This window comes from Candidatus Merdisoma sp. JLR.KK006 (assembly GCF_036941035.1).
Taxonomy (GTDB): domain Bacteria; phylum Bacillota; class Clostridia; order Lachnospirales; family Lachnospiraceae; genus Laedolimicola.
In genome coordinates this window covers 1-57,671 of the sequence record NZ_JAYMNS010000002.1, presented here as the reverse complement: position 1 = coordinate 57,671, position 57,671 = coordinate 1, and the positions used below count along the sequence as shown (strand labels likewise).

The window sequence follows — 57,671 nt, the reverse complement described above, 5'->3', positions numbered from 1 at the left end:
AAAATTAAAAAATACTTGAAATGCAGAGTGTTTTATTATAGAATAAGGTGTAAATTTGTGCAGCATGTCCACTTGGCTGCTGCCGTTTCAAGAGGGGCGGTTCACAGGACTTTTTTGGAAGACAAAAATGGTTAGAAGAAGAGCAGCCATAAAAAGAAATAAGAAGTACTAAATTTAAAAGCAGCAGAGCACAGATGGTGCATAGAAAAAAGGAGGAAAAGTGAAGAATGATTTCAGCAGGAGATTTTAGAAACGGTGTTACCCTTGAGATCGAGGGAAATGTTTATCAGATTATGGAGTTTCAGCATGTAAAGCCGGGCAAGGGCGCTGCATTCGTAAGAACCAAGCTTAGAAATATCATCAACGGAGGCGTAGTGGAGAAGACCTTCCGTCCGACCGAGAAGTTCCCGGCAGCACGGATAGACCGTGTGGATATGCAGTATTTGTATTCTGACGGAGATTTGTTCCACTTTATGAATGCAGAGACCTATGACCAGATTGCACTGAATGCAGAGGATATCGGAGATGCTCTGAAGTTTGTAAAAGAGAACGAGATGTGTAAGGTATGTTCCTACAACGGAAACGTATTTGCTGTAGAGCCGCCTCTCTTTGTGGAACTTGAGATCAGCGACACGGAGCCGGGCTTCAAGGGCGACACCGCTACAGGTGCAACCAAGCCGGCTGTTGTAGAGACAGGCGCTACCGTATATGTACCCCTTTTTGTAGAGCAGGGTGACAAGATCAAGATTGATACCCGTTCCGGCGAGTATCTGTCCAGAGTATAAGATATTAACGGATTGAAAAGAGAAGAGGGTATCGCAGAATCATCCAATTAGATGATTGAGCGATACCCTTCCTTGATTACTTAAAATCGCAGGTATCACCAATAATCATATTTTTCTTTCTGCAATTTAGGAGAACGAGCGGTCCCGCAATGGGCGCCAATACTCCGGCAAGAACGATACCGAAAAACATCGTTCCGAATTTTCGAAGCATTGCTCCCGACAAGGTCCCGATATATACCATATCATTGAGCGTGCTTCCGGTAAAACTCTGTTTATACCACCAGAGGGAAAACGGATAAAAATATGCACTGAGAATTGTTAAAATAGTAAGAATGATCGTATCTATAATTGTGGGGGTCCATGGCATCAATAGTCCATCAATCAATGCGTAAATGAACAATACTACTGGAACGACAAGAACCAGGTGGATTAATTTTCGTTTCCGGTAATCCGGGTGCAGATATGAATAAGCGCCTTTCATTGCTCCGGCAGTGTCCTTAAAAACAGAGTTCTTTGGCGGTTTCACATAGTCGTTCTTTGACATCTTTTATTTTTTCCTCCATCATACATTTTCTTTGGTTATTATTTATACAGCATCTATATCCTCTTGCATAATCAACACTAAATTCGCATTTGGATCTCTTGAAACTCGAAGGGCCATCTTACGGATCAGCTTTTCATTCAGGTTACGCACCCATCGGCCATTACTATTATCATCGGATTCGGAATGTTTTTTATAAACCAAATCCGCATATGCCTTTTCGTCTATTTCATATTTTTGGTTATGCAGATCATCCAGACCTATCCGAATCAATTCCTCTTGTGTATAGTCTTCAAATAGGAAGGTATTTGGAATACGGCTTTTCAATCCTTCATTACTTTCAAGAAATTGTTCCATACTATGGGTATAGCCGGCAAAAATAAGAACGATATCCTGACGATGATCCTCCATGAACTTCAGGATTTCATTGATTGCCTCAATTCCATAATCTTGTGAATTTTCATTTCCCGCCCATAAGGTATATGCTTCGTCAATAAACAGTACTCCTCCCAGCGCTGACTCCAGTACTTCCCGTGTCTTTACCGCTGTTTCCCCTATGTACCGGCCAACCAGATCCGAACGTGAAGTTTCCACGAATTTTTTAGAACTGATAATTTCCTTTTCATAAAGTATCTCACCCAGAAGACGTGCAACGGTTGTTTTTCCGGTCCCAGGGTTTCCCAAAAACATGCTGTGCAGCGAAAAGGCCGAATTTTGAAACCCTTGTTTTTCACGCCTTTTATTCATCTCAGCAATAGCGACAAATTCCTCCACCGCCTGTTTTACGCTGGCGATTCCTACCATTTGGTTCAAACGCTCGAATGCAGTCAATTCCCCGAAATACACAATTTCTGGAGCATCGCCTGTTTTCTTCGCCGACCCTTGTTCATCTGGGATGAATTCCCAATTTTGGGAATCATATGCTGCCTGTATCATCATCCCCACATTTATCTTTGTATTTCGCTCCGCTTTGGTATTTGGTTCTATTAGCTGTCCAAAACATACGATATCTGCTTCCAGCGTAGATTTCTTAGTCAGATAAAGATTCACTTTTCCGTTGTGCCTTCCAACAATATAGATTCCTCCTGCTTGTACATGTGAACTGTCACAAATGAAAAAGCTTTCTACAACACAAATATTTCCGATGGAAGCCTCCGATTTCTCAATGCACAGTGAATCATATCTGCCTGAATCCAATGTAAGCTTAGAATTAATTGCATACAATGCTTTGTCATATTCTGATTGTTTTACAAATATATCCGCGGCGTTCAGATTCGAATCCAGTAATTTGACAGAAGACCAGGCTCCTTTTTCAGTCCTGCACCCTCCTTCCAAGGTTGACGATGATATGGTTACCACACTATTTTTTTTGGCAAAGAGTGCACAATTCTCCGCATACTGAATCACAGAACTCTGAATATCCAGCTTTGAATTAGAAACCTGTATCCATGCATGGAGTGTAGAATTAGCTATTTCCAACGTTGAATTTTCCGCATAAACTTGATAGTTTTGGTCGTGCAGATTTCCAGGAGCAACTACACTATTGACAAAGGAAGCCTTCGAACCGTTTGAAATAAAGACAACCGGATAGTTCTCACCTGCCGCTGCATAAGAGGTAAGAAGGACATTTTCTGCAGCCAGAACCGCACCCTCTTTTACATTGATGTTATTGCTCTTATCTACGCCCTTGCGTACTTCCAGATTTTTTAAGGTGACAACGGCTCCATTTTTTATGACTACTCCATCAATGATATTGGTCAAAGCCCCATCATTATCCGGATGTCCTTCAATGGTAATATTCTTGGTAATTGTTATCGACTTATTGTTTTGCTCATAAAAAGGGCTGAACCCTTCCTCCAGTTCAATGATATCTCCGTCACCAGATGCCTCCAGCGCCTGGATGAATTCCCATGTTTTCTTTAAGAATCCATTTTTTCCTACCAGATAACGTGCCATTTATTTCCTCTTCCTCCTTAACATCTTTCACATTCCTTTTTCTATATCAAATTCTAATTTTTCCTCCTCGTTTTGTCAATCTGTTCTTTAGTGTCTGCCAGTGATAATTATACACTTACTTAATTGAAAAATAAAGATTTTTATAATCCGATAGTATTTCTTATGCTATATCTTATACTTGTACGTGGTGCGGGCCTATGATAGGATTGTAACGATAATAAAAAATTTTGAGGATATCTACAACCGGCGGTACCTTCTATTCGTTCTATAGGTGTACGGATAACCCCGGAACAGGGCGAAAAAAGAGGAACTGCACCAAAATATTATGAGTCAGAAAAAGATAGAGGAGGGACAATAAATAATGTACTGTACTTCTTGCGGAAAACAAATCGCAGACGATGCCGCATTTTGTCCATACTGCAAAAAGCCTGCTTCCCAGGACAACGTGTTGGCGGATCTGGTGGCAGCGGCGCGCATGGGCGATCAAAATGCCGTCGGCGCTTTATATGAAAAGACTTACAGTAAGGTCTATTACACCGTCAAGTCCATGATCAAGGATGAGGACGCAGTGTTTGACATCGTACAAGATACTTACATAAAAGCATTTGCCCACTTGGACAGCTTTCAGGGCGACACAAAGTTTTTGCCATGGGTGCGCCAGATTGCTGCCAACACAGCTCGGGATTGGCTGAAAAAGAAGCGTCCTATGCTGTTTGCGGAGCTGAGCTCCGGCGATGAACAGGATACTCCCGTGGAGGAGCTGTTCCCAGATGAGCGCATGGAGAATCTCCCAGAGCAGATCATCGACCAGAAAGAGACAATGCGCCTGCTTCGGGAGATTCTTGATGAATTGCCAGAGGAGCAGCGCGCTGCCATCGGCATGTTCTACTACGAGGAACTGTCAGTAAAAGAGATTGCGGCCGCTATGAGTGTCTCTGAGAGTGCAGTCAAGAGCCGGCTGATGTATGGACGTAATAAAATCGAAAAGAAGGTTCGGGAACTGGAGAAGCAGGGCACGAAGCTCTACGGTCTGTCTCCGCTTCCATTCCTGCTGCTGCTTTTCCGCAGCCAGAAGGCATACGGGGCTGCAGTGCCGAACAGCCGGATTCTTCATGCCATTCTTGCTTCGCAGCCCATGGATGCCGCCGGGGCAGCCGGTACTGCGCAGGGAGCCGGTACGGTTGGAGCAGCGGCCGGCACCGAAATGGCAGGCACTGCGGCTGGCGGTTTTGGCACACTGAAGATAGGACTCATTGCTTTTGCTGTCGTGACAGTTGTCGGCATTGGGGCTTTTGGCGTGACCCAGCTTACATCTCATTCCACTGACACTCAGGAACCATCGGCCATGGAAGATGTTATTGTTCAGGAGGATCCAGAGGCAGCGGAGGAGTCTTCCCCCATTGACGAGGCCTTTGAGCAGTATCGTAACATCATTCGTCAGGCGGACGATTATAAATATGGTGAATATGACGATGAAATAAACCTGCCGGGGCGTGAGTTAGTCGGCTATCGGTATGCGTTGGTGCAGATGCAGCCGGAGGACCCGGTTCCGACGCTGCTGTTGGAAAGGGAGGTAATGGATACCGAGATATCCGTATCCTCGAGTTATGCCCTTGTTTTTCAATATGACCCGGATACAAAGACGGTATGTCAGCCCGCCGAAGCGATTGCGGATGGCGGAATTCACGGCGGCCTCACTATGGCCGGGGACGGAGACGGAATGATGAGCACGGGATGGTCTGGAGGAACCGGTGAAGGCTCTGTTACGCGCATCACACTGGAAGGAGATTCCCTCAATCGGGACATCTATTGGACCGGGCAGATATTCGAGATGCCCGACTCGATCACCTTTATTGAGATTGAATGGCACGAGATCGGAGATCTGTCCCCGCTGGACAGCTGGACAGGGCCTGAAGCAGGCGGGGCAGAGCCGTCTGACGTCTGATCCGGAGAATGAAAAAACGAGCCTATTGACCGGTTATGTTGGGACCTATACACCTTACGAACCCTTTGATGACATGTACGGCGGTGGTTTATAGGGTTTACCCTGCCGGCGTTGTGCCGGATGGCTTTTCCTGCCGCTATACCAATGATTACTGGCAGGAAAAGCATTAGTGTAAGTTGGAAATACAGCAGTCGATAAGAATGACAGCAAAACAACAGAAATAACTCCGAGTACAGGAAATAGCCAGACTACAGGAAATACTACTGGTACAACTGATAAGACTGCAGATAAAACAGGTGGTGAGAAAAAAGCCGCAGAAGATGAGTCTGCAAAGAGAACTGAAGAAGAAGCCGCTCAGAAGTAGGCTGATGGTGTAATCGGACATCGCAAAACCATCTAATTTGATGATTTTGCGACACCTTTTTCTTTCTTTAATGCATCTGACTAGATTCGAACTAGCGGCACCTGGCGTCGGAGGCCAGTGCTCTATCCACTGAGCTACAGATGCATGAAATTGATACCTTGATTATTCTACAACAAAATTCCAAAATATGCAAGCAGAATCTTAAAAAACAGAATTGTAAATAAATGTTAAAAATTTAAAAAACTCTTGCAAAAGGAAAAATTTTCCTGTATAATAAGCTTGTCTTTCAATTCAAAGCAGCGTTTCGCTGTATCAATCCCCAAAAGACAAATTAAAAAAGAAAGGATGAAAAAAATGAACTATCAAGAATTTGTAGGCTCTGTGACCGGTTTTTTGAGGGAAACATTGCCCTGCGGCACAGAGCTTAGCCTGATTCCTCTGGAGAAGAATAACGGAGTGATTCTGGAGGGGCTATCCGTGAGAAAGGAGGGAGAACGTGCGGCTCCGGCCATTTATCTGGATTCTTATTATCAGGAATATCTGGGCGGCCGTTCCATGAGGCAGATTCAGGAAACCATACTGGAGTGCTGTGAAGATAATTGCTTTTCCGAGCATTTTGACGCAGACTTTTTTACGGATTATCGGAAAGTAAAACCTACCGTTGTCTACAAGCTCATTAATTATGAGAAAAATCAGGAGCTTCTTGGGAGGATTCCCCATGTACCCTTTTTGAATCTGGCCATTGTATTTTACTGTCTTTTGCCAGATACCCCTGTTGGAAATGCTACCGTGCTCATTCACAACAGCCATATGAAATACTGGCAGATAACCTGCGGTGAGCTATATAAGGATGCTAAATTGAATACACCACGGCTGCTTCCGGCAGAGATCAAGTCTATGTCAGAGGTACTTTCCGAACTCTCCGGCGGATTGGATGGTTCCAGGGAGGATGGAATACCAATGTATGTATTAACTAATGCGAGAAAGGCTTTGGGGGCTTCCTGCATTTTGTATGACAGTATGCTCAAGCACTGTGAAGAATATCTGGGATCTTCCTATTATCTGCTTCCAAGCAGCGTGCACGAGGTAATTTTGATTCCGGCGGAGGCTGTGGCCGATTCCGGTGAGCTGGCTGCCATGGTGCGGGACATTAATCAGACCCAGGTACTGCGTACAGAAGTGCTCTCTGATCAGATTTATTTCTATCGGCCGGAATCCGGTCAACTATCCATTGTAAAAGAATAAAAAAGTATTTGGAGTATAAAAGAGGATAGATTTCACAAAATTGTCACATTTTACAGTTGCCTTTTTTCTATAAGTTTGCTACAATCTCTTTATTACGAAATTGTTACATTTGTTAAGCATATGTAACTTACAAAGAAAAACTGGAAAATTTAATAATATAGAATCGAGGATGTGAAAAAATGGGAGAAAATTTTGGGAATTGGATAGCAAGTTATAAGCGGCAGGCAGCGGTGGGCTGTATTGTGCTTTGTCTGGTGCTTGTGGCGGCAGTTGTAATACTTGGTAAGAAGAAAGGGGCAGCACAGGAAGCAGAGGCGGCTGATGCTCCTATTCAGAGCGAACAGGCAGATGAGGCAGAGGACTCAGGTGCCATTTTGTCAGCAGCAGGCAGTCAGGAGGGAACGGCAACACAGATAGAGCCCAATGTATTGGAACAGGATGCCTACGAGGATGTAAATACCATTGTAAAGCAATATTATGAGTATTTGTCATCGGGAGATATGGAAGGTCTGGCTACTGTGGTGGATGAGATCAGTGATGATGAGAAAAGCCGTATTTTAGGCTCACAGGCATTGGTGGAGGGGTATGAGAATATATCCTGCTATACAAAGAAGGGAATGGAAGAAGGTTCCTATGTTGTCTTTGCTTACTATGAGCTTAAGTTTAAGCAGATTGAGACTTCTGCACCGGGCTTGTCCCCCTTGTATGTATATACCAATGAAGAAGGCAGTCTCTGCATTATGAACCGGGAGGCCAGTGACGAGCTGAAGGAGTATGTAGAAAAGATTGCTGAGGGGGATGAAGTAAAGGCTCTTCGTGAAGAGGTTAAGACAAAGTATGAAGCTGCTAAGGCGGCAGATGAGGATCTGGCAAAGCAGGAGGAGCGGTATGTGCGTCTCTCATCAGAGCCGGAAGAAGAACCGGCGGAAGTAGCGGATGCAGGTGAAGAGACACCGGAAGAAACTCCAGAGGAGACACCAGAGGAAGCCCCGGAAGAGGAGGCCCCACAGGAAGAACCGGCTCCGGCAGCAGAGGGTACGGCCCAGAACCGGGAGACACGGTTTACAGAAAGCGTGCGTCTGCGTGCACAGCCCAGCACAGAGGCTGAAAGCCTTGGGACAGCTTATCAGGGTGAGCATGTGACACAGATTGAGAGCTATGGGGATGGCTGGAGCAAGATTCGGTACAACGATAAGGAATGCTATTGCAAGACAGAATTTTTGGAATAAAAAAGAAGAAAAATCAAAAGCGGCAGAGCCAGAAAAAAGGCTTTGCCGCTTTTTTCAAATCTTATGAGGTTCCATAGGAACAAGCTAAACAAGTGTGTTCAGCATTGAGCCTACTGCATAGTAATTGGTAAGGTTATAAGCTCCGCCCAATGCAAATTTGGAAAAGATCTCAAAGTCATCCAGATCACTGATGGAATTTGCCTTGCTCTCCTTTTCGGTAACCCCGGCGATCTTTTCTACGGATGCATGGTCAAGGATATAAGTAGCCTTGGAAGCAGCACGTTCAGCGATGCCGAACTGACCGCCCATAATGTCCTTTACGGAATTATAGTTCTCGTTCAAGGTCTTTTTAAGCTTATCCTCATCAACCTGAAGGTTTCCGGACTTATCGAAGCTTAAGCCGATTCGAGCCATTGCATCCTCGGTGGTCAGGGCGTTCTTCAGAGAATTTAACTGTCTGACTACAGTAGAACTGCGGTCGGAATTGCTTTCCAGGAAAGAAACAGCACTGTTGTAAGCCTTGGCAAAATCCTTTACCGCAGAGATGATCTCCTCCTGTGCCTTGTCTACGGCTGCCTGAGCAGAAGCCTTATCCTCATCCGTAGTAGCTCTCTGCAGATCTTTCATAGCCGTTTCGTATTTGGAGAATACGTTGTTCCGACTGCCGTAACGCAGCTTTTCGGAAGCAGATTCCAAAGAAGTCAGGTTATGCTTATAGTTCAGCAGGAATGTAGAAGTACTGGAAGAACTTGAAGTGCTTGTGCTTGAAGTACTGGTACTGCTGGAGCTTGAACTACCGGAGGTTGTATTGGTGCCGCTTGTACTTGAAGTACCGGAAGTACTTGAAGTTTTGGTATCGGAGCTGTCGGATGTATCGATGCCCAGTTCCTTTTCCAATTTCTCCTTATCAGCATACGCATTATCCACCCAACTTTGATACACATTGTTTGTACCATAACTAGATACTGCACTTACTGCCATATTTTCAACTCCTTTCTGGTATAAAATACCGTATTTTATAAAAGGAAAACTTAGGTTTCCCTCTATTTAATATATCGGCAGAAAATTTTGAAATAAAAGGAAAAGGAATAAAAGGTTAAAGATTTTGACTTGAAAGATGAATAAAAGTAAAAAATCTCCACATGCTAGAGAAAAATCAGTATGCGAAAGGAGATTTTTATGCTTACAGGTGAAGATATGGCAGTGCTGAATGAAGCGTACCGAAACAGTAAAATGGGAGTAGAGACAATTAATGCGATTATCAGCAAGGTATATGATGAGGATCTAGCTTTGGATCTGAATCGGCAGGCGGTACGTTTTCTTTCTTTTGAGGATAAGGTGACAGAGAAGATTCGGGAGGCCAATCAGCGGCCGGAGACCTCTTCACCAGTAGGAAAAGCCATGCTGTGGACCTCCATTCAGGCCAATACGCTTTTGAATACCAGTACGGAGCATGTGGCGGATCTGATGATTCAGGGGAATACCCGGGGGATTACCGATCTGATGAAGACAGTGAAGTCAAATAAGGGAGCAAAAAAAGAGTACTGTGAACTGGCAGAAGAGCTGATGGATTTTGAAGAAAAAAATATTGAGCAGTTAAAAAGCTATCTCAAATAAAACGAATGATAGATAGGGGGTATATAAGGCAGGATTTTGAATGGAAGATTATCAAAAGCGGAATTGGAGAAGTGGGTGCAGGGTTTGGAATTCTGAAGTAAATGAGAAGAACCTGGGCAAACAGATCGCTGATTCAATAAAGTCTTTACACTTTCGGACCTATTGAAAATCATTTTAACGTTTTTTGGCATTAATTTAAATGAATTGGGCAAGATCAAAGAATAATGAAATAGTATACCTGCATGTGCCACATTGGCGCACTACCATAAATCAAAATCGGTAGTGGCATATGGGGTATCCCTAAACTTGGTTTTCTGCTGCTTAGAAAAGAAAACGAGTCATTGCATCTAAGAGGGACGATTCCGCAAGAATCATGAAAAAATCCTATAAGCTTCTGGTATAACAGCGTCTATGGAAAAAGAAAAATTCTTTATCCATAGACGCTGTTTGTCTTATCCATACTTAAGAAAGGAAAATGGAAAGCCAAAATGTGGAAACAGTTGAAGAAGTGATTTCCTACATTGAGTCCAATCTAAGTGAAAAGCTGGACTTAAGCCAGGCTGCGGCCGGGGTTCACTGTTCCAAATATCATCTGCACCGGATGTTTTCAAATACGGTTGGAATCACCATCCATGACTATTATCCGGCGCAGACAGCTTACGGAAGCGGCAAAGCTTTTAATATGCTCCGAAAAGTCCATTCTGGAGATTGCTCTTATGGCAGGCTTTGAGAGCCGGCAGGCATTCACCGACAGGTTTAGGGCTATGTACAAAAAGTCCCCGGCAAAATACAGGGAGCAGGGGAGCTTCTGACGGAGTTTGGCTATCCTACTCAACGGCTGATTTTACCCATAAAGAGGGAAACAGCCCATGGAAAAGCAGAGGGAGGGATAAAGCAATGAAAGAAAATGCTCTGGACAGGGACTGGGACTATGGCTTTCCATTCTGGGAGAAGACGGCGCTGCCTTATCTGTACGATTAGTAATATGCATTTTTGAAAAGGCATATTGAAGTTCCGCATATGAAGTGCTATAATCTTATTGTTATTACATAAACAAATAATAGATATAAATAAAAGCTGACATACATGGGGAGAGACCGCCGGGCAAGTGAGGTGGTTTTTCGCTTTTCCCCAGGTTTTGTATGGCTTTTTATATGCTTAAAACAAAGGGAAAGGAGAAGGGTGAAAATGACAGGGACAGAAGAACAATTAAACTGCAAGCTTTAAGACATCATTCAGGTTAATTAAAAAATCATTAAAAGATATGGAGTTATGCGGTTATGCAAAAGAATTTTTCAAATAATAAAAACAACACACAAAAAACCAGGCACATTGGCCGTAAGGTAGGAAATCTGGTGGCGGGCATGTTGGGAGTCAGCATTACTGTGGTAGTTATAGTTTGCGTACTGATGTTTTACCGTCTTACCATGTCCATGATGCAGAATGAATGTGTAAGCGGAACGAATGTGCTGGCTTATGAGCTGGCCAATTACAGCGGTCCCGAGGACAGGACGGCGCTTCTGGATGCACTTAAGGAGCAGATGGGATGTGAATTCACCATCTTTCAGGGGAATGAGAGAGCCTATACAACGATTCAGCAGAACGGCCAGCGGGCCGTAGGCACCCGGCTTTCCGATGATTTGTCCAAGACGGTGCTGGAGCAGGGTCAGGCATATGTGGGGCGGGCTTCTATTCTGGGGGAAGAGCATCTGTGCTCTTATGTGCCCACAAGAGATGCTGACGGCAACATTGACGGATTGATCTTTGCCGGAATTTCCATGTCGGATGCCGCTACTCAGATCAACCTTACGATGGCCTTGTCCTGTCTGATTGGTGTGGTGCTTATTATTGTAGGAATTATGATTGTGGGAGCCTATATCAAACGGACGGTTACCAGGCCGCTCTTCCGTCTGACCATATTGGCAGAAACTCTGGAGCAGGGCAATCTGGGTCTTGGTATGAGCCAGAACATGCTGGCGGATATTCATTCGGATGATGAGATCGGGATTCTGTCTCAGAGCTTTGACAGAACCATCAGCCGCCTGCGGAATTATATCGGAGAAATATCCAATATGCTGGAGTCTGTTGCCGCAGGAGATTTAACGCTCCAGATCAGTCAGGAATATGTAGGGGACTTTGCCGCTATTCGTACATCTCTGAATGATATTCTTCAGAATCTTAACAAAACCATGGGCCAGATTGTTTCCAGCTCCGAATGTGTTTCCGGCGGAGCGGCTCAGATGTCATCTGCAGCCCAGGGGCTGAGCCAGGGCGCTGCGGAACAGACCGGCGCCGTGGAAGGGCTGGAACAGACCATGCAGGAGGTTGCCGGCCGTATCAGGCAGACTGCGGATAATGCCGGACAGGCGCAGAAGCAGGCCGGGGACATGGGACAGCAGCTTACGGAGAGCAACGAGAAAATGCAGGAAATGACAATGGCTATGGAGAAGATCAATAACAGCTCCAGAGAGATCGGAAAGATCATCAAGGCTATTGAGGATATTGCTTTTCAGACGAATATTTTGGCCCTCAATGCTTCCGTGGAGGCGGCACGGGCCGGGGAAGCAGGCAAAGGCTTTGCCGTGGTGTCCGAGGAGGTTCGGAATTTAGCAGGAAAGACGGCGGAAGCATCCAAATCCACGGCGGCATTGATTGAGCATTCCATGGCTGCGGTAGAAGAGGGAACGCAGATTGCCGGCGTTACGGCAAAGCAGTTGGAGGGAGCCGTTGCGGAGGCACAGAGAATCGTAGGAACGATCAATGAAATTGCTGCCGATGCCCGGACGCAGGCAGACGCTATGGAACAGGTTGAAGGGCAGATTAGCCAGATTTCCAGTGTGACTCAGAGCAATTCCGCAACCGCCCAGGAGAGCTCTGCGACCAGTGAGGAGCTCAGCGCCCAGGCCGGACTGCTCAGAGAGCTTGTGAATACCTTCCGTCTGCGGAATAATTGATGAAACAGCAGAAAGTGATTAAAAGAAGCCATATGCGGCTGACAGCAACCGGCGCTATGCTCCCGACAAAGGGAGCATAGTGCCGGTTTGCAATCAGAGTTATTTTTTGCGAGGGATTTTGTTAAGAGGTGTGAAATGCCTAAAATAAAAAGTTATTATTATAAACTTGCAATAGAATTGGTTTTAAATTTATATGAAGAAGGACTGATATACGAAAAAGAGCAGGAAGATTATCTAAATTGGATTCCCTATAAGCTTGAATTAGCAGTTGAGAAAGATAAACATGTAATTGATGGCATATCATTCAGCCTGGAAGGATTAAAATGTTTTATCAAAAAAATGGAATATGTTCTTAACGAACGAAATATATCCAGTGAGTATGAGAAAATTAGTTATTGTGGTCCTGAGGCTGAGTTCGAAATAATTTTTCAGAACAAGGATGACTATTGGGAAGACAGAATAATTGATACAGAAGTGTGGCTGAATGCGTCTGTGATAGAAATGCAACAGGGAGGATATTTTCTGGGGTATAAATTTAATATTAAGTTTGAAGATTTAAAACAATTTGTAAGAGAGTTAAAAGAGAAATTGCAAGCGTTGCTGCAAAAAGGAGAAGGAGAGGAAATGATTGATAATTCTATCTAAGGGACTCAAGGCTTATGAGATTAGAAGGACAGGTACTTCAGATATGAAAGAGATTTACAGGGCAAGCGGTGAATAAGCGCATTTTCTGATGCCGCTCACGAATACCGGCTGACAATGCCAAGCAGAAGACTCCCGGCAGGATGGGACAGGGACTTCTGAGGACGTTATAACAAGTCTGGAGAAAATAGATATGACAAAATGGATGTATCATTCTGATGATAACGTCTATTATCAGATTGGCATATCGTATTGTGAAATTCCTGTGGATGCAACCTATGAGAAACTGGCGGTTTTTGTGCCGGGGTATTCGGCTCAGGCAGCCCTGACAGCTTATACAAGTCTGACGGAGTATACGGATGCCGGCTTTGTATACGTTCATGCCGGATGCCGTGGAAGAGATGCGGGCGCACCGGCGGGTGTCACGGATCTAAAGGCTGCAATCCGCTATCTGCGTTATGTAAATAATACAATGCCCGGAGATGCGGAAAAAATCTTTGTGTTTGGTATGAGTGGCGGCGGCGCACAGTCAGCCCTTGTGGGCGCAACTGGTGACAGCGAGCTTTATGATCCTTATCTGGAACAGATTGGTGCGATACAGAGTGTCAGTGATGCCGTTTATGGTTCCATGGATTGGTGCCCGATCACCAATCTGGACAGTGCGGATGAAGCATATGAGTGGATGATGGGCGTAACAAGAAGCGGGCTTTCTGATGATGAGCAGGCGATTTCTGATGGACTGGCGGTTTCTTTTGCTGATTATATTAACCGGGCAGCTATTATGATTATATTGTGGGTGTGATTGAAGAGTCTTTGAATAACTTTCTTTCAGATACGGAAATTCCGTATGATTCCAAAGAAGGCGGTTATGAAGAGTGGGATGATATAGCCCGTACTGAGGCCTTAAATGGCATTACAATCTCAGGAGTTTATGAAACTGCCAGTGATTATATTGATGCCCTCAATGAGAACGGTGCATGGGTCACCTATGACGCCGAAACAAATACGGCCTCAATTACGAATATTAGTGATTTTGTGAAAGACTTTAAGAGCGCATCGAAGAATCTCGGTGCATTTGACCAGCTTGATGCCGGACAGGGGGAAAATGAACTGTTTGGATATGGGGATGGAAATGGAGCCCATTTTGAAGCTTTGCTTGGGGAGCTATTGAACGAATTGGAAAGCAGCTATGCTTCTGATTTTGAAGAGGATCTTCAAAAAAACGATGCCGTGGGGTATACTGCGGCCCAAAGACTGAATATGTATACACCTGTTTATTATCTGCTGGAATCCCAGGAGGGATACAAAACCAGCACGCCTGCAAAGCACTGGAGGATTCGCAGCGGCATTGCACAGAGTGATACTTCCCTTACAACAGAAGTAAACCTGGATCTTGCGCTTCAAAATTATGATGAGGTGGGACCTGTTGATTTTGCAACCGTCTGGGGACAGCAGCATGTGAAGGCGGAGTGCACAGGAGACAGCACAGCGAATTTTATTATGTGGGTAGATGAATGTATGAAAAAATGATGCTACAGGAGTACGGCTTTAGAAATTGTTATTTCAAAGGAAAGCTTTCGTTGCCGGGGGAGACAACAGGTAATAGAACGTGGAAGCCATGAGCGGGTGCTTGTGGCTTTGTTGATTTTAGGGTATAATTACATGATACGATACATTGACGGTTATTGATTTTACCGAAAGAAAAGCTGAGATATGTTCGGTTGCTATTGACCATTCATAGTTCAGCAGCTGAGGGTTTACTATGAAAGATCCTTTTCTGCGTAGCAGAAAACTAAGTTCAGGGATGCACCATGCACCACTACCGACTTTCATTTATGGTGGTGAGCCAATGGGGTGCATGAGGGTTTACTATGGAAATAAAAAGATTACGTGTGGGAGGTATTTTGCTGCCCTCCAATGTTCTAATGGCTCCCCTTGCCGGGTACACCTGTTACCCGTTTCGGATGCTGGCCTATGAGCTGGGGGCAGGCTTATGCTTTACGGAAATGTCCAGCGCCAATGCCTTAAAATACGCAGACAAGGCCACCAGGCGTCTTCTCTTTACGACCAGCCGGGAGCCTGTCAGGGCAGTCCAGCTTCTGGGCGGAGATCCGGCCGTGATGACACAGATGGCTTGCTCCGGGCTTCTGAAAGATTTTGATATCATTGACATCAATATGGGCTGTCCCGTTCCCAATGTGTTTAAAAGCGGAGAGGGCAGCGCATTGATGACAGATCTCAAAAGAGCGGCGGCCATTATCCGGGGGTGTAAGAAAAGCGGAAAGCCCGTTACGGTCAAATGCCGCACAGGAATCCAAAAAGAGCATATGTTTGCAGCAGAATTTGTCCGCATGTGCGAGGATGCCGGGGCAGACATGGTGACTGTTCACGGACGCAGCCGCAGTATGATGTATGACGGCGCCTGCTGTTACGAAGAGATTGCGCAGGCAAAGGCAGCCGTTTCCATTCCTGTTATTGCCAACGGAGGGATCTTTTCTGCAAATGATGCGGAGGAAATGATGGAACGAACAGGTGCGGATGGGGTCATGATTGCCCGTTATGCACTGGAAAATCCCTTTGTTTTCAGTGAGCTTACCCAAAAAAACAGAAAGAAAACTACTCTGCAGATTCTTTTGGAACAGATGGAGCTGACAGCTTCCTGCTATGACGAGACCTTTACCATTGGCTATATGCAAAAATTGGTTTCTTATGGGATGAAAAAACGCAGAGGGACAAAGAAGTATAAAGAACCCATGTATCAGTGCGGAAGCTTGGAAGAGCTGAGAGAAATCATAATACAAATATTTTCTGATGACATGTGATGGCATATTTAAGGTTGTGCGGCTATAAAAAGCTTCGGATATTTCGGAGGGTTAAATGAAGGAGTCCTCTTTTATGGAAAATGATTTTTACATTGAAAATGGGATTTTGAAGGCATACAGGGGCAGAGATGAGCTTGTGGTTGTTCCGGAGAATGTTCACACCATCGGGGAGGGTGCATTGAAAGGATGTGTATCCATAAAAAAGGTAGTTCTGCCTTTCGGTCTTAGCCGTATTCTGTCCGGCGCATTTAAAGGGTGCCGCAGGCTCCGGGAAATTGAAATACCGGCAGGGGTTGTCTATATAGGTGATTATGCGTTTCACCGCTGTCATAGCCTGGAATCTATCACCCTGCCCCTGTCCGTAAAAGAATTGGGAGACTGTGTATTCCTCTACTGTGACAGCCTTACTGAGGTGCGGATTCCCGGTGTGGAATATCTGGGAAATCAGGTGTTTGTCAATGATGTTCAGCTGAAAAAGCTGGAGATTTCTCCCGGACTTCGGGAGGACTGCCTTTGTGATGTCTTTACGGGCTGCAGCCGGATTTCGGAAATTTCCTTTTTGGATGGACAAAAGTTTGTATTTCCAAATGCTGTGGAGGTGATAGCCGGAGAGATGGAGGTTCCTTTACTGGTACATGCCATTGCAGTTGATATCTTAAGAATGATGGATTTAGAGGGCCGGTGTCTGGTAAAATTCCTCACGAATTTGAAGCATGTGGAGATACCCGAGGGGATTGAAAGGATTGGAAAGAGTTCCTTTTTTGACAAACGGGGAATTATTTCTGTGAAATTTCCATCTACCTTGAAAGAGATTGAAAGCCGGGCTTTCCGAAACTGCATCAGCCTGGAAGCTGTGGTGTTTGGGCAGGAGCAGGCGGTCATTCATGAAGATGCGTTTAAGAATTGCAGTTCTTTAAAAGAAGTCTGTGTTCCAGGCGGCGGGTCCTATGGAATGGAGGGGATTAGCGGTGTTTTTGGAGAGGAGATTCCGGTCTTGGTCAGAACTATCCAAAAACAGGTTCTTGGGAACTTTCGTCTCAGTGGCTCCGTTCTCCTGAAATATCTTGGCAATGAATCCAGAGTTGTCGTTCCTGAGGGTGTTTCCCATATTGCTGAGGAAGCTTTTGCCGGAAATGAAACGGTTGATCGAGTGATTCTTCCCCAATCGGTAGAGGCGATTGGAGCAGGGGCTTTTCGTAACTGTCTGACCCTGCAGGTTGTCAATTTTCCGTCTCAATTAAAGTATATCGGGACGGGGGCTTTTGAGAACTGTGTGAAGCTGCTTCGTGCCCTGCTGCCGGATAAGCTTGAGAGGGTGGAGGATCAGGTATTTAAACGCTGCCGGCGTTTGAAAGAGCTTTCCTTAGGAGAGGGTGTTCGGGCTATTGGAGAGCAGGCTTTTTATGGCTGTACTTCTTTAAGCGAAGTACATTTTTCGGATCATTTGGTTTTCGTGGGCGGCATGGCCTTTTACAGGTGCCGGTCTTTGAGGGAGGTTCAGCTTCCGAAAGGAATTGAAACGGTGGGAAATCTGGCTTTTGCACAGAGCGGTGTAAAAAAGGTCCGGATGGAAGGAAACGCCAAGAGATATGGGACGGATATTTTTTCCCGGTGCCTTAGCCTGAGAACTATAGTAGTTGGAAAAGATGTATCTCATATTCCGGATAAGCTGGCTTACGGATGTACCGCTTTAAAACAGGTAATCCTGCCGGATACATTGGAATCTGTGGGAAGAAATGTGTGGGAACATACGCCTTTTCTGAGTAATTGGCTGAAGAAGCAGTCAGAGGATCAGGATGGGGGCAAAGACGTGATTTTTTGGGATGGCCGCCATTTGAAAGGGGATGTTTCGCTTCCCTCAAATACCCGTATTGTAGCAGGAGGGGCTTTTTATGGAAATCATGCTCTTACTGCCCTTCATTTTCCAGGCCATGTTACGTGGATTGGAGGGGCGGTTCTGAAAGGGTGTATAAAGCTTCGGCATGTGGTGTGGCCAATGGATGTGACAACTGCGGAGCCGGAGGTTTTTTCCGGCTGTGCCAGCTTAGAGTCTGTTGTCTTGAATTCTGACAGTCAGAAGATACCGGAGGGTTTGGAGCATTCTTTTCCTGCGGCTGTTCCCTGGAGTATTATCAAAGAGCGGGCCTTTTACAATTGCCGGAAGCTTTCTGGTATTCAATGGAAAGATATCCGGATGATCGGGAAAGAAGCTTTCTTTGGCTGTACCTCTCTTATGCTTGGGAAAATGGCTTCTCTCAAGGAGGTGGGGGAGTTGGCCTTTGAGGGAGTGGAGGGTATAGGGGAAGTGCCGGAAGTATGTGGACTGCGGGCTGTTGGCAGCATAATTGTCTCCGGCAGGCAATGTGAAGGAGAGATTTATGTACCAGAGGGGATCACGGCAATTGCTCCCTTTGCGTTTTCAGGGAATCGCCGGATTACAAGGCTTGTCTTTCCGGAAACCTTAAGCAGTATTGGTGAGGGCGCATTCCGGGGCTGCAGCGGGCTAAAGGATATCTCTTTTCCGGCGGCTTCTTGTGTTATCAGTGCCCGTGCCTTTGAAAAATGCACCAGGCTTTCGAAAGTCTGTCTTTATGCCGGCTATGCAGGCACTGGGGCTTTTGCCTATTGTCTGTCCCTGGAGAAAGCGGAGGTTCGTGGGATTTCCGTTTTGGAATGCAGGCTTTTTGAGGGCTGTGAAAATCTGAGGGAATGCATTTGTGAGCAAGTGCTTGTAATCAGAGAGGATTGTTTTTGCGGATGTAAAAATCTGGAAAAGTTTGATTTCCGGTTGATAGAAGAAATCGGAAGCTATGCATTTTCGGACTGTGACGGGTTAAGAGAGATTGCCTTGGGGGAGCATGCCTTATTGCGCCCTCATGCGTTTGAGGATTGCGGCTGTCTGGAGCGGATTGTCCTTTTGGGAAGTCAGGAGGGTCCCAGGCTTTGTGAGTATGCCCTTTCCGGCTGTACTGCTTTGCGTCAGGTGGTGCGGCAGGGGCAGCTATGGGAGCTTCATACATATAGGGATATCCTGTCAGAGCGGCTTCCAAAGGCTGTCCGGCTGATTTTTCACAGCGCCCTTAGTTGTTTTGAGGTAGAGAGGGAAGAGAGCCTTTGCGGCTACAGGGGATTTGGGCGTATTATAATAATTCCCGAGGGCATCAAGCGGATTGAGGGGGAGGTTTTTCAGGACCGCCTTATGCTGGAGCAAGTACATATTCCGGATTCTGTGGAATATATTGGCCCACGTGCATTTCACAAGACGGCCTGGATGGAGAAACAGCGTGAAAAATCTCCTATGGTAGAGGTCAACCATATGCTTTTGGACGGTTCCTCTTGTACGGGGGAGGTGGTTGTTCCCGAAGATATCCGTCTGGTCTGCGGATGGGCATTTGCAGGGGGACTGGGAATAGAAAGAATACGTTTTTTATCGGATAGAGTAAAGGTGGAAGCTTATGCTTTCCGAAACTGTATTTATCTGAAAGAGCTTGTGCTGGGAGACGGCTCATCATTTGTGTTTGAGGGAATCGCTGATCGGAAGAAGGAGCTGCCGGCGTTGGCAGAGCAGGCAGTGAGGGATAAGCTGAACTGTTTTAAAACGGATGAAAAGGATGTTCTTATTGAATGTACGGGGAATATTTCCAGACTTTTGGTGGCGGACGGGATTACTGCCATTGGGGAAAATGTTTTTCGGGAAGGGAATCTTCTTACGGAAATTGTCCTGCCACGGACTGTTTCTTCTATTGGAAAGAATGCATTTGCCGGCTGTAAATGGCTGCGGAGGGTGTATGGAGCCCAAGGGGTGAAAGCTATTGGCAGCAGGGCGTTTTCCGGGTGCAAAAGTCTGGAGGAGATTGAGCTGTCAGAGAAGCTTGCAAAGCTTGGTGTAAGGGCTTTTGAGAACTGTACTTCGCTGAAAGAGATTTTGCTGCCGGAGGGGATGGAAGAAATTCCGGACAGGGCATTTTTCCGGTGTCACAGTTTGCGGCGGGTTCATTTTCCCTCTACGCTGAGACGGATTGGAAAAGAGGCATTTGCATTTTGCAGAAATCTTGAGATACCTGTTGTGCCGGACGGCGTTCTGGTGGAGGAGCGGGCATTTGTGGGGGCTGGTGAACGGACAGGATATTACGGAACTTATAATCAGTAATATCCTGTCAGTGCACAAATCAATTTACAGACGTGTATTTTTACGGCTGGGAATTGATTTATATACAGGTGTATGGGCAGGATATTACGGAACTTATAATCAGTAATATCCTGTCAGTGCACAAATCAATTTACAGACGTGTATTTTTACGGCTGGGAATTGATTTAAATACAGGTGAACGGACAGGATATTACGGAACTTATAATAGGAGGAGTTATGCGGTACCGTAAACTGGGAAGCACCGGACTTATGGTTTCTGAGGTCAGTTTTGGCACGATTCCTATATTAAAGGGCAGTGTTCCGGTTCTCCCGAAATATTATAATCTCAGTGAGGAGCAGGCTTTGGCTGTGATGGACCATGCCTTTCGCCTGGGCTGTAATTTATTTGATACGGCGATTGTTCCTGAATATGGGGATGCGGAACGAAAGCTGGGGAGGTTTGCGTCTGGTGATAGACGAAAGAAAATCATTATCTCAGACAAGGCGCGTTTTTTTGATGGCAATGAGATGTATATGGCAGTTCTTGAGTCCTGTGAGAATCTTGGAACCTGGCTGGATGTGTACTTCGTCCACCAGGCGGACTGGGATCATGAAGAAGAGATCTTCCAAAAGGGAGGGGCTTTGGATGCTCTTAGTCAGTTAAAGGAGGAGGGACGGATCCGCTTTACCGGACTGGCATCTCACTATTATGATATTCTCCTTAGAGGGGCGGAAGATCCAAGGGTTGATGTGCTTCAGGGAAGCGGCAATCTTTTGGAGCGGGGGATGTTGGACAGGATCAGAAAAGAGCCGGTTTTTCGCCGGAAGGGAATGGTGATTAATAAGGTATATGCGGCCGGGCTTTTACCAGGCTTTTTCTCTACGAGGGTCTTGCTGGGGAGTGTGCTGTCTTATCCTGTATCCAGCGCCTTAATTGGAATTGGATCTGCAGAACAGGCGGATGAGGCATTCGGCCGGGATATGGGATGTGAATCCGTGATACCTGATTTTGAACAGGTGCTGTCTGTTCTGGAAAAGGATTTTATTCCCATTCCCTGCGACCGGTGCCAAAGGTGCCGCTGTCCCTATGGAACAGAGATTCATACGGTTTTCCGGCAGTATAATTATTTTTTTCTCGGAAAGGATCACTGGGCGCTGCGCAAATTGGATATGGGGATTCGAAAGAGCGCCCAGCTGTGCAGGACATGCACGGACATGCCCTGCCTTTCCATGTGCCCTTACGGGATTTGGATTCCGGATGAGATTCAGAGGGTGTTTGAGCTTGTTAAGAGGTATTTGTAATAGGTATATCCTGCGGGTACCCATACTCTTAAGCGAACCTGCCGCTCCTGATATTTCCGTAAGGCTTTGATGCGGTATGGATTGTTCCCATAGCCGCACTTGCGAGAAGCTGGAATAGAAGAGTACTCCCTTTTAATACCGAACATAAATTCGATATTGTTCAATAAATAAGGGGCAGTCGGGAAATAGATAGCCCCCCGAGAGAAAAAATACTGTATATCTTTACCTTATAAATATATTTTTTGTGTGCAAAAAAATTTTCGGAATATCTGCAACCAGCGACATCCCCTATTCGTTCTATGGATGTAAGGAATACACCACGGACAAAAGGAAAGGAGATGAGATTATGCTGGATGATTTCATCAGGCTCTTGCTCCGGGCACTCATCGAATCATCCCCAATAGACGAGACGGAAAAGCCGATATACTGCGGAGCATTGCAGGACAAGAAAATAGCAGCTCCCCGTACACCGAAGGCATCCCCTGGGACAATGCCCAAAAGGATTCACAGACACAGTATTAAGCGGCTGGAAATTCTTTTAGCGCAGGGATACTGGAAGGGAACTGCAGTACTTAAAATAGAGACAATAAATTATGTACTGCATTTTTTCTATTTTTTTAAAAAATCTGCAACCACCTGGCTTTCTTAATCGTTTCATAGGTGTAAACAAACAAAATTAATTTTGAAAAGGAGAAAAATGATGAAAAGTATCGTGTTAAAAATGTTAATAGGAGTAACCTCAACCGCTCTTACAGTGACAGGTATTGCAGTACCAAAGGTAATCAATTCCACTCAGGATACGGCAGAGGCTTCTGCAATTGCTGGTGAAAATACTCTGGCAGCAGAAACGATTGCTGACGCAGACAGCACCAGCGACGAAACTGGCAGCGCAGAAGAAGATATTGCAGAAGAGGTCATGACAAAAACTGAATATATTGTCAATGACGAACAGAAGTCTGATAACGAACAGGGGTCTGATGACAGGCAGAAATCTGATAACACACATGCGATTGCTGTTACACAGACTGCTGATACTAAACAGGCGGTTACCGCTGCAAGCACTGGTACTACCGAACAAACTGTAAAGGAGCCGAATGCTGCTGAACAGGCTGCAGCAGAGAAAGCAGCAGCTGAAAAGGCAGAGACAGAGAGACTTGCAGCAGAGCAGGCAGAGACAGAGAGACTTGCAGCAGAGCAGGCAGAGGCAGAGAGACTTGCAGCAGAGCAGGCAGAGGCAGAGAGACTTGCAGCAGAGCAGGCAGAGGCAGAGAGACTTGCAGCAGAGCAGGCAGAGGCAGAAAGACTTGCAGCAGAGCGGGCAGAGAGACTTGCAGCTGAAAAGGCAGAGGCAGAGAGACTTGCAACAGAGCAGGCAGAGGCAGAAAGACTTGCAGCAGAGCAGGCGCAGGCAATTGAAAGAGAGAAGTACAGTATCACAGTCAAGAGCGAAGAGGCTACGCTTGTACTGGGTGCTCCAGAAGACCAGCCTAAGGTGGCTCATTACCACTGCAACTGTGGACATTCCACAACCGATTATGATGCACTGGGACAGCATATGCTTCAGCATGCTCTCAATGGTGACAGAAACAGCTACTGCACAACCTACGAATAAATACCATAAGGGCGGTGACAGGGACAGGAATGTTCTTGTCGCTGCTTTTTTTCGGGATTTTTCTCTTTGGGGCAGTCGGGAAATAGATAGCCCCTTTATAAATATAATGCCGAAAAGAATCCTGACCGCAATAAGGTCATGAAGCTCAACGAACGATGGGAAAAAATGAAAGAAGAATCCAATGGGAACATTCAGAGTGAGACGGGTAGCTGTGTAAAAAGGCTTTATATGTGATGCATTCATGGGTTTCTCATTTACTTTTTTTCTCAAATTTTATATACTTAATTTTGTATCAAAATAGATTTAAACCAGCTGAAGAGGGATATTACATGAAGAAAAAAATTTATGCAGTAAGAAAAGGACGTAATCCGGGTATTTACGATGTATGGGCAGAAACAGAACAGCAGGTAAAGGGATTTAGCGGTGCGGAATACCGTAGTTTTACGTATATGACAGAAAAAGAGAATGAGGACGAAACGGTAGAAATGAGTTATGCTCATGCGAAGAAACAGGCAGACGAATATTTGAGGAAAATCCCGGAAGAATCAGAAGCGGCAGGGGACTTGCCTTGGGAAGGGTATGACGAGAAGGCGGCATTGGAGAAAGAAAAATTCTATCAGGAAATTTTGAAGACAGCAGGTTTGAAATTGGATTCCTATGGAAACTCTCCATGGATTGCGCTCCTGTTGAGGGAATGTGCCGGACATACCAGTTTATTTTCCGGCATAATACGAACTGGCAAATACGCCTGCTTCGCACTGTATACGGCGTTGCTCTATCTGGTTTTAGATGATGACAAATTATTATTTCCATATCAAAATAGATACTCGAGGAAATTAGAGGGATTGTCATCTGCTGATGACAATCCCAGTATACAGGAGATATGGCATGAGACAGAAGATTATATCCGATTAAAAAAACATTTTGAAGACAATGACATGACGGCTGATGATTTATCAGAGGTTCTCAGCAGGCTTACTGTAAAAGCGAAAAAATTAGAAAATTTTGTAAATCCAAATCCCACAGCCTGTATGGCCCTGAGAAAATTTTTTCATCAAAGCCGGCATGGACATACGGTTATGGGGCTGTATAAGGAGCTTGTGGGGAATCCCTTGTACAGTGCTGAACTTTTGGAGATATCCGGCCCTTTCCAAAATCCGGATTTGCTGATAAAAGAACATAAAGAATCCAAGGTATCTATGCAGAGTATTGAAGCGCGGGCCACTGCAATTGATATTGCATTAAAGAGTGAAGTAATTGGACAGGATGATGTGATTGACAAATTTACAAATGCCTATTTTTCTGCAGAAAAAGCAGTAAATGCAGGCAGTAAAAAGAAAGGTCCCAGACATGCATACATGTTTGCAGGACCATCAGGTGTCGGTAAGACCTTTATTGCAGAAACGATTGCCGATACCCTGGGAATTCCTTATAAACGTTTTGATATGTCTGCCTATTCTCATCGCAGCAATGCACAGGATCTGGTTGGACATAACACTGCATGGAACAATGCGAACCCCGGTGTACTGACGGACTTTGTCGACAAAAATCCTCGATGCGTACTATTGTTTGACGAAATAGAAAAGGCATGCAGGGAAGTAATTGTCCTTTTTCTCCAGATTTTGGATGATGGAAAATGTGAGGACAAGCATTGGAATAAAAGTATAGATTTTCGGGACACGATTGTCATCTTTACCACGAACGCAGGAAAACAATTATATCAGGATGCCGAAAATGAAAATTTGACACTGCTGCCGGACAGTGCCATTATAGATGCCATAAAAAAAGATGCGAATCCCCAGTCAGATGTGCCATATTTTCCACCCGAAATTATTTCAAGAATGTCTTCCCATACAATCATTATGTTTAACCATCTGCGGGCAGATGCGATTCTTAAGATTATAAAGACAAATCTGGAAAAACAGATACAACTGTCAAAAAAAGAATACGGATATGATATAGAAAACAAAGATGATATGTTTGCAGCTACGGCACTGTATTCTATGGGAGGCAGTATGGATGCCAGAAACGCAACAGTGCTTGCGGGAAAGGTTTTAGACAATGCACTGTTTTTACTGCTGTCTCGGGCAAACGAAAAACCGGGATTTAACTGGAAAACCGGTTTGAAAAAAATCACATTGGAACATGATTTCTCAGAGGCGGCGGATGAAATCCAACAGTTCTATCTCGGTGAAAAGAACTGTGTGATTGCAATATTCGGGCAGGCAGAGGAAATCCGCAATGAAAGATTGGCGGAAAATAATGTTCAGATTAAGGCGGCGGCTGACACGGAAGAATTCCTGCAGATTCTCCGCAGGGAAAATGTCATTCTGGCGGCAGTTGATTATGAATATGGAATGAAAGAAAATAAAAACAGCTTGAGTATTACAGATATCTGTACTGAGGGAAGCAAGGTATTTTCAGATATAAGAACAGATTATGCGGATATTCCTGTATATATTTTACATGGAGACAAAGGGTATTCCTATAGCAGGACGGAAAAGGATGAATTATGCCGCCGTGGAATTTCAGGGTTTATCAAGCGGGAAAATATGCAGACTGAGCTTCCGGAAGCTTATTGGGATGTATGCTGCCAAAAGACAATGGAAACGCTCTCTTTGCGGCATCAGAAAATTGCATATGATAAAAAAATAGAACTGGATGAAAAACAAAAATCCGGCAGGATTATTTTTCGCAATTTCAAACTGGAAGATGCTGTTGAAGCGGAGGACAAAGACCTTCTGCTGTCGGCAGATATGCAGCCGAATAAGCACTGGGATGATATCTACGCATCCGATATCATAAAAAAAGAACTGAATTACTTTATTGATTTTTTAAAAAATACAAAGGAATATCTTCGAAAAGGTGTCAGGGTACCTAAAGGTATTTTGCTGCATGGACCTGCCGGAACAGGGAAGACTTCTCTCGCAAAAGTAGTTGCCACAGAATCAGGCGTGTATTTCCTGGAGATTAGTGCAGATAAACTGGCAAACAGCGACGGAGCTGAACAGATACATCGCATATTTCGTGTTGCAAGGAAGTATGCACCGGCGGTACTGTTCATGGATGAAGTGGATGCAATTGCCCAGGATCGACAAAAGACAGGCAGCAACATAATTCTGAACGCACTTTTAACAGAGATGGATGGATTCAAGAAAGTAGATAACAAACCAGTATTTGTCATGGCCGCAACGAATATGGGAGAGGAGTACTTGGACCGTGCATTTCTAAGGCGTTTTGACAGAAGGTCACGTGTCAATCTTCCGGGTGAAAAAGGAAGACGATGGATGCTGGAACATTTGCTCATAAAACATAAAGATATGTTTGACGTTTCAGAAAGTGAGATTAGCAGTATCGTTCTTCGGTCGGATGGAAAGAGCTTTGCCGACCTTGAAAATGTGATAGAGGCGGCACTAAGAGAAGCAATTCGTGCTGATGTCAGGGTAAATGACAGTCTGCTGGATGAGACATTTGAAGAATTGCTTTACGGGGAAGAATGGGAAGACAGTTCTAAGGAAGAAATGAGACATACAGCGTACCATGAAGCAGGTCATGCCCTGATTGCCCTGTTTTATGGGAGAAGTCCCAGATATATGAGCATTGTGGCAAGAGGCTCACAAGGGGGTTATGTGCTGCAGGAAAATCTGCCTGTTCACTGCACAAAAGAGGAGTATCTGCAAAGAATCAGCGAGATGCTTGGGGGAAGAGCGGCAGAAATGGTACAGGGGTATGGCCTTACATTCGGAGCGTCCAGTGATTTGAAATCTGCAACAAAGCTTGCTGCAGGGATGGTCTGCGGCGGGGGAATGTATGAGAAAGAGGTCGGACTTTCTGTTATTTCAGAAGAACAATTGCTCCATAATGAGAAAGCACAGAAGTTGATCAATCAAATTTTATCAGAGCAGCTGCAGGAAGCAGTCAGGATTATTAACGAGAATAGGGATGCACTGGAACGGCTGGCGAACGCAGTTATAGGCAGCGAGGAGCATTACCTTACAGAGGAGGAAATCAAGGCTGCTTATAAAGGATGACAGCATCCGTAAAAGGAACAGATGTCTGCTATAACAATATCCAACTGAATACTTGTAATATCGCCATATTCTTTGAATCTGTCAAAAGTCATCTGCCTGGAATTGTTTCACTATGGATAGTGCAGTCTCAACGTTACCGAATCTTTTTTTGGCATATTTATTGATAAAGTCATCCAGTGAATCCGGTTTCAGTTTTAGGAAAAATTCGGATAGATCTTTTGCTGCCGGGCTGTTTAATGGCAGTAGAAGATTCTCCCCGGAATTTTTTTGATATTGTCTAAAATCCCCTGTACATAGTCGCAACCAAGACTGCATATGTATCTGCTTATCACAGACGCAAGGGAAACGGCCATGATTTTGGAGTCGGCTTTGCACAGATTGATTTAGACCACGTTTTCGCAGAAAGAGTGGCATAAATCCCATTCTGAAAATGTGATGTTGCGTGCGGAGGTGGAAGAAAATATAATAAGCTTACGGATAAGAATATTTTTGACAAGGAGACGAACAGATGGCACAGGGGAAATTAGGATTTGGGTTTTACAAGATAGGTGCTATAATTGGAAAGGCAAGCTACATGGAAAACCCACAAAAATACCCATAGACATCGGTGTCTGGTGCGAAAACTGCGGCATTTCTCGCTTTATGTCGTGTTTTTCGTCATCAGAAAAAGGTAGTCTGTATGTGAAAGGAGGGGAACAGGTGAATCCAAAAGAGATTGGAGCCTTTTTAAAACAACTTCGCAATGAAAAGGGAATCACACAGGAGCAGTTGGCGGAAATTTTAGGTGTTTCAGGAAGAACCGTTTCCAGATGGGAAACAGGAACCAATTTGCCTGACCTTAGTATTTTGGTGCAGATTTCTGAATACTACCATGTGGAAATCAAAGAAATTTTAAATGGAGAGAGGAAAAGCGAGAATATGGATCACGAATTAAAAGAAACATTATTAAAAGTTGCGGACTACAATGAGTTAGAAAAGAAAAGAGCCGCAAGGGCGGGAGCCCTTTCATTTAACATTATGTTTTTGGGATGTGCCTTAGTAATTGTAGTGCAGCTGCTTATGACAGGGAAGTTTTCCCTGATTATCGGAGAAACGTTGATTCTGTCTGCCGGAGGGCTGATATACATTTTCTGCGTTGTAAAAGATGGAGCGTGGAATGGAGCATTGATAAAAAGTACTCCGAAGAAAGACTTGCTCACCAGTTTGATATGCGTAGGAATATTCAGCATTGTGCTTTGCTTGATGCTAAAGAAAAATATGGCCGTTTTGCAGGCGATTGAAATGGCAGCTTGTTTTTTCGTTGCTCTTTCGATAATCTCATACTTTTTTCTTAGAGGACTTTCCTGTCTTTCGCAGAAGAAGTCTGAGAAATTGAAAGACTGAAACGTTTTGCAGGGAAAACAATATAAATATGTTGAACTGCCGGAAGAAAATAAAGTATAATCAATCGGTTTTAACTTTTAAGAAAGATACCTTTGTGATATGATTAAGAAAACAAATCAAAAGTTAAAGGAGTTAACTGCAGGATGAAGTTAAACGCAATTCATCACGTTGCGATTATTGTATCTGATATTCAGGCCGCAAAGGATTTTTATGTGAATAAGCTTGGCTTTGAGGTTGTCAGAGAAAACTATCGGGAAGAGAGAAAGGATTGGAAGCTGGATCTGAAAATTGGAGAGGGAGCGGAGGCGGTTGAACTGGAAATTTTTGCCGAATCAAATCCGCCCAAACGTATCAGCCGGCCAGAGGCCTGCGGTCTGCGTCATCTGGCATTCCATGTAGAGGATGTGGAGGCAGCCGTTGCCGAGCTGGAAAAGTGTGGAATTGAATGTGAACCGATTCGATATGACGACTATACAAATAAAAAGATGACTTTTTTCTTTGATCCGGACGGACTTCCGCTGGAATTGCATGAATAAGGTTTTTACCTTAAAGAAACAAAGTGTCTGCTTCCCATATAGGAACTAAAAGCGGATGCCCATTAGAATAACTCTCGCCGTAAGCAATTTTAATGGGCAGTCGCTGTTACAATTGGCACCAGCAATGAATGGAAATAGTTCAAAGCTGACATAAGTGTGATTTTTAAGGAGAGACAACGCAATGCCCAGACATACATTTTACAAAAAATGATGCTATCTGCTCAGGCGTATATTGTTCATGCTTTGTAATCCACCACCGCACTGTTTCGGAAAAACTGCAGACAACATGATTTAACAGGTAATCAGCCGGAACATCATAGTGCAAGTCCTTGATAAATACGGGAAATGTCTCTTCCAGATATTCTTTAAAATACCCCATAAAAATGTCACCGCTGTCGCAGGAAAAAAGTCCTTTCAGATTTTTTCCGTTATCCTGTAAATGGTATAAAATATGTGTGATTTCTTCTTGAAAGTCATGCCTTGCATGAGAAAAGTCATGGCTGCTTTCCTGTCTTAAGTCATTGGAAAATACATGCTGAAAGATGTCGGTGCACATTGCTTTCAGCAGACTGTCCTTTGTTTCAAAATGGGCATAAAAGGTACTTCTTCCTACATTTGCCTCATCTATAATCTCCTGAACGGTAATATTGCTGAATTTTTTCTTTTCAAGAAGACGGCTGAACGCCTGAAAAACAGCCTGTCTTGTTTTCTGTTGTCGTCTGTCCATAGAATCCCCGTACATTTCAATCAAAATGTTCCGTATCGCACAGAAAGAACATTTTGATTATTGATTTGTCTTTCCCAATTGTTACAATAGATATAGAACAAAGTGTTTGATAATGTATAGATTGTACAACTGTTGGAATCGGTTGTCAATAAAAAACTTGTTTTCGGGAAAGGCGGTATTACTATGATAAAACGTGTGAATGATTTTCTGGCAGGTTTGCCAATGACAATCGTGGGCGGCATTTTTCTTGTTATGAGCTTTGTATTTCCAAGAACAGGCATTGTACTGCCTGTTGATCCGGCTTGGATAACGGTAATTATCTGCGGGCTTCCTTTGCTGTACCTTGCAGTATGGAGAGGGATAGACAATAAGGGAATCCGCAGGATTTCCTCTGCCCTGCTGATAAGCATTGCCATGATTGCGGCGGTTGCCATAGGTGACCTGTTTGCGGCAGGCGAAGTTGCTTTCATAATGGAAATGGGTGCCGTTTTAGAGAATATGACAACGAACAGAGCAAAAAAGGGGTTAAAGAAATTAATTAGCCTGGCTCCCACACAGGGACGGCGGATTACGGCTGATAATTCCGGGCAGGAAGAAATGATTCCGGCGGACCAAATCCGGCAGAATGATATTCTTCGGATATTGCCGGGAGAAACGGTTCCTGTAGACGGCATCATCATTCAGGGGGAAACTTCCATTGACCAGTCTATTATGACAGGCGAATCGCTTCCGGTGGATAAAGGCATAGGGGAGGATGTATTTTGCGGAACAATCAACCGCTTTGGTTCTATTGATATAAGGGCGGTCACTGTTTTAGTTGTATTCTGCCCCTGCGCATTAGTTCTGGCCACTCCAACCGCCATTATGGCAGCCATAGGGCAGGCGGCAAAGCATGGCGTGATTATTAAATCGGGAGAGGTACTGGAAAAAATGGGAAAAGTAAATACCATTGCCTTTGATAAAACAGGTACGCTGACTTATGGAAAATTGGAAGTAAGCGATGTGCTCTCTTTTGACAGTCATATTACCGAAATGGAACTCCTTGCCCTGACAGCTTCTGCGGAAGCCAGGAGCGAACACCCGTTAGGAAAGGCGATTGTGGCTTATGCGAAAGAAAAGGGAATAGCCATAAAGGATTCGGATTTTTTTCAAATGCAGAGTGGAAAAGGCATTTGTGCAAAAGTATCCGGCAGGAAGCTGTATATCGGAAATGAAAAATATATTCGGCAATGGGGGATAATGATTCCGCCAAATGTAGAAAATGAATTGGAAAAGCTGCGTATTCAGGGAAAGGCATCGATTCTTGCTGCTGACGGCAATTCCTGTTTGGGCCTGCTTGGGCTGTCTGATGTACTAAGACCGGAAGCAAGAGAAATGGTTTCAAGGCTGTCGGATATGAACACAGACATCGTACTGCTGACAGGCGATAACAAAAAGACGGCGGCCTATTTTGCATCACAGGCAGGAATTAAAAATGTAAAGGCTGATTTGCTGCCGGAAGAAAAGGTACAAAGCATCTTTGAAATACAGGAACAGAAGAATAACGTATGCATGATAGGCGATGGCGTGAATGATGCCCCTGCACTGAAAGCTGCTGATGTAGGCGTGGCGATGGGAAGTATGGGAAGCGACATTGCCGTGGAAGCGGCAGACATTGCCCTTATGAGTGATGATATTTCCAAAATCCCTTACCTGAAAAGACTTTCCAATGCTGCGGTTGCAACCATTAAAGTAAGCATAACTTTTTCTATGTGCATCAATTTTATTGCGGTGACTTGTTCAGTCTTAGGCATTTTGAATCCGACAACAGGCGCTTTGGTGCATAATGCAGGCTCTTGCTTTGTGATTTTGATTGCTGCATTGCTCTACGACAGAAAATTTGAATAAGCCTGCAGGTGATGTGATGGTGCGCCAAATGTCCTTTTAACCGTCATCAATATGTCTTTGCGTTTAATTGATTTACACTATTTAAAAAAGGGCAGAAGTTTAGTATAATAAAAGGGCCATACAAATGTTAAAAGATTATTAAGCGATAGAATATAATAAAGTACCAAAGAAAGCAGATTCAGTTAAAGGTTACAAATAGCGATAGGAGGTTGTGATCATGTTACCAGCAGTAAAAGGAGTTATACAAGGAAATATGGTTATTATAAAAGATGATGATATAAGGGAATATGATGGAGCCGAGGTTGTTGTTACCTTATTAAATTATCCGCAAAAGAAAGTCTCAAAAGCTCCGGTAGATTGGGACAGTTTTGTTATACCAAGCGAACGGGGAAAAAACGTAGATGAATATATGAGGGAGATGCGTGAAGATGATAGACTTTAAGATTGTTTTTTTACTGATTTCTTTAGCAATTAAATGCAAAAATGCAGTAAGAGATTAATGATTGGGTACACATTCATCACTTTATCGTTCTTAATGGCATTAGAATGCAGGTAGAGTGGACCAATGAATTTATTTTGAACATGTACAAAAAGAAGAGAAGAAGGCAAATATGACATTACAGCAGTTAAAATATATGATAACCGTAGCGGAAAAGGGTTCCATCACAGAGGCGGCAAAAGAATTGTTTCTTTCACAGCCAAGCCTTTCCGGGGCCGTCAAAGAGGTGGAGAGTGAAGCGGGGATTGTCATATTTAACCGCTGCCGGTCCGGTGTGGCGCTGACGGCGGAGGGCATGGAGTTTCTGGGATATGCCCGGCAGGTGGTGCAGCAGATGGAACTTTTGGAAGCCCGGTATATAGACAACCGGCCGGAAAAGCAGAGATTCTGTGTATCTGCCCAGCATTATACATTTGCCGCAAATGCTTTTGTGGAGCTGGTCAAGCAGTTTGGACAGGAAAGATATGAGTTTATTTTGAATGAGACCCGGACTTATCAGATTATTATGGACGTCAGGAACCGTTTCAGTGATCTTGGGGTTCTCTATCTGAGCAGAGGGAATGAAAATGTGCTGTCAAAGCTTTTTGAAGATTATAATCTGAAATTTTATGAGCTGTTTACGGCGTCACCTCATGTGTTTTTGCGCAAAGGACATCCCCTGGCAAGCCGGGAGAGGATTGGGCTTAAGGATTTGGAGCCGTATCCGAGGTTGAATTTTGTACAGGGAGCGTATGAATCCTCCAATTTTGCAGAGGAGCTTTTCAGCAATGAGATTGTGGAAAAGAGCATTAAGATCAGTGACCGTGCCGCTATTGTGAACTTTATGATTGGACTGGACGGCTACACGATTTCAAGCGGTATATTCCCACGATATCTTCATGGGGATTCAATTATTTCCGTTCCCTTAGACGGGGATGAAATCATGCGGATTGGATATATCCTGAACAAAGACAGAGAGCTGTCTCGGCTGGGGGAAATCTATATAGAAGCGTTGAAACAGTATCAAAATAATTGAAGCAATTGAAGCATAGGCTCAGCCTATGATAAAGCATAAGAGATGCGTATTACCTGTTACATGGCATTTCGCAGTATAATTACAGGCGAGAGGAGCTTTCGCAGGCTTTTCGAGTTTAAGGTAATTACATTGGCGAAAGGAGGCATAGCTATGCCAGGCTATGTGATAGGTAATTTTTTTGTTTATTCCATTATCAATGCGTTTACACCGGGACCGGGGAATATTCTGGCTCTGAATACGGTCACCAATTATGGGTGGAAAAAGGGAGCACCCCTGTTTTGCGGTATTTTTTCCGGATATTATGTCGTGCAGCTGATTTGCGGGGTGTTTGTTTTTGGAGTGAGCACGCTGCTGCCAAGAGGGCTTGGCGTGATGAAATATGTGGGAGCCGGGTATATCCTCTGGCTGGCGGTTCATATTGCATTTGGGCGTCCGGATGGGGAAGATCGGGAGGGCTCGGCTTCGTTTTGGAAAGGCTTTGTGCTGCAATTTGTGAATGTGAAGATTTATCTGTTTGGGATTACGGCATTGACCGGATATATAACGAATTACAGTACCTCCCTGCCTGTGCTGATCTTTTTTGAGCTTGTGATAGCAACCATTGGGACGATTGCCACTTCGGCATGGATTGGTGTGGGGCTGGCGATCCGGAGGGTGTATATGCGGTATTATCGTGTGATTAATATTCTTCTTGGGGCTGCTTTATTGGAATGTGTATATGGTATATTGAAATAAATATCTGCCGATATGATGAGGAATATGACAATTTTTATCTTGACAGCCTTTCCTGTTACTGTTAAGATATAGCTGTATTCGATGAGAGTTACTCTTTAGAGGCTTCACCAGCGATGCATGTGTAAAGAAAGCAATGTTGCGAGTATTTTTATGCTAAGGGTGATAATCTAAGGAGTTTTTTATTTTATCATCCTTTCAAAAGGAGGGTAAAACAGGCTTTGGGTATTTTTACGAAGAAAAAGGAAGTAGAATTATTTGCGCCGGTGACAGGAAGAATGATTGAATTATCACAGGTGCCGGATCAAGTATTTGCATCAAAAATGATGGGTGACGGAGTTGCATTTGAACTGGAGGAGGGCTTGGTCTGCACGCCATGTGACGGCCGGATTACAACGATTTTCCCTACGCTCCATGCCTTTGGCATGACCCTGGAGAACGGGGCGGAGCTGTTGATTCATATAGGATTGGACACGGTGGAGCTTGAGGGAAACGGGTTTAAGAAGCTGGCCGAAGAGGGGAAAAAAGTAAAGGCCGGAACACCTGTGATTGAAGTGGATTTGAGCTACATGAAAGAGAATAACGTTGTTACCGTAACTCCTATGGTAATTACGAACAGTTCGGACTATCACATCGTAATTGAAGCTGTTTCGGCAGTCGCAGGAACCAGAGACAGGGTTATGATATGTGAGAAAGCTTAGAGAAAAGTAAAGGACAGATGAAAGTAATAAAAAAGATCAATAACAACGCAGCAATATGCCTGGATGATAACAACAGTGAGCTTGTTGCCATTGGGACGGGGATTGGATTTCCTGCAGTACCTTATGAGCTGAAAGATCTGAGTGTAGTTCAGAGAACCTATTATGATATCAACAGCATGTATTATGAACTGTTAAATGTGCTTCCGGAAGAGATTCTGGAGGTATCCACGAAGATTGTGGATACTTTCAGAATGAGGATGGACGGCAGCATTAGTTCCAATTTGATATTTACGCTGGCGGATCATATTCATTTTGCAGTTGAACGGTTGAACCGCAATATTAAAATTGATACCCTGTTAAAGTACGACATTCCCCATTTTTATGAGAAAGAATATGAGATGGGCCGGGAAGCGGTGAAGATTATCAATCGGGAGCTGAAGGTAAGGCTTCCGAAAGAGGAGGCCGGAAATATCGCCCTGCATCTGGTGAATGCGGGGGCCGTGGCAGAAAATGAAAAGTCTCAGGGATATGTGGACGGCGTGATTCATGACATCCGTGAGATTATCAGCAAAGCATTTGATATCTATATTGATAAGGATACCTTTAACTTTTCCAGATTTGTCAGCCATATTCAATATATGCTGAAGAGGGAGGAAAAAGGAGCGCCTGTTTCAAGCGAGAATTGGAAGCTTTTTGAGGCCATAAGGGATGAATACCCGAAGACCTATCAGTGTGCATTGAAAATTAAAGAATATTTAGGCAATGAGCTGGCATGTGATTTAAATGAGGAAGAGCTGTTATATCTGATTCTTCATATCAACAGGCTCTGCGCACGAGAGGATTGTTATCGAAAGAGCATCACCCCTGCGGAAAATGAAAACCCATAGAAAAGGGCTTTGTGCATTTTTGCAGGGGTTTTTTCTGTCAAAAGCATGCAAAAATTTGTTACTTGTAATCTATAAAAAGGAAAAGAGGAAGCGATTATGGCTAAAAAATCGAAATATGATAATTTAGTGAATTCAGTTGTGGGGCTCGTAGGAGATAAAGGCAATATCGTAGGTTTTACGCACTGTGTTACCAGGCTGCGCTTTAATGTGAAAGACAAAAGCAAGGTAAAGGTTGAAGAAATCGAAAAGTTGGAAGGCGTAGTTGGCAGCCAGTGGTCCGGCGAACAGTTTCAGATTATTATCGGACAGTCTGTTGGTGATGTATATAAAATGATCTGCGACAGAGAGGGATTTGCCAAGAAGGGTGAAGTCAGTGACGCAGAAGATTCGCCCAAGAAAAAATTGGGAATCGGCTTATTGTTTGAAAGCATTGCAGGATGTATGATTCCCTTATTGCCAATGTTCATTGGCGTAGGTATGACAAAAGTTTTACTGATTATTCTGTCTCAGACAGGTTTATTAGGTGTGGAATCATCTACATACCAGTTTTTAACTTTTGCATCCGATGCGGGATTTTACTTCCTGCCGGTTTTTGCGGGTATGTCATCAGCCAAAAAGTTCGAAGCTAATCCGGCATTAGGTATGCTGCTGGGCGCAATGCTGATTCATCCGACGTTCGTTAATCTTGTTGCGGAGGGAACGCCTGCGGTCTTATTTGGAATCACCGTATATCCGGCAACCTATACAAGTACGATTTTTCCCATTATCGTAACGGTTTATATTATGGCAAAGGTTGAAAAATTGTTAAAAAAGTATATTCCGGAGCTGCTGCGTTCTTTTGCGGTCCCTCTATTAACAATTTTAATTATGATACCAGTCATGTTCTTTGTGACTGCTCCCATCGGATCATTTTTAGGAACCTATTTAGCGGTTGCAATTCAGTGGATTAATGATGTTTTAGGTCCGATTGGAATCGCCATATTAACAGCCATTTTCCCATTCCTGGTATTAACCGGAATGCATACGGCGCTGATTCCTTACGGCTTGCAGGCATATACAACTCTTGGATATATGCCGAATGCAATTTGCACATTAGCATCTAATATTAATCAGGGTGCGGCAACGGCTGCAGTTGCTGTTAAAACAAAAGATAAAAAATTAAGAGAGCTTGCATTATCCTGTACAACGACTGCTGTTCTGGCCGGTGTAACGGAGCCTGCAATGTTCGGTGTGAATCTGCGTTATAAAAAACCGATGATTGGCGTGGTTGCAGGAAGCTTTGTGGGCGGTCTGTTTGCAGGATTCTTTCATGTAAATGCATATTCATTCGGAACAACGTCCGGGCTGTTTTCTTTCCCGGGGTATATGGGAGCGCAGGGTGTCAGCAATGTGGTATTTGCCGTTTTGTCATGTGTGATAGGATTTGCCGTGACCTTTGTTGTAACTTACATTTTGTATAAAGATGAGGCTGAGGGGTAAAGGATGAAGTTTTGTGAAAATTTTTTTTGGGGCGGCGCTACGGCGGCGGTTCAGTGTGAGGGAGCATGGGATGCAGACGGACGTGGAATGACACGTATGGATGTGACGACAGGCGGAACGGTTCATTCGCCACGCATGGTAACTTATGTGGATCGGGACGGGAACAGGCAAAAAGCGCCCATCAGAGGATTTAGGCTGCCGGAAGGGGCGCATTACGCAGTTTTTGAGGATGAGTTTTATCCAAGTCATGAGGGCATTGACTTTTATCATCATTATAAGGAAGATATCGCTTTGCTCAAGGAAATGGGCTTTAAAATGTTCCGGTTATCCGTTTCCTGGTCAAGAATTTATCCTACAGGCGAAGAGGATAAACCGAATCAGGCCGGATTGGACTTCTACCGCAATGTGTTTTTGGAGCTTAAGAAAAACGGTATAGAGCCATTGGTGTCCATCTGGCATTTTGATACGCCCCTTGCCCTGGAAGAAAAATATGGCGACTGGACGGACAGAAGATACATTGATCTGTATGTAAAATATGCCCGTACTCTTTTTATGGAGTATAAAGGCCTGGTCAAATACTGGCTTACTTTTAATGAAATCAATAATACCATCAATCTTCTGCCAGAGGATGCCCCCGATGAAGTGTACCAGGAGGCTTATCAGCACCTCCATTACAAATTTGTGGCAAGCGCAAAAGCTGTAAAGGCAGGTCATGAAATTGATCCGGAAAATAAGATTGGATGTATGATTTGCGGCATTACCTACTATCCGGGCACCTGTGATCCCAAAGACATTCTGTTTCATCATTCAAAATGGGAAAAAGGAATTTTCTATTGCGGAGACGTACAGTGTAAAGGAAAGTATCCAACCTATACGAAACGGTTATGGGATGAGCACCATGTTAATCCTGATATTACAAAAGAAGATATGGAAGCTTTGCAAAAGGGAACGGTTGACATGTATACATTTTCGTATTATATGTCGCAGGCGGTTACGACACATCAGAATGATGATATTGTTTCCGGAAACATGTCTTCTGGGGTACGCAATCAATATCTAACATATTCGGATTGGGGCTGGGCGTTAGATCCGGACGGTTTGCAGTATTATTTAGAGCTTATGTATGACCGGTATGAGCTTCCGATGATGGTCGTGGAGAATGGGTTAGGTGCCGTTGATGCTTTGGAAGAGGACGGCAGCATTCATGATTCCTATCGGATTGATTATTGCAGAGAACATATCAAAGCAATGGGGAAAGCTGTTCAAAACGGTGTTAATCTGATTGGATACACTGCATGGGGCTGTATTGATTTGGTCTCTGCAAGTACGGGGGAAATGAAAAAACGATATGGCTTTATTTATGTTGATAAGCAGGATGATGGAACCGGAACGCTGGAACGGATGAGAAAGGATTCTTTTTATTGGTATAAAAAGGTTATAGAAAGTAATGGGGAGGATTTAGAATAATCTGCAGAAATGCTTTTTGATTTTTAAACTCCAACAAGGGGGCTGTCGGGAAATAAGACATCAGCCATTTCTATACCCTGTGTTCGGACGGTTTGTGTACATTCTGTCTGCTCTGTACGGACATTAAAAAGCAATATCCGTACAGAGCAGACAGTCTGTACACAAACAGCCGGACACTGGGTATCAGAAAAGTCTTCTGTCTTATTTCCCGACAGCCCCCTTTGCTGGTATTTGCAAATCTGCTAGATACAAACATTTTTCATTCCTATATTGACAATATTTCGAATTCGTATTATAATATAATCCGAAATCGAATTATTAATTTGGAGGAAGACAATGAGCGAGACACGAGAGGCTGTTCGGAGGCTTGCGATTGCAATCAGTAATTTTGAAAAAATCTATATTGCCAATACGCCGAAGATCGGCAGGCAGTCATCGGAATTATGGCTTATGTATGCCCTTAATGACGGAAAAGCGCATTCGCAGAAACAGATTTGCGAGGAATGGGGATTTCCACGCACTACGCTGAATACGGTTACTAAAAAGTGTGAAACTGCCGGCTATCTGACATTGACCCTCATTCCCGGAAAACGGCGTGAGATGCAGATATGCCTTACGGAAACTGGGAAGAATTATGCAAATCAGATATTAGACACCGTATACCGTGCGGAGGATAGGGCAATGGAAAAAATACTTGAAAAGTATTCTGCGGATTTTATTGATGTTTTGGGGGATTTTGTAAAATGCCTGGAAGCTTCATTTGAGCAGGAATCAAGACAGCAGGAGGGGATTTGATTGGAAAATCAAGAGTGGGTATTATGTCCGGTATGCAAAAATAAGACACGGATAAGAATCCGGGAAGATATCATGCTTTCCCGTTTCCCTTTGTTTTGTCCGAAGTGCAGGCAGGAAACTTTAATCAATGTGGAACAGTTGAAAATATCAATTATCAAAGAGCCGGACGCAAAGACGCAGATGCCCGTGTTATAATAGGGACAAGTTAGAAGAACCCAATAAAATCAAGGGGTTGCACTAACTTGTCCCCTTATTTTTTTGCCCTTAAAAGGGCAAACGGAATCACCGCATTTCTGGTCTCCGTCTGGGAGCCGTACATATATTGCTGGCCAGCAGTATGAAAGTCTGATAGCGATTAAAGCAACCATACCATCCGATGATGATGGATTTGAAGGTCCGAAGTCCTTATAAATGCTGACGGGTTGCAACGGGGGCGTTGTAATGATAGTTGACAGGTTTCGGCCGGGTTTAATGTGAACCGGGCGCCATGGGAGGGTTAAACCTGTGTTTCTGTACCATGGGTATAAATGGGATTTAGCTACGGAAAGCCGGGGAACTTACAGCGCCCATATTGTTGTGATATTTTTATAGATTAGCTTATCGTTTCGTTCGGAAACAAATATTTCTTTTTTACAGGGAAAGGCACAGGCCGGTGCGCCTGGGAGCGGTTCCTGTAAAATCCCAAAAGGAAGTTCAGTAACATAGGATCAGTGGCAGATACGGTCTGCGGACCGGTGAAAGGATAGGGAACAGATGAAGAAGGATGTCAGAAAATTTAAAGTATATGAGCAGAGCGGGCATAATTATAAGCCGACGCCGACAATCACATTAAAGGGGCTTTGGCTGGAAGAACTGGGCTTTGGGGCAGGGACGCTCCTGACAGTCCGGTGTGAGGAAGGGAAGCTGGTCATTGTTCCGAGGGAGTCAGCGGATTATATTGATGCGTTTGAGGAAATGCAGTTAAGCATGGTGGCAGAGAGGAAAGTGAGGTTTTGATATATGGGAAAGATTTATATGATCGGTTCGCAAAAAGGGGGTACGGCGAAGACAACAACTACGTTCAATCTGGCGTACTGCCTGCGGAAGATGGGGAAGAGGGTTCTGGCTGTTGATTTTGACAGCCAGGCAAATTTGACAACATGCTTCGGCGTGGAGGATACGGGGGTTTTGGATGATACTATCGGGCATCTGATGATGGCGCAGATTGAGGATGAGAAGATGCCGTCCCCGAAGAAGTACATACGAACGAAAGACGGGGTGGATTACATCCCATCTTCCATCTATCTGTCGGTGGTGGATGCCAAGTTGAGGCTGGAAATGGGAGCGGAGAAGATGCTGTCAGGGATACTGGAACCGCTGCGGGAGAAGTATGATTATATTCTGCTGGACACATGCCCGTCCTTAGGGACTCTTACAATAAATGCTCTGGCGGCTGCCGATGAGGTCATTATCACGGTGAATCCCCAGCTTCTGGCTATGATGGGGATGCAGGATTTTCTACGGACGGTGGTGAAGATCAGGAAGCGTATCAATCCGAAGCTGGGCATTGCGGGCATTCTGATGACCATGTGTGAGTCCAGGACGAAACTGTGTAAAGTATTGACGGAGGAAGTGATGGAGAGCTTCCAGGAGCAGATACGGGTGTTTGACACCAAAATTCCGAATACGGTGAAAGTGGGGGAGAGCATTTATTACAGCCTGCCGGTGGTGCAGTACAGCCCGAAGGCAAGCGCGGGAGTGGCTTACAGGAAGTTTGCAAAGGAGTTGATTTCATATGAAGGCTAACGGGACAAAGAGAAAGATTTTCAATGACGCAGTGGATCTGCTGTCCGGGGCGGAAGAGGTATCCGCCCCGGAGAACGGGATAAGGATGCTGCCCATTGACAGTATCCGCCTGTTCCGGAAGCATCCTTTCCGGCTGTATGAGGGGGAGCGTCTGGATGATATGGTGGAGAGTATCAGGGAGCATGGGATTCTGAATCCGGTGATTGTGTGGAAGGTTGGAGACAATTATGAAATGCTTGCCGGACATAACCGGCAGATGGCGGGGAAGCTTGCCGGGCTGACGGAGATTCCGGCTATTGTGAAAACAGATCTGACGGAAGAGGAAGCCTATGTGTATGTGATAGAGACCAACGTGATACAGAGGGGATTTGCGGAGCTTCTGCCGTCCGAGAAGGCGGCGGTGCTGGCGGAGCGGTATGAGAAGGTCAGCAATCAGGGGAAACGGAATGATATCCTTGAAGAAATTGCAAGGCTGAACGGTTCGGACATGCCGGAGACTTGTGGACATGATGTCCACAAGTTGAAGAGCCGGGATGCCATCGGAGAAGAGTATGGGATGACCGGGAGGAACATTGCCAGGTATATGAGAGTCCAGCAGTTGGAAGAACCCTTGAGGGAACGGCTGGATGACGGGACGCTCCCATTGGTGGCGGCGGTGGATTTATCTTATCTGTCCGATAAGGAGCAGAAAACGGTGTCCGGGCTTGCGGAGCAAGGGAAGATAAAACTGGATGTGAAGACTGCAAAGTGTATCCGGGATATGGCCGGGAATGTGACGGAAAAGAAAGTGCTGGAAACACTGAACAGTGGGAAAGGGAAAAAGAGTGTTGCCGGGAAGAGCATCAGGCTGTCGGTGGATGTGTATGAGAAGTATTTTTCTGGTGTGAAATCTGCGGAAGTGGCAGGGATTGTGGAGGAGGCGCTGGCGGCATGGTTCGAGAAGGGAGGGGAGGCTGATGTTCCGGACGGAAGAGATCGAGAAGCTGGATAAGTCCTATTTTAACATTATCCTGGCGGAGAATTATGATGTGACGATTCAGTCTAAGAATACTGGGCATATCTGGTATATCCATAACCTGGAGCATCCGGGTAAGGGGGAGTGTATTATCTTCCATAAACATAAGGCATCCCATCCGTATCATCAGCATGGCAGAGCCAGGAATCTGCGACAAGCGGTGAAGAGTATCAAGGGGCATGATATGTTCCAGATGAATGGGAGAAGAAACTTTTGACGGATATCCGAAGTAGTATATTGCTTACCAATAGAAGATGAAAACAATGCAAGATATAGGGTGATTTGATAGAAAAACTCTATATCTTGTTTATGTTTATTTGGTAGTATTATGATTTTCAACATAAAAATGAACTTGCATATGCTTCTTTTTAAGCTATAATAAATATATACATCTTTAACGTAGATATCAATAGAGATTTAGTGACACAATGATAGTATAAAGTAGGAGACGAATGAAAATGGTAGATTTCAAAAGAAAATTGTCATCAGGGAAAATTAATAGAAAAACTGAACCACAGGAATTATATAAGACATTAGATAGGAAGAGTGTGGCGGGTCCCTTGCGTCCGGCGCAAGAATATATTCTTAATGAATGGTATCAGAAACATCGCAAAGACAAAGATTTGATAATCAAATTACATACAGGAGAAGGAAAGACATTAATTGGATTATTGATATTACAATCTGTGATTAATTCCAAAGGAGGCCCTTGTTTGTATGTTTGTCCGAACATTTATTTGGTGTCGCAAGTATGTGCCGAAGCTGAAAAGTTTGGGATTCCTTGTTGTACTATCGGAACTGACAAACAAATTCCAGATGAGTTTTTAGCTGGGGAAAAGATACTAATTACACATGCACATAAAATATTTAATGGAAAATCTGTCTTTGGCATTGATAATAATTACATTCATACAGGAACAATTATTTTAGATGATTCCCATGCCTGTGCAGACGTGATAAAAGAGGCGTTTACAATTACTATTACCAAAAAAGATAATGAATCACTTTATCAAAAACTAATATCTTTATTTAATGATGATTTGATTGAGCAGGGCGAAGGAAGTTTTATGGACATTCAATCTGGAGATTATGAAACTTTTATGCCTGTACCATATTGGAGTTGGATGGATAAGAGATTAGAAATATTAAGAATACTATCTGAATTTTCCAGTGAAAACTGTATTCAATATGTATGGCCGCTTATGAGAGACAAAATAAAAGAGTATTGTTGCTATATTTCTGGAAGCGTAATTGAAATATCTCCGTACAATCCTAATGCGGATGTATTTGGATCTTTTTCGAAAGCAAATCATAGGATTCTTATGTCTGCAACCACACAGGATGATGCTTTCTTTGTTAAGGGACTTTCATTCAGTACTGATGCCGTAAAATTTCCATTGGTTAATAGTGAGCAAAAATGGTCTGGCGAAAAGATGATTATATTGCCTTCTCTTATTGATGATGAATGCGACCGAGATTTAGTTGTTACTAAATTTAGCAAAATGGATAACAAGAAATTTGGCATGGTAGCTTTAGTGCCAAATACAAAACGTGCCAATCATTATAAAAATCTGGGGGCAATATGTGTAGACAGAGAAAATATTTTTTCTATTATAGAAAAGCTGAAAAGGAAGGAATTTGGTCATATTGTTGTTATAAATAATCGTTATGATGGCATTGATTTACCAGATGAAAGTTGTCGTATATTAATTATAGATTCTATGCCGTTCTTTAATAGTCTTTCTGATAAATATGAAGAAAAGTGCAGACCTAACAGTGAAATTATTAATAAACGTATAGCGCAAAAGATTGAACAGGGAATGGGACGAGGCGTTCGTGGTGAAAAAGATTATTGTGCTATTTTGGTTATAGGTTCAGATATAGTTAAGTTTATGCGCAGTGTGACCACAAATAAATTTTTTTCTGTTCAAACTCAAAAGCAGATAGATATTGGGCTAGAGATTGCAAAAATGGCTCAAGATGAACAGGATTCTGATGAGGCACCGATTAAACAGGTCATTTCATTGATTAAGCAAATGTTAAGTCGTGATGAAGGATGGAAAGAATATTATACGGTTGAAATGGATTCTATTGAAAACAAAGTTGAAAATACTACAATGTATGAACGCCTGTTAGAAGAATCACGTATTGAAAAATTGTATTGTAATGAGGAATATGAAAAGGCTATTGCAGATATGCAAAAATTTATTGATAATTTACAAAAGGACGAATTAGAGAGGGGATGGTATTTGCAACAACTTGCTAGGTATAATTATCTTGTATATAAAGAAAAGTCTATTCAATTGCAAAAAGCGGCTTTTAAATGCAACACTCAATTATTAAAGCCCAAAACAGGAATCACCTATACAAAAGTTTCATACATACATGAAAATAGATTAAAGCGAATACGTACTTTTTTGGAGAAATATGAAAATTATAATGAATTAGTGCTTGCAGTTGATGTGATATTGGACAATTTTTCTTTCGGAATGGAAGCGGAAAAATTTGAAGATGCCTTAAAAATAATTGGAGAATTATTGGGGTATATAAGTCAGCGTCCTGATAAAGAAATTAGAAAAGGTCCAGACAATTTATGGTGTGGAGCAAATAATCAATATAGCTTCTTTGAATGCAAAAGTGAGGTAGAGGATACCCGTACAGAGATAAGCAAACATGAGGCAGGGCAAATGAATAATCATTGTGCTTGGTTTGAAGAACAATACGGAGCGGAGGCAAATGTAAATCGGTTTTTGATTATTCCGACTAAAAACTTATCTTATTGTGCAGATTTTACACATGAAGTAAGAGTGATACGACGTGGTAAATTGAAATTACTAAAAGACAATATTAAAAGATTTATTAAGGAACTGAAGCCATATGAATTGACAGAAATTTCTGCTTCGACCTTACAACATTTTTTGGATTTGCATAGATTAAATATGTCTGATTTAGTTGAGACATATTCGGAAAGCTATTTTCATAAAAGCAAGTAAGTTGCAAATGGTATTTGAGAAGACGTTTATGAGATCAATTTTGAATTTCCCCAAAACATGGAGGTAAATATGGCAGTGGGAGCTACTAATGTTGGATTTGAAGAAAAGTTATGGCAGGCAGCCGATAAGTTACGCTCTAATATGGATGCGGCAGAATATAAGCATGTGGTCTTAGGGCTTATATTTTTGAAATATGTATCAGATTCTTTTGAGGAAAAGTATCAAGTTTTGTTGGAAGAAGGATATGGTGATGAAGAAGACAGAGATGAGTATTTGGCGGATAATATTTTCTGGGTTCCAAAGGAGGCAAGATGGTCAGAAATCCAAAAACATGCTACCAGTGCGGATATAGGCAGTGTAATTGACCACGCAATGGAAACGATTGAAAATGAAAATAACTCATTAAAAGGCGTTTTGACAAAGAATTATTCAAGAGCAGAACTTGATAAAACACGCTTGGGTGAATTAGTAACTTTGTTTACTAATATAGAGGTTGGTTCAACAGCAGCACAGGAAAGAGATGTTTTGGGGCGTGTGTATGAATATTTTTTGAGTAAGTTTGCGAGTGCGGAAGGCAAGCTAGGGGGAGAATTTTATACGCCATCTTGTATTGTAAGAACTTTGGTGGAGATGATTGAGCCTTTTGAAGGACAGATTTTTGATCCAGCGTGTGGGAGCGGGGGTATGTTTTGCCAGTCAGCCCGATTTGTGAGAGAGCATCAGGGGAATGTCAGAGATATTTCTATTTTTGGACAGGAGAGTAACCCGACAACATGGAAACTGGCAAAGATGAATCTGGCAATCCGTCAATTAGAGGCAAATCTTGGAAAGCATAATGCAGATTCATTCCACGATGACCAGCATAAGACTTTAAAGGCAAATTATATTTTGGCTAATCCGCCGTTTAATGTATCAGATTGGGGCGGGGAAAGGTTACAGGATGATATCCGGTGGAAATATGGGGTTCCACCAGTAGGTAATGCAAATTTTGCATGGTTGCAGCATATGATTCACCATCTGAGTCCAGTGGGTGGAGTATGTGGAACGGTATTAGCAAATGGTTCTTTAAGCTCTAATACATCAAATGAGGGAATTATTAGAAAAAATATGATTATAGGTGATGTTGTTGAGTGTATTGTGGCAATGCCAGGCCAGTTGTTTTATTCTACGGGAATTCCGGTATCCCTTTGGATTTTGCGGAAAGGAAAAACAGAGCAATCCCAAAATAAAGTGCTTTTCATAGATGCAAGAAAATTGGGGCATATGATAGATAGGAAGGTTCGGGAATTATCGGAGGATGATATTAGAAAGATTGCGGATACATACCAGAATTGGAGACAGGGAAAAGAATATGAGGATATTCAGGGATTCTGTAAAGATGCGTCATTAGATGATATAAGGGAGCAAGATTATATCTTAACTCCAGGAAGATATGTTGGAATAGAACAGGAGGAAGATGATGGAGAACCATTTGAAGATAAAATGCAAAGACTTACTTCTGAATTATCACAGATGTTCAAAGAGTCTAATGAACTTCAAGAAGAAATAAAGAATAAACTGGGAGCAATAGGATATGAAATCTGAATGGAGAGAGTATTTGTTAGGAGATTTATATAATTTTTCTTCTGGTTTATCTAAAAATTCAAAAGAGTTTGGATTTGGGAAACCATTTCTTTCATTTAAAACTGTTTTTAACAATTATATTTTACCAGAAGAATTGCCAGATTTAGTGAATTCAAATATAGCTGAACAAGAACGATGCTCCATACTAAAAGGGGATATTTTCTTAACTAGGACAAGTGAGACTCTTGATGAATTAGGTATGAGTTGTGTGGCATTAAGAGATTATCCAGAAGCGACTTTTAATGGTTTTACTAAAAGGCTTAGGCCGAAGGGAAAACAAGTATATCCATTATATGCTGCTTACTATATGAGATCTCCTTATTTTAGAGCAAATATAAATAGTATGGTTTCTATGACTACTAGAGCCAGTTTAAATAACGACATACTATCTCGATTGCCCATTCAATTACCGACTTATGAAGGGCAGGAGAAAATTGGGGATATTCTGTATTCATTTGATAGGAAAATAAAACTAAACAATCGTATAAATGATAATTTGTATGCTCAAACACGAGCAATCACAAAAGACTGGATATCCGAAAGCGCTGGTGACTATGAACTGTCATCCCTTTCAGACATTGCTTCAATTAATCCTGAAACATATTCTCCAAAGGAGGCGTGGAAATATGTTAACTATCTTGATACAAGCAGTATAACTAATGGTTGTATAGCAGAAATCCAATACATTACTACTTCTTCCGAGAAGTTACCGAGTCGTGCAAGACGGAAATTAGCTCCAAATGACATAGTGTTTTCAACTGTACGACCCAACCAAAGACATTTTGGTATCATAAGCGAGCCTCTGCCTAATATGCTTGCTTCAACCGGTTTTGCAGTAATACGGAGCAAGAACCCTTTAGTCTGTAATGAACTCATCTATTTGTGCTTAACCGAAAACGAGTTCATCGAGAAAATGGAACAAATAGCAGAACAAAGTACTTCTACTTTTCCGTCGATAAAACCATCTGACTTAGGCGTATGTGAAATACCTTGTCCAAAAGATGATTCGTCTATGAGTTTAACCGAGACGTTGAAATCTATGTTTGCGCTTATTGCTGCTAATCAACGAGAAAATACCTATTTGGCTGATATGCGCGATGTTCTGCTACCTAAACTAATGTCTGGCGAGATTGATATTTCCAGTATTCAGTTCTAAGTTGCTAAATTATTGTTTTCATATGTTGGTGATATTTATTCTAGGAATAAGAAAATTTTAGAGGAAAGATGATTGTCATAATGAAAAATATATTCATACGATTTACAAATTGGGTAAAACTTCGTATTTACGAAATATTGTATATTTTGTTACTAATGATTCTTTCAGGCTATATTGTGATTAATTGGGATAAATGTATTGCAATGAAATTTTTTGAACAATTTGATGGGAATAATATTTTATTTCTTATCTGGATAGTGTTGCTTATATTGCCATTTTATGATGTAGAAGCAAAGGGATGGAAATTTCGTAGAAAGGGGATAGAAGATACAAGAAAGCAGTTTGAAAATGCCGAGAATACATTTAGGCAGAATCAGATAAATAATTTAAGAGATGATATACAAACTCAAAATTCAGAGAAAATAGATGGGGGTGGCAGTCAATGATAAATTATCAAAGTAAACAAATTGTGATTGACGCATTGATTAAAGTGATTAATGCTGCACCTGGTTTATATTCTCAAAGAAAATACTTGTATCCCCAAACATATCAAAGTAGTGATGTGTCTATGCAAGAATTTAATATATGGATGGATTATGCTAACCAAATACTTGATATCTCGTATAATCATATTGGGTATAATGCTATTTTAACAACCAAAATAACAATAGGACAACTATCATCCCAATATGGAGTATCTTTTATGCAGCGTGTGGATCAAATCAAACAAGAACTTCTTAACTTAGCGCAACTAATTTTGCAGTACTAATAGTATTACGGGATGCTTTTTATATCGGATTATTGAGAAAGTAGAAATGATGAATTTATGAAAGTTAATGGTTTGATACTAAAACTATTGGAGCAATAAGTTAAACGACCAATACTTAATTTTATTGATATGGGTTCATATAATGAAAGACTAGATTACAAGAGAGAAGGAAACAAATGAAATGACAATATGTGAAAATACTCTGGAACAAGTGATTATTTCAGAGCTTCATCAAAAAGGATATAATAGTTTATATGGTCCTGATATTGACAGAGATTATCATGAAGTCATTCTAAAAGATTATTTTGGAGAAGCTATCCATGGGATTAATCCTGGAATCGATGAAGGAATTATTGCAGAAACTTACAGAACGATAAAGGATTTTGGTTTATTGAAATTGGAAGATATGAATGCTTCTTTTCATAAGTATCTGGTTGAAGGTGTCCCGGTTAATTATCGTATGCGTGGGGAGTTACGTACTTATACGGTAAAGCTGATTGATTTTGAAAATCCGGAGAAAAATGAATTTCATGTTGTCAATCAATATACTGTGATTGGGTATAAAAATAAGCGGCCGGATGTACTGGTGTTTGTGAATGGTATTCCTTTGGTGTTGTTTGAACTGAAAAATATCACCAACGAAGATGCTACGATTGAAAACGCATATAAGCAGGTCAAAAACTACCAAATGGACATACCATCTTTGTTTTACTACAATGCTTTTAATGTAATCAGTGACGGCCTGGATACCCGCATGGGAACTATTACATCCGATTTTACCCGGTATATGGTGTGGAAATCTGAAAATGGAGAAAAACCGGAAGAGGGAGGGCTTAATTATTTTTCGGTTCTTTTGAATGGCGTATTTCCGAAGGCAAGGCTTTTAGACCTGATACGGAATTTTATTGTTTTTCAGAATAGCAAGGGCAGGACAATCAAAATCATTGCCGGATACCATCAGTATTTTGCGGTGAGAAAAGCGGTGGAGCGTACAAGGAATGCCCTGGAGGAACACAGCAGAAAAGTTGGTGTGGTATGGCATACGCAGGGCAGCGGGAAGAGTCTGTCAATGGTTTTCTATACGGGATGCATTGTCAGCAATCCGGAGTTTAATAATCCTACAATTGTAGTGTTGACGGACAGAAATGATTTGGATAATCAGCTTTTTGATACGTTTTGTTCCAGTTCCAAGCTGTTGCTACGGCAGACACCGAAGCAGGCAAAGAGCCGGGAGAATTTGAAAGAACTGCTAAGGGTAAAGGCTGGCGGCATTATTTTTACTACGATTCAGAAATTTGAGGAAAGCAGTGAAATATTGAGTGAGCGGAGCAATATCATATTTATGGCAGATGAGGCGCATCGCTCTCAATATGGCTTGGAGGGGAAGCTGGACAGAGAAACAGGCGAGTGGAAATATGGTATGGCAAAGTATATGAGGGATTCCCTGCCGAACGCCACATTTATCGGATTTACCGGGACACCCATTGATTTTGATGACAGGTCAACAGTGGAAGTTTTCGGGGAATATATTGATATTTATGATATGACGCAGGCGGTAGAGGACGGGGCAACCGTGCCGATTTATTATGAAAACCGGACTGCGAAGATCAAGCTGAATGAGGAACTGCTGAAAAAGATAGATGCGGAATATGAAAAAATGGCAGACGAGGCATCAGAGACAGCGATTGAAAAATCAAAGTCAGATTTGTCTACCATTGAAGCAATCATAGGTTCCAAGGAAAGGCTGAACCTCCTGGCAGATGATATTATTGCCCACTATGAGGACCGGCAGTATGTGCTTACGGGGAAGGCAATGATTGTATGTATGAGCCGGCGTATTGCAATTAATCTCTATCGGATTATTCTGGAAAAGCGGCCGGAATGGAAACAGAAGGTAAAGGTGGTTCTGACTTCCAGCAATCAGGATGATGAAGATTGGCATGATATTATTGGAAATAAAGCGTATCGGGATGGATTGATGCTGGAATTTAAAGATGATGCCAATGAGTTTAAAATAGCAATCGTGGTGGATATGTGGCTGACGGGCTTTGATGTTCCTTCCATGGCGACTATGTATATTGACAAGCCGATGAAAGGGCATACTCTGATGCAGGCAATCGCCCGTGTCAACCGTGTGTATAAAGATAAAGAAGCAGGGCTGATTGTTGACTACATAGGTATGGCGGCAGAGTTGAAGAGCGCGTTAAGCCAGTATACCAAACGTGACCAAGATAAGATTCCAGATTTAGGGCAGGCATTATCCATAGCATTGGAGAAGCTGGAAATCATGCGGGATATGTTCTATGGATTTGATTATTCTGATTTTTTTGGACAAGACGATTCTGTGCGCCTTGCAGCGATAGCAAACGGAGTCAATTTTGCCCTTGGAATGGAAGAAGATGAACAGAAAAGTTTTATCCGTGAAGCTACAGCACTTAGCCAGGCAGAAACACTCTGCCGGAGTATGCTTGATGTCAGAATAAAGCAGGAAATCGAATTTTTTAAATGTGTAAAAGCAGGAATCTGTAAGACTGCCGGGAGGATGGGGATTACAACAAATGAGATAAACGCAAGGATTATGAAATTGTTGGAGCAGGCGATTGAGCAGGATGGCGTTTACAATATCTTTGCGGAGGCAGGGAAAAAGAATCCGGAGATTTCAATTTTATCGGAGGAATACATGGAGAAAATCCGCAGGATGAAGCACAAGAATATTGCTGCGGAGATGCTGCGGAAACTGCTGGAGGATAACATCCGTGTATTTGCAAGGACCGGGGTTGTGAAATCACAGCTTTTTTCGGAGAAGATGCAGAAATTATTAAAGATGTACAATAATAGGTTGATTACAAGTGCGGAGGTGATTGAGGAATTATTGAATCTGTCAAAAGAAATGACAGAGGCTTATCATGCCGGGAATGAAAAAGGGTTGTCAACAGAGGAACTGGCTTTTTATGATGCGCTGGTGGCAGATCCCGAAGTCCTTAGAAAGATGCAGGATAAAGTTTTGGTGGAAATGGCACAAGAATTGACAGAATTAATCCGCAGGAGCAGGACGGTTGACTGGGATAAAAAGGAATCTGCCCGTGCTTATATGAGAACGCAGGTAAAACATCTTTTAAGAAAGTATAAGTATCCTCCGGAGAAAGCCAAGGGAGCGGTTGATATTGTAATTAAACAGGCAGAGTTGATGAGCAGCAATATAAAGCCGAAAGTCACAGTCTATGATTTCCAGGCAAGAACGGAGCTTTCGATGGTGGCGGAGGATTCAGTGCCATATGATGTGAACCCCAAACAGTGACTTGTAGAGGGTTATTAATTTGAGAAAGATATATAGGAATGTCAGGGAGGAACAGTCAGGCTATTCTGGCTGTTTTTCTTTGCGTTATTTTATGTTTGTGACTATGAAATGTTTTTCGGGGAATACTTTATATACATGGTAGATTATGGAAAGTGGGATTGCATCGTAACAGACAGGCCCAGGGCAGATTGCATTAGTACATGAAAAGTCATGAATACGAGCGGTGCTGCCAGGAAGGAGAGACGATGCCTGACCCTTTGCTTTCATCATCCGGAAAAAGGCTGATGAGCATACGAATAATCGCCAATGAAGAAAATAGCATTGCGTTCCTAAATTTTTGTTATGGATACTACAGCATAAGTAAGAACCAATTCATACGTCCGCCGGGGCGTTCCCCGTGTGGAGAGAAATTTTTTGAAGACTGCAAAAAGCTGAACTCCGGCTTTTTGCGGTCTTTTTTAGTGTTTAAGGAAATGGCAGCAGGATTTTCCTGGCTTTACCGCAGGGTAAAGAAAGGAAAGCCGTATGTCAAAACGGAAAATCAAGATCCGGTCCGGAAAGGAAGAAGTGTGGATGGAGGTTACAGAAGAGGAATATAGGAAGTATTATCGCCCATGGTGGCAGGAGAAAAAGAGGGAGCAGAGGAATAGGGCGGCAATGGAGGAAAAGGGGTATACGGAAGAATCCTATGAGGAATGGAAAGAGAACGATATGAGGACGGAGCTTTTTGCGGAGAGCATGGAGGAACTGATGGAGAAGAAAGCTCTGCTGTATGTATTGGAAGAGGCTCTGTCCGGTCTGATGCCGGAGGAAAGGGATCTGGCGGAGAAAGTGTTCGGGGAAGAAATGCAGGTCAGCGAATTTGCAAGGTTAAAGGGTGAGAGCAGGACAACGGTTTCTTCCAGAAAGCAGAGGGTGTTGGAGAAACTGCGTCGTTTTTTCAGTGATAAGGGATTTCAGATAAGAAAGTGACAGTGTTTGACAAGATAATCGGTGTTTGTCGAACGGTTTTTAAAAAACTTTTTAATTTTCATCGTCACATTTCGGAAAAGTGTCATTACGACAGTGAAGGGGATAGGTTTACTGTCCCGGAAAGGAGGATGGCATTTATGCAGAATGCGGCGGAGCTTATCGGTATCCTGCAGGCGATCAGCATTGTGGCTAAGAGCCTGGCAGTGAAGCTGATGCAGATCGAGAAGGATATGCAGGCGTATGAAGCCGGTACGGCGGCAGTGGCCGGAAGGCGGAAAGCAAAGAAAGGATGGAAGTGGTGATGCGTAAGAAGGGGATTACTTAACTTAAAGATAGTATATACATACAGCCTGCTGACACATTGCTTGCAGATGCCCCGCAGAAACCAAACCATACAGAAAAGGAGTTTTTGCATATGAAGTCAATATTTGAACAGTTAGGCGGCACATATCACGAAGAAAATGGGTATCTTATTCCAGATTTAATATTACCCAACGAAGAAGAACAGCCGATAGGCACATGGGGACAGCGGCATCAGGATTATCTGAAACAGTACCACAAGGTTACATACACCAATCTTCTCACAAGTGGCAGACTGAACTCCTATCTAGCCGTCATTGACAGGCAGGCGCAGGAACGCTTTGAAAGGCTTATAGAGAGCATGAAACAGGCACAGGACATAACGGAACGGCTAAAGGAAGAAAATGCCATAGAGTGGACAGGCAAAATAAATAATATAAGGGCTTGTGCGAGGGAAATTGTGAACGGAGAAATTATTTTTATATAATCAGAATTGGCGGCAGGGAATATAATTCTTTGCCGCCTTTCAAATGGAGTAACTATATTATGAAATTAGCTTGTGAAATATATTGCTGATTCTTATCCAGCAAATGTTTTAGGGTTTTCAGTCCTGTTTCCAATTGTTGTAAGGAATCAGGGGAACAGGTTGCAATTCTTATAGCTGTGGATTCAGCTTTGCCAACGGTAAAACGGTCAGAACAGAAGATATGAATGCCATTGTCTGTTGCCTGCATTTCCAACTGATAACCGTTATAATGGGCAGGCAGGGGCAGCCATTGGAAGAAGCTGTATTCATTCGGGCAGATGCTGTCTGGAAAGTATTTTTTATATATCCTGTTCCGTTCTTTTGCCTGTCTTTTTTTCTGCCCTATGATTCTGCCTGCATTGCCGCTTGCAATTAATTCGCTTATAATTTCTGCGTTAAGCAGCGGTATTTTCAAATTTACATTATTAGCCGTTTCAAGAAAGGTTTGTCTTAAGCAATCAGGGATAACCATATATGCGCATCTTAAGCCTGCTGAAAGTGATTTTGACAGGCTGTGCAGGTAAATGGTATTATCTGGTATCAATGTCTGAATCGGTTCTCCTGTATCATTTGCAATAAATCCATAAGCGTCATCTTCCATTAAAATCAGATGGTATTGCTGTATGAGGCTGGCAATTTTCCTTTTTCGTTCCATTGACATGACAGTTCCTGTCGGATTATTGCAGGACGGCATTAGGAAGATTCCTTTTATATCCATTATCCTGCACTGCTTTTCCACTAGGTCGGGTATCATTCCATCCTCATCTGCGGCTACTGATATCAACTGGACATTTAACTGTCTGGCTAAGCCGATAAAATTGGAATAAGTGTAAGAATCAGTTAGGATTTTATCTCCAGAGTGGAAAAGAGCCAAAAATACAATCGTCAGGGCATTTTGAGTTCCTGCCGTCAGCATGATGTTTTCAGGCTCTGTTTCTATATGGAAAGATTTCAGCCATTTTATGGCGGTCTGTTTGTGCTTGTAAGATTCCGATATGCTGTCAAATTCAAAAAGATACTGGGAAGTATTGCGTTGTATGGTTTTTTGCGCAATATCAGCGACAATCTTATTATACTGGTAAAAAGGTCTGATTATGCCCAGTTCTACGCACCCGTTATTTGCCTTATGTAAAAAAGGGATGGCGGCATTTGGGGATACAAATGTGCCTTGCCCTATATTGGCATAGATTAGCCCCTTATTTTCACAAATCTTGAATGCACGGGTTATTGTGCTTAGGTTCAAATCAAGAAAGTCTGCTAATTCCCTTTGGGGCGGCAGTTTTGTATTTCCAGCCAGTTTGCCGCTTTGGATATCCTGTTCCAAAAGTTCCGCAATAGATATATAAATTGGTGATTTTAATTTTTCTTTATCGGGTATCCATGGCATTGGGTAATTTTCAAAAGAATTAACTGGCAAGCTTTTTCCCTCCCTGCTCAAAATTGTCTTACATACAATATTAGCATTGAAAACATACAAAGTCAAGAATATAATCTATATTGTATGTATTGTGTGCAAACAATACCATGCAACAAAAAGGAATAAATTTTATTTTAGTAGGAAAGAGGTTACGAAATGAAGGATTTAACGAGAGAACATGAGTTAAAGACAATATTTTTATTTTCACTGCCAATTTTGGTCGGCAATCTATTCCAGCAACTATATAATCTTGCGGATACGGTTATTGTAGGTAATTTTTTGGGGAAAGAATGTCTGGCGGCGGTAGGGTTCAGTTTTCAGATACACTATCTGCTGATTGCCCTTTCTATGGGCATTTCAATGGGGGCAAGCATATTGGTTTCACGTTATTTTGGCAGTAAGGACATGGAATCTGCGAAAAAAGTTATGGATACGGGATTTGCTTTCTGCTTTTGCCTCAGTTTGATAATTGCTGCTTTGGGCATATGTTTTTCCTATCAGATTCTGCTTGTCTTCCGAGTGCCGTCCGCTTTGCTTGAAGCGGCTGACATATATCTTAAAATTATGTTTATCGGCGTTATCCCCACGTTTGCATATAACGCGCTTACAAATATTCTTCGCGGGATGGGGGATTCAAAAACACCTACATATATTCTGATAGTGGCAGCGCTTCTGAATATTGTGCTTGATATATTGTTCATTAAGGCATTCGGAATGGGTGTGGCAGGGGCGGCATTTGCGACTGTGTTATCGCAGCTTTTGTCATTTATCGTTTGTATGGTATATATGAAAATACATTATCGCAGCTTGTTTATTAATGTATTGCATTTACAGTTTGACAAGGCAGAATTAAAAAAGAGCTTGAAGATAGGTACGCCCGCCATGATACAGCAAGTATTTGTGAGTGTGGGATTTATGTCATTGCAGTTTCTGATTAATGGGTTTGGCACGGATTGCATGGCGGCATATACTGCCGCATCTAAGGTAGATGCTTTTGCAGAAATGCCCGCCTTGAACTTAGGGCAGGCTATGACTAATTTTACTGCCCAGAATTTAGGGGCAAAAAGGAAAGACAGGGTATTGAAAGGCGGGAAATACGCATTGGTTATGGGGATTGCAGTATCAGCGTGTATTTCTGTTGTCATTGTATTGTTTCCGTCTGTATTTATATCAATATTCAATAGGGATACGTCTGTTTTAGATATTGGCAACAGCTATCTGAAGATTGTGCCTGCTTTTTATATTATCTTTGCAGCCATGCAGGTATTAAACGGATTGCTTTTGGGGTATGGAAAATCATTTGTGCCGATGATTGCTTCCATATGTTCCCTGTGCTGTCTTCAAGTGCCTGTCGCTATTATTTTGTCTGGCACAAAGCTTGGTTATAATGGAATTTGGATAGCCGCTCCAATCGGCTGGTTTGGAGGGCTATTAATCCGCGCAATTTATTTTTATCATGTCAGCAAAAAAGAAAAACAATAAAAATATACATAAAGAATTTTACCAAACTTGAATCAATGGATAAAAAATTAATGTGGCAATTTAAGCAACAGCTATCTGCAAAAAAACAAATTTGTGTTGAGGATAAAAAGAAGATGGATAGCTATTGCTTATTGCCTGCATTTCATTCATAGCATGGATGTTCACCATATAAAAAAACGGCGTGTGGTGGGCGGTATTGCTATGCCCTAAAAAACTTAACAGACACTCTCCAGACCTGTTTTTGAAGTTTGGAGGGTTTTTTATGTTCTTTTTTCGGGCGGTAATCTATCTGCTCATGCAACACAGAATTTATCCGTACATAGCATATCGGGGAATAGCAGGAAGCCAGTTAAAAAAATCCCTGCCCATGCAACGCTACTTCTTGCCATGCAACCAGAAGTATAATCTCCACTTAACAGAATATGTATCTCCTATAACCGTAGAGGTCACCGAGCCTTTGCGGTTTTTCTTTTGTCGTTTTTTATCGGAATGTGCCGCAGGGCTGTTTCTGCTGTTGGCTGCCGTTCGCCTCCTATCCAATCTGGTTTTTAGCATTTTCAAAAATTTCAGATTGGAGGAAAAAAGAATGGCATACAACAACGGACGGGAGAACAGGAAATGGCTTATCTGGAAAGAAGCCGAGGAAAAAATATTACGGGAGCATGGAGTTGATGAAACCACCATTGAACAAATCCGCACAGACGACAGGGCAGACTTCAATTCCAACAGGCGGTTTTACCATTGGACAAGCGACTTTGGCGAATACCTTGAGGGAATGGCAGACAGGGAGCGGAATGCCGAGGTAAAGACCGTTGCTGATTTACTGGATGAGATTGAGGACGAAACTCTGTATCGGGCATTGCTTACGGTGGACAGGCGTACCCTGCAAATCATCCTGCTGAAAATGCAGGGCTATTCCACAAAGGAAATTGCACCGCTTGTTGGATTGACAACAGGGGCTATTTATGCACGATTAGACCATCTGCGGAAAAAGTTGCGGAAGATTTTATAACCAACTAATAAAGACAGCTTTTTGACGGGTTATTGGGTGGG

General features: G+C 42.9%; 48 protein-coding genes, 1 tRNA gene and 2 pseudogenes (1 of these 51 running past the window's edge). 45 read left to right on the top strand and 6 right to left on the bottom strand.

The window, feature by feature from the left end; translation table 11 throughout:
• Both VSQ61_RS01915 and efp read left to right on the top strand, forming a co-directional pair.
• Positions 1-8, top strand: partial view of an FGGY-family carbohydrate kinase gene (locus VSQ61_RS01915; RefSeq protein ID WP_334342739.1) — the end only. 1,507 nt of this gene lie to the left of the window's left edge; only the last 8 of its 1,515 coding nucleotides appear in the window; its start codon lies beyond the left edge, outside the window; it ends in the stop codon at positions 6-8.
• 219 nt (positions 9-227) lie between these two features.
• Positions 228-785 carry an elongation factor P gene (efp, locus tag VSQ61_RS01910; protein ID WP_334342738.1) on the top strand — a complete coding sequence of 186 codons (558 nt, stop codon included), beginning with the start codon at positions 228-230 and terminating at the stop codon, positions 783-785.
• A 76-nt stretch (positions 786-861) separates the two neighbouring features.
• Here efp and VSQ61_RS01905 read toward each other — a convergent pair whose 3' ends face one another.
• Together VSQ61_RS01905 and VSQ61_RS01900 are read right to left on the bottom strand one after the other, a co-directional pair.
• On the bottom strand, positions 862-1,329 hold the full coding sequence (locus VSQ61_RS01905; RefSeq protein WP_334342737.1) for a hypothetical protein: 468 nt from the start codon (positions 1,327-1,329) through the stop codon (positions 862-864).
• A gap of 42 nt (positions 1,330-1,371) precedes the next feature.
• Complete coding sequence (locus tag VSQ61_RS01900; protein ID WP_334342736.1) at positions 1,372-3,282, bottom strand: AAA family ATPase; 1,911 nt, start codon at positions 3,280-3,282, stop codon at positions 1,372-1,374.
• 361 nt (positions 3,283-3,643) lie between these two features.
• Between VSQ61_RS01900 and VSQ61_RS01895 the strand changes: the two genes are divergently transcribed.
• Positions 3,644-5,227 carry a sigma-70 family RNA polymerase sigma factor gene (locus VSQ61_RS01895; RefSeq protein ID WP_334342735.1) on the top strand — a complete coding sequence of 528 codons (1,584 nt, stop codon included), beginning with the start codon at positions 3,644-3,646 and terminating at the stop codon, positions 5,225-5,227.
• Positions 5,228-5,662: 435 nt separating this feature from the next.
• Here the strand turns inward: VSQ61_RS01895 and VSQ61_RS01890 are convergent.
• A tRNA-Arg gene (locus VSQ61_RS01890) sits at positions 5,663-5,735 on the bottom strand.
• Positions 5,736-5,945: 210 nt separating this feature from the next.
• Between VSQ61_RS01890 and VSQ61_RS01885 the strand changes: the two genes are divergently transcribed.
• Together VSQ61_RS01885 and VSQ61_RS01880 are read left to right on the top strand one after the other, a co-directional pair.
• Complete coding sequence (locus VSQ61_RS01885; RefSeq protein WP_334342734.1) at positions 5,946-6,836, top strand: DUF5688 family protein; 891 nt, start codon at positions 5,946-5,948, stop codon at positions 6,834-6,836.
• A gap of 179 nt (positions 6,837-7,015) precedes the next feature.
• Complete coding sequence (locus tag VSQ61_RS01880; protein ID WP_334342733.1) at positions 7,016-8,065, top strand: SH3 domain-containing protein; 1,050 nt, start codon at positions 7,016-7,018, stop codon at positions 8,063-8,065.
• 84 nt (positions 8,066-8,149) lie between these two features.
• Here the strand turns inward: VSQ61_RS01880 and fliD are convergent, their stop codons facing one another.
• Positions 8,150-9,046, bottom strand: coding sequence for a flagellar filament capping protein FliD (gene fliD / locus VSQ61_RS01875; RefSeq protein WP_334342732.1), 897 nt, complete (start codon positions 9,044-9,046; stop codon positions 8,150-8,152).
• Between the two features lie 198 nt (positions 9,047-9,244).
• Between fliD and VSQ61_RS01870 the strand changes: the two genes are divergently transcribed.
• The 15 genes and pseudogenes from VSQ61_RS01870 (at position 9,245) to gloA2 (ending at position 29,093) form a co-directional block, all read left to right on the top strand.
• Positions 9,245-9,682 carry a hypothetical protein gene (locus tag VSQ61_RS01870; RefSeq protein WP_334342731.1) on the top strand — a complete coding sequence of 146 codons (438 nt, stop codon included), beginning with the start codon at positions 9,245-9,247 and terminating at the stop codon, positions 9,680-9,682.
• A 475-nt stretch (positions 9,683-10,157) separates the two neighbouring features.
• Positions 10,158-10,491, top strand: a pseudogene (locus tag VSQ61_RS01865) (helix-turn-helix transcriptional regulator); the annotation flags it as partial.
• 471 nt (positions 10,492-10,962) lie between these two features.
• Positions 10,963-12,636, top strand: a complete 1,674-nt coding sequence (locus VSQ61_RS01860; RefSeq protein ID WP_334342730.1) for a methyl-accepting chemotaxis protein — start codon at positions 10,963-10,965, stop codon at positions 12,634-12,636.
• A 135-nt stretch (positions 12,637-12,771) separates the two neighbouring features.
• On the top strand, positions 12,772-13,281 hold the full coding sequence (locus VSQ61_RS01855; protein WP_334342729.1) for a hypothetical protein: 510 nt from the start codon (positions 12,772-12,774) through the stop codon (positions 13,279-13,281).
• Between the two features lie 190 nt (positions 13,282-13,471).
• Complete coding sequence (locus tag VSQ61_RS01850) at positions 13,472-14,080, top strand: hypothetical protein (protein ID WP_334342728.1); 609 nt, start codon at positions 13,472-13,474, stop codon at positions 14,078-14,080.
• Positions 14,081-14,091: 11 nt separating this feature from the next.
• A complete protein-coding gene (locus VSQ61_RS01845; RefSeq protein ID WP_334342727.1) occupies positions 14,092-14,808 on the top strand; it encodes a hypothetical protein in 717 nt (238 codons plus the stop codon).
• A gap of 341 nt (positions 14,809-15,149) precedes the next feature.
• Positions 15,150-16,100: a tRNA dihydrouridine synthase gene (locus tag VSQ61_RS01840; RefSeq protein ID WP_334342726.1), complete on the top strand. Its 951-nt coding sequence runs from the start codon at positions 15,150-15,152 to the stop codon at positions 16,098-16,100.
• A gap of 73 nt (positions 16,101-16,173) precedes the next feature.
• Positions 16,174-20,250 carry a leucine-rich repeat domain-containing protein gene (locus tag VSQ61_RS01835; RefSeq protein ID WP_334342725.1) on the top strand — a complete coding sequence of 1,359 codons (4,077 nt, stop codon included), beginning with the start codon at positions 16,174-16,176 and terminating at the stop codon, positions 20,248-20,250.
• A gap of 216 nt (positions 20,251-20,466) precedes the next feature.
• Entirely contained in the window at positions 20,467-21,531 is a 1,065-nt protein-coding gene (locus tag VSQ61_RS01830; protein WP_334342724.1) for an aldo/keto reductase, read from the top strand.
• Positions 21,532-21,877: 346 nt separating this feature from the next.
• A complete protein-coding gene (locus VSQ61_RS01825; RefSeq protein ID WP_334342723.1) occupies positions 21,878-22,180 on the top strand; it encodes a hypothetical protein in 303 nt (100 codons plus the stop codon).
• A 51-nt stretch (positions 22,181-22,231) separates the two neighbouring features.
• Entirely contained in the window at positions 22,232-23,143 is a 912-nt protein-coding gene (locus tag VSQ61_RS01820) for a hypothetical protein (protein ID WP_334342722.1), read from the top strand.
• Between the two features lie 93 nt (positions 23,144-23,236).
• Positions 23,237-23,350: pseudogene (locus VSQ61_RS22900) on the top strand (transposase); the annotation flags it as partial.
• 122 nt (positions 23,351-23,472) lie between these two features.
• A complete protein-coding gene (locus tag VSQ61_RS01815; RefSeq protein ID WP_334342721.1) occupies positions 23,473-27,174 on the top strand; it encodes a ribonuclease H1 domain-containing protein in 3,702 nt (1,233 codons plus the stop codon).
• Between the two features lie 699 nt (positions 27,175-27,873).
• Positions 27,874-28,557, top strand: coding sequence for a helix-turn-helix domain-containing protein (locus VSQ61_RS01810; RefSeq protein WP_334342720.1), 684 nt, complete (start codon positions 27,874-27,876; stop codon positions 28,555-28,557).
• Positions 28,558-28,700: 143 nt separating this feature from the next.
• On the top strand, positions 28,701-29,093 hold the full coding sequence (gene gloA2, locus VSQ61_RS01805) for an SMU1112c/YaeR family gloxylase I-like metalloprotein (RefSeq protein ID WP_334342719.1): 393 nt from the start codon (positions 28,701-28,703) through the stop codon (positions 29,091-29,093).
• Positions 29,094-29,256: 163 nt separating this feature from the next.
• Here gloA2 and VSQ61_RS01800 read toward each other — a convergent pair whose 3' ends face one another.
• Positions 29,257-29,820, bottom strand: coding sequence for a TetR/AcrR family transcriptional regulator (locus VSQ61_RS01800; protein WP_334342718.1), 564 nt, complete (start codon positions 29,818-29,820; stop codon positions 29,257-29,259).
• Between the two features lie 183 nt (positions 29,821-30,003).
• Between VSQ61_RS01800 and VSQ61_RS01795 the strand changes: the two genes are divergently transcribed.
• From VSQ61_RS01795 to VSQ61_RS01685, 23 genes are all read left to right on the top strand, one after another.
• The gene (locus VSQ61_RS01795; protein ID WP_334342717.1) at positions 30,004-31,707 is read left to right on the top strand and encodes a heavy metal translocating P-type ATPase; all 1,704 of its coding nucleotides are present in this window, start codon (positions 30,004-30,006) and stop codon (positions 31,705-31,707) included.
• Between the two features lie 217 nt (positions 31,708-31,924).
• The gene (locus tag VSQ61_RS01790; protein ID WP_334342716.1) at positions 31,925-32,149 is read left to right on the top strand and encodes a hypothetical protein; all 225 of its coding nucleotides are present in this window, start codon (positions 31,925-31,927) and stop codon (positions 32,147-32,149) included.
• Between the two features lie 169 nt (positions 32,150-32,318).
• On the top strand, positions 32,319-33,221 hold the full coding sequence (locus VSQ61_RS01785) for a LysR family transcriptional regulator (protein ID WP_334342715.1): 903 nt from the start codon (positions 32,319-32,321) through the stop codon (positions 33,219-33,221).
• 150 nt (positions 33,222-33,371) lie between these two features.
• Positions 33,372-33,956, top strand: a complete 585-nt coding sequence (locus tag VSQ61_RS01780; RefSeq protein WP_334342714.1) for a LysE family transporter — start codon at positions 33,372-33,374, stop codon at positions 33,954-33,956.
• Positions 33,957-34,174: 218 nt separating this feature from the next.
• Positions 34,175-34,654, top strand: coding sequence for a PTS sugar transporter subunit IIA (locus VSQ61_RS01775; protein WP_334342713.1), 480 nt, complete (start codon positions 34,175-34,177; stop codon positions 34,652-34,654).
• 17 nt (positions 34,655-34,671) lie between these two features.
• Complete coding sequence (locus VSQ61_RS01770; RefSeq protein WP_334342712.1) at positions 34,672-35,541, top strand: PRD domain-containing protein; 870 nt, start codon at positions 34,672-34,674, stop codon at positions 35,539-35,541.
• Positions 35,542-35,637: 96 nt separating this feature from the next.
• Complete coding sequence (locus VSQ61_RS01765; RefSeq protein WP_334342711.1) at positions 35,638-37,020, top strand: PTS transporter subunit EIIC; 1,383 nt, start codon at positions 35,638-35,640, stop codon at positions 37,018-37,020.
• Between the two features lie 3 nt (positions 37,021-37,023).
• The gene (locus tag VSQ61_RS01760; RefSeq protein WP_334342710.1) at positions 37,024-38,487 is read left to right on the top strand and encodes a family 1 glycosylhydrolase; all 1,464 of its coding nucleotides are present in this window, start codon (positions 37,024-37,026) and stop codon (positions 38,485-38,487) included.
• A 336-nt stretch (positions 38,488-38,823) separates the two neighbouring features.
• Positions 38,824-39,282, top strand: coding sequence for a MarR family winged helix-turn-helix transcriptional regulator (locus VSQ61_RS01755; RefSeq protein WP_334342709.1), 459 nt, complete (start codon positions 38,824-38,826; stop codon positions 39,280-39,282).
• Complete coding sequence (locus VSQ61_RS01750; protein WP_334342708.1) at positions 39,283-39,477, top strand: cysteine-rich KTR domain-containing protein; 195 nt, start codon at positions 39,283-39,285, stop codon at positions 39,475-39,477.
• A 558-nt stretch (positions 39,478-40,035) separates the two neighbouring features.
• Positions 40,036-40,278 (top strand): SymE family type I addiction module toxin, encoded by a 243-nt coding sequence (locus VSQ61_RS01745; RefSeq protein WP_160228517.1) that lies wholly within the window; start codon positions 40,036-40,038, stop codon positions 40,276-40,278.
• A gap of 3 nt (positions 40,279-40,281) precedes the next feature.
• Positions 40,282-41,067 (top strand): ParA family protein, encoded by a 786-nt coding sequence (locus VSQ61_RS01740; protein ID WP_334342707.1) that lies wholly within the window; start codon positions 40,282-40,284, stop codon positions 41,065-41,067.
• Positions 41,057-42,058 carry a ParB N-terminal domain-containing protein gene (locus VSQ61_RS01735; protein ID WP_334342706.1) on the top strand — a complete coding sequence of 334 codons (1,002 nt, stop codon included), beginning with the start codon at positions 41,057-41,059 and terminating at the stop codon, positions 42,056-42,058. Before VSQ61_RS01740 ends, VSQ61_RS01735 begins: the two co-directional genes overlap by 11 nt.
• On the top strand, positions 42,024-42,299 hold the full coding sequence (locus VSQ61_RS01730; RefSeq protein WP_334342705.1) for a hypothetical protein: 276 nt from the start codon (positions 42,024-42,026) through the stop codon (positions 42,297-42,299). The genes VSQ61_RS01735 and VSQ61_RS01730 overlap by 35 nt, the downstream gene beginning before the upstream one ends.
• A 241-nt stretch (positions 42,300-42,540) precedes the next feature.
• Complete coding sequence (locus VSQ61_RS01725) at positions 42,541-45,075, top strand: DEAD/DEAH box helicase (RefSeq protein ID WP_334342704.1); 2,535 nt, start codon at positions 42,541-42,543, stop codon at positions 45,073-45,075.
• A 69-nt stretch (positions 45,076-45,144) separates the two neighbouring features.
• Positions 45,145-46,659: a type I restriction-modification system subunit M gene (locus VSQ61_RS01720; protein ID WP_334342703.1), complete on the top strand. Its 1,515-nt coding sequence runs from the start codon at positions 45,145-45,147 to the stop codon at positions 46,657-46,659.
• Positions 46,649-47,854, top strand: a complete 1,206-nt coding sequence (locus tag VSQ61_RS01715) for a restriction endonuclease subunit S (protein ID WP_334342702.1) — start codon at positions 46,649-46,651, stop codon at positions 47,852-47,854. The genes VSQ61_RS01720 and VSQ61_RS01715 overlap by 11 nt, the downstream gene beginning before the upstream one ends.
• A gap of 68 nt (positions 47,855-47,922) precedes the next feature.
• Entirely contained in the window at positions 47,923-48,300 is a 378-nt protein-coding gene (locus VSQ61_RS01710) for a hypothetical protein (RefSeq protein WP_334342701.1), read from the top strand.
• On the top strand, positions 48,297-48,623 hold the full coding sequence (locus tag VSQ61_RS01705; RefSeq protein WP_334342700.1) for a hypothetical protein: 327 nt from the start codon (positions 48,297-48,299) through the stop codon (positions 48,621-48,623). Before VSQ61_RS01710 ends, VSQ61_RS01705 begins: the two co-directional genes overlap by 4 nt.
• Before the next feature lie 181 nt (positions 48,624-48,804).
• Complete coding sequence (locus VSQ61_RS01700) at positions 48,805-51,921, top strand: type I restriction endonuclease subunit R (RefSeq protein ID WP_334342699.1); 3,117 nt, start codon at positions 48,805-48,807, stop codon at positions 51,919-51,921.
• 525 nt (positions 51,922-52,446) lie between these two features.
• Complete coding sequence (locus VSQ61_RS01695) at positions 52,447-52,893, top strand: sigma factor-like helix-turn-helix DNA-binding protein (protein WP_334342698.1); 447 nt, start codon at positions 52,447-52,449, stop codon at positions 52,891-52,893.
• Positions 52,894-53,030: 137 nt separating this feature from the next.
• On the top strand, positions 53,031-53,195 hold the full coding sequence (locus VSQ61_RS01690) for a hypothetical protein (RefSeq protein ID WP_334342697.1): 165 nt from the start codon (positions 53,031-53,033) through the stop codon (positions 53,193-53,195).
• A 113-nt stretch (positions 53,196-53,308) separates the two neighbouring features.
• On the top strand, positions 53,309-53,680 hold the full coding sequence (locus VSQ61_RS01685; RefSeq protein WP_016213431.1) for a TnpV protein: 372 nt from the start codon (positions 53,309-53,311) through the stop codon (positions 53,678-53,680).
• 52 nt (positions 53,681-53,732) lie between these two features.
• Here the strand turns inward: VSQ61_RS01685 and VSQ61_RS01680 are convergent, their stop codons facing one another.
• A complete protein-coding gene (locus VSQ61_RS01680; protein ID WP_334342696.1) occupies positions 53,733-55,202 on the bottom strand; it encodes an aminotransferase-like domain-containing protein in 1,470 nt (489 codons plus the stop codon).
• A 90-nt stretch (positions 55,203-55,292) separates the two neighbouring features.
• Here VSQ61_RS01680 and VSQ61_RS01675 point away from each other — a divergent pair, with 90 nt between their 5' ends.
• Both VSQ61_RS01675 and VSQ61_RS01670 read left to right on the top strand, forming a co-directional pair.
• Positions 55,293-56,618, top strand: coding sequence for an MATE family efflux transporter (locus VSQ61_RS01675; protein WP_120391730.1), 1,326 nt, complete (start codon positions 55,293-55,295; stop codon positions 56,616-56,618).
• A gap of 586 nt (positions 56,619-57,204) precedes the next feature.
• Complete coding sequence (locus VSQ61_RS01670; protein ID WP_016213427.1) at positions 57,205-57,630, top strand: RNA polymerase sigma factor; 426 nt, start codon at positions 57,205-57,207, stop codon at positions 57,628-57,630.
• The last annotated feature ends 41 nt before the right edge of the window (positions 57,631-57,671 follow it).

Bases quoted from the DNA above. Each gene is read 5' to 3' on its own strand.
- VSQ61_RS01850 (WP_334342728.1), top strand. From the start codon at position 13,472: ATGACAAAATGGATGTATCATTCTGATGATAACGTCTATTATCAGATT.
- VSQ61_RS01760 (WP_334342710.1), top strand. From the start codon at position 37,024: ATGAAGTTTTGTGAAAATTTTTTTTGGGGCGGCGCTACGGCGGCGGTT.
- VSQ61_RS01830 (WP_334342724.1), top strand. From the start codon at position 20,467: ATGCGGTACCGTAAACTGGGAAGCACCGGACTTATGGTTTCTGAGGTC.
- VSQ61_RS01855 (WP_334342729.1), top strand. From the start codon at position 12,772: ATGCCTAAAATAAAAAGTTATTATTATAAACTTGCAATAGAATTGGTT.
- VSQ61_RS01835 (WP_334342725.1), top strand. From the start codon at position 16,174: ATGGAAAATGATTTTTACATTGAAAATGGGATTTTGAAGGCATACAGG.
- VSQ61_RS01755 (WP_334342709.1), top strand. From the start codon at position 38,824: ATGAGCGAGACACGAGAGGCTGTTCGGAGGCTTGCGATTGCAATCAGT.
- efp (WP_334342738.1), top strand. From the start codon at position 228: ATGATTTCAGCAGGAGATTTTAGAAACGGTGTTACCCTTGAGATCGAG.
- VSQ61_RS01715 (WP_334342702.1), top strand. From the start codon at position 46,649: ATGAAATCTGAATGGAGAGAGTATTTGTTAGGAGATTTATATAATTTT.
- VSQ61_RS01795 (WP_334342717.1), top strand. From the start codon at position 30,004: ATGATAAAACGTGTGAATGATTTTCTGGCAGGTTTGCCAATGACAATC.
- VSQ61_RS01900 (WP_334342736.1), bottom strand. From the start codon at position 3,282: ATGGCACGTTATCTGGTAGGAAAAAATGGATTCTTAAAGAAAACATGG.
- VSQ61_RS01700 (WP_334342699.1), top strand. From the start codon at position 48,805: ATGACAATATGTGAAAATACTCTGGAACAAGTGATTATTTCAGAGCTT.
- VSQ61_RS01710 (WP_334342701.1), top strand. From the start codon at position 47,923: ATGATTGTCATAATGAAAAATATATTCATACGATTTACAAATTGGGTA.
- VSQ61_RS01790 (WP_334342716.1), top strand. From the start codon at position 31,925: ATGTTACCAGCAGTAAAAGGAGTTATACAAGGAAATATGGTTATTATA.
- VSQ61_RS01720 (WP_334342703.1), top strand. From the start codon at position 45,145: ATGGCAGTGGGAGCTACTAATGTTGGATTTGAAGAAAAGTTATGGCAG.
- VSQ61_RS01670 (WP_016213427.1), top strand. From the start codon at position 57,205: ATGGCATACAACAACGGACGGGAGAACAGGAAATGGCTTATCTGGAAA.
- VSQ61_RS01695 (WP_334342698.1), top strand. From the start codon at position 52,447: ATGTCAAAACGGAAAATCAAGATCCGGTCCGGAAAGGAAGAAGTGTGG.
- VSQ61_RS01825 (WP_334342723.1), top strand. From the start codon at position 21,878: ATGCTGGATGATTTCATCAGGCTCTTGCTCCGGGCACTCATCGAATCA.
- VSQ61_RS01905 (WP_334342737.1), bottom strand. From the start codon at position 1,329: ATGTCAAAGAACGACTATGTGAAACCGCCAAAGAACTCTGTTTTTAAG.
- VSQ61_RS01840 (WP_334342726.1), top strand. From the start codon at position 15,150: ATGGAAATAAAAAGATTACGTGTGGGAGGTATTTTGCTGCCCTCCAAT.
- VSQ61_RS01745 (WP_160228517.1), top strand. From the start codon at position 40,036: ATGAAGAAGGATGTCAGAAAATTTAAAGTATATGAGCAGAGCGGGCAT.
- VSQ61_RS01860 (WP_334342730.1), top strand. From the start codon at position 10,963: ATGCAAAAGAATTTTTCAAATAATAAAAACAACACACAAAAAACCAGG.
- VSQ61_RS01765 (WP_334342711.1), top strand. From the start codon at position 35,638: ATGGCTAAAAAATCGAAATATGATAATTTAGTGAATTCAGTTGTGGGG.
- VSQ61_RS01800 (WP_334342718.1), bottom strand. From the start codon at position 29,820: ATGGACAGACGACAACAGAAAACAAGACAGGCTGTTTTTCAGGCGTTC.
- fliD (WP_334342732.1), bottom strand. From the start codon at position 9,046: ATGGCAGTAAGTGCAGTATCTAGTTATGGTACAAACAATGTGTATCAA.
- VSQ61_RS01870 (WP_334342731.1), top strand. From the start codon at position 9,245: ATGCTTACAGGTGAAGATATGGCAGTGCTGAATGAAGCGTACCGAAAC.
- VSQ61_RS01705 (WP_334342700.1), top strand. From the start codon at position 48,297: ATGATAAATTATCAAAGTAAACAAATTGTGATTGACGCATTGATTAAA.
- VSQ61_RS01820 (WP_334342722.1), top strand. From the start codon at position 22,232: ATGAAAAGTATCGTGTTAAAAATGTTAATAGGAGTAACCTCAACCGCT.
- VSQ61_RS01780 (WP_334342714.1), top strand. From the start codon at position 33,372: ATGCCAGGCTATGTGATAGGTAATTTTTTTGTTTATTCCATTATCAAT.
- VSQ61_RS01885 (WP_334342734.1), top strand. From the start codon at position 5,946: ATGAACTATCAAGAATTTGTAGGCTCTGTGACCGGTTTTTTGAGGGAA.
- VSQ61_RS01675 (WP_120391730.1), top strand. From the start codon at position 55,293: ATGAAGGATTTAACGAGAGAACATGAGTTAAAGACAATATTTTTATTT.
- VSQ61_RS01740 (WP_334342707.1), top strand. From the start codon at position 40,282: ATGGGAAAGATTTATATGATCGGTTCGCAAAAAGGGGGTACGGCGAAG.
- VSQ61_RS01725 (WP_334342704.1), top strand. From the start codon at position 42,541: ATGGTAGATTTCAAAAGAAAATTGTCATCAGGGAAAATTAATAGAAAA.
- VSQ61_RS01690 (WP_334342697.1), top strand. From the start codon at position 53,031: ATGCAGAATGCGGCGGAGCTTATCGGTATCCTGCAGGCGATCAGCATT.
- VSQ61_RS01685 (WP_016213431.1), top strand. From the start codon at position 53,309: ATGAAGTCAATATTTGAACAGTTAGGCGGCACATATCACGAAGAAAAT.
- VSQ61_RS01815 (WP_334342721.1), top strand. From the start codon at position 23,473: ATGAAGAAAAAAATTTATGCAGTAAGAAAAGGACGTAATCCGGGTATT.
- VSQ61_RS01785 (WP_334342715.1), top strand. From the start codon at position 32,319: ATGACATTACAGCAGTTAAAATATATGATAACCGTAGCGGAAAAGGGT.
- VSQ61_RS01735 (WP_334342706.1), top strand. From the start codon at position 41,057: ATGAAGGCTAACGGGACAAAGAGAAAGATTTTCAATGACGCAGTGGAT.
- gloA2 (WP_334342719.1), top strand. From the start codon at position 28,701: ATGAAGTTAAACGCAATTCATCACGTTGCGATTATTGTATCTGATATT.
- VSQ61_RS01730 (WP_334342705.1), top strand. From the start codon at position 42,024: ATGTTCCGGACGGAAGAGATCGAGAAGCTGGATAAGTCCTATTTTAAC.
- VSQ61_RS01895 (WP_334342735.1), top strand. From the start codon at position 3,644: ATGTACTGTACTTCTTGCGGAAAACAAATCGCAGACGATGCCGCATTT.
- VSQ61_RS01770 (WP_334342712.1), top strand. From the start codon at position 34,672: ATGAAAGTAATAAAAAAGATCAATAACAACGCAGCAATATGCCTGGAT.
- VSQ61_RS01880 (WP_334342733.1), top strand. From the start codon at position 7,016: ATGGGAGAAAATTTTGGGAATTGGATAGCAAGTTATAAGCGGCAGGCA.